The sequence below is a fragment of the Paraburkholderia sp. C35 genome, assembly GCF_003121405.1.
Classification (GTDB): Bacteria; Pseudomonadota; Gammaproteobacteria; order Burkholderiales; family Burkholderiaceae; genus Paraburkholderia.
This window is the reverse complement of sequence record NZ_QBUY01000077.1, coordinates 1-42819: the sequence shown is the minus strand read 5'-3', so window position 1 is coordinate 42819 and position 42819 is coordinate 1. Positions and strand designations below refer to the sequence as shown.

Sequence of the window (42819 nt, the reverse complement as noted above, 5' to 3'; positions counted from 1 at the left end):
GAACACACGGGTTGAGAGATCGTTGTTGTGCCAGATTAAACAACACAACCCTCTTTACACACACTTCTTCCAGATTGGCTGTGGCGCTCAACCAGCGACGCAGCAACCCCTCATGCCTGATGACCATAGCGAGTCGGTCCCACCCCTTCCCATCCCGAACAGGACCGTGAAACGACTCTACGCCGATGATAGTGCGGATTGCCCGTGTGAAAGTAGGTAATCGTCAGGCTCCTTACCCAAGACAAGACCCCGCCCTCAAAAGCGGGGTCTTGGCGTTTGGGCGGTACGAATTCAAGTTCGCGCCGACACGCCCAACCCACGTTCACGCCAACACACCTGGCCTGAAGCCTTGCTGATCGCGAGTCATGCCCCACGCACGACTCGCAATAGCAATCAAAATCACGCAAACAGCTTGAGATGCTCGGCAAGAATCGATACGCCGATACCAATCAGCACCAACCCTCCCACGATTTCTGCCCGCTTGCCGGCAACACGCCCAAGCACCCGGCCTAGCATCACCCCAATCATCGTCATCACCATCGTCGCCAGACCGATCACCGTGGCCGTCGAGAAGATGTTTATATCGACGAAGGCAAGGCCCGCGCCGACAGCCATCGCGTCGATGCTGGTCGCGAATCCCGTTAGCGCAAGTGCCCAGAACGAATGCGAGGTGGGCTTCTCCTCTTCTTCGCGGCTCGACAGTCCGGCGAATATCATCCGGGCGCCAAGCACTGAGAGCAGCGCGAACGCAATCCAGTGATCCCATTCGGAGACATACTGCGCTGCCGCTCTGCCCAGCAGCCATCCTGCAAGCGGCGTGAGCGCTTCGATAACACCAAAGATCAGCCCCGTCCTGATGGCTTCCCGCAGATTCGGACGATGCAGCGTGGCGCCTTTCCCGATTGCCGCCGCGAAGGCGTCGGTGGACATGGCGAATGCCAGAAATAACGTTGCAACTGGACTCATGGATCAGGGCTCGAGGTCGGGCGGATAACCGCGACACACGCCTGCGCCCGACCGGTCGCTGACGTATGTCGATGGTCTTGCCAACCTGATGGTGCATGCGCCACGGTCTGTGCGACCGAGTGTGTTGACGCAGGCGCTTCTGAACAGAAGCAGGCTACTCCCCAAGGACAGAAGCAAGCATAGCACAGTGAAAGCAAGACGTAATGTCGGTCGACATCCGGTTGGCTTCACGGCGGCGGACGGCATCGCACACCGTTAAGTGGATACTCACGGGCGCATTCACCATCTCACGAATAGATGCAAACGAATGCCGTCCAAAGCGTGCGCAAGTCGACCCGCGCAGGATAGCATCGCGTGGATTTGTTCATACGACTTCACGCGCGCATACCTGTGCGCAGCAGGCAAACACTCGAATAGATGAAGCCGCATCGATTCATTCATCGTTTAGCCGCGCTCAATCACGTATTGAACGGTCGCGCAAAAATGCATCCCAGTTATCCGCATCGTTTACCTATACTCGACAGGCCCGCAAAACAAGTTGCGACTCAACGCAAACAACACGACGGAGCCCGCCATGCAACGAACGATTCGTTTCGCCCTTTTGTTGTGGACTGGGTTGCTGTTGAGTGCATCGGCATTCGCGCAGCAGGACACGCAATGTAAAGGCATCGCCTGTCTGCTTCGCGGGCAACTCATCGAACAAAAGATCACGCTTCGGCTTAGCGCATCCGACCTCACCAAAGTTCTCAATGCCAGCGCGACGGGCCAGCAATTGCTGCAGATTGCCGGCGCACCCGCGTGCGGCATTACGGTGGTGTCCTTCCGTTACCGGACGATCGGCGGCGCCGGAGAATCCACCACATCCAGCGGCGCGTTGATGCTGCCAGGTGGCGCAAGGGATGCAGCGGCGCGCGGCCGACGCTGCTGTACGCGCACGGTACGACGACCTACAAGAACTTCAATATTGCGGATCTGACTGAACAGGATCCCGCCAATGGCGACGGCACGGTAGAAGGACTCACGCTCGCAGCCTTGTACGCGTCGCAGGGTTATATCGTGATCGCCAGCAATTACGCGGGATATTCAGGTTCGACGCTGCCGTACCATCCCTATCTGAATGCGAACCAGCAATCGGCAGACGTGATCGATGCATGGCGTGCGTCGCAGATACTCGTCGATATTGCAGGTCTCACAATCGGCACGCGCAGCAGCGGCAAACTGTTTATCACGGGCTATTCGCAAGGCGGCTTCGTCGCGCTTGCGACGCATCGCGCGCTGCAGGCAGCAGGCGTGCGAGTGACCGCGTCCGCGCCCGGATCGGGGCCGTATGCAATCGCAGCACTGGCGGACGCGTTGATCGAAGGTGAGGTAGATCTCGGCGCGACGATCTTCACGACCCTGGTGGTGACGAGTTATCAGCGTGCATATGGCAACCTGTACGCAACGCCCGCCGAATTCTACGAACCGGCCTACGCGCAAGGCATTGAAACTCTGTTGCCCACTACGGCGTCATTCGACGCACTCGTTGCAGCCGGAAAGTTGCCCGCCACCCCACTGTTCTCCCTGCAAGCGCCCGCTCCGCAATACGGCAATCTGACACCGCCCACCGCAGCGACGCAGGTTCCGCCCACATTGCTACCGCTGTTTGCGCTCGGTTTCGGCAAGGCGAATCTCGTGCGCAACAGTTATCGGTTGAGCGTGTTGCAGGATGCGTTCGCCAATCCAGATGGTGCGTTCCCGACACCGAGCGCGTCGATGGCACCGGCAGCACATACGAATCAGCCGCTGCGCGAGGCATTCAGACGCAACGACTTGCGTAACTGGGTTCCGCGCGCACCTGTCCAGTTGTGCGGCGGACAGTCGGACCCGACCGTGTTCTTTTTCAATGCACGCATCGAGCAGGCTTATTGGCAGAATGCGGGCGTCGCACCAGGGCTGACGACGGTACTCGATGTCGATTCACCCGTCTCAGGCGCAAACGATCCCTACGCGCCCATCAAGAACGGCTTCGCGCAAGCAAAGGCCGCTGTCGCGGCGCAAGCCGTTGCGGCGGGCGCAACAGATGGCGGCGCATCGGCCGTGCTACAGGCTTATCACGGCGATCTCGTCGCGCCGTTCTGCCTGCTTGCGGCACGTGCATTCTTCGCAAACTTCTGAAAACACGACTGCGCTTTCGCACGCTGGCAGATCGCTTCGCATGCGTCGCCCTGCAAGATCCGGATGACTGACACACTGAGGTCAGTCATTTCCCGGAGTGCCTTGACGATGGTTCGCATTGATCCGACAGGTTCGCATTACGACGCGGGCGACGCGCAGCAAGCTGCGTCACACGGCAACGCACAGCCTCCGCAAACGGGATCGGCAAGGCCGCAGGGTGCCGCCGAACTCGCAGGCCTCGCACGGCAGCGCAGATCGCCGTCACCTGCCCGCACACCCGAAACGCAGAAGCGTCCGGCCTCTCCCGACAATACTGACGATACCGACATCGCCGGGCCTGCTACCAAGCGCATGAGACTGAACGCCGTGCTGCGATCGCCCAGTGCAGCGGACGATGCCGTCAATCTTCACACGTCGCAGATCAGCGCGATCGCAGCGACCTCGCCGGGAAGCAATCCACTCGGCGGAAAGGTGCTCGATGCTCCCGGCCTTTCGCTGCACTCGAGCGTTCCGACGGGCGGCGACGCCATTCGTCTCGCAGCCGACATCCAGAAAGCACTGGCGCCGCAGCACGGGCCTGTCGAAATCTTCGGCTATCACGTGACGTCGGAGCAGAATGCCGCCGATATCAGAAGTCAGGGCTTTTCTTCCGAGAAGAATCAGGGATTGGCGGGCGGTGTCAGCGGGATGAATATCGACGGTCCTGGACTCTACACGTCGCGCAATCCCAGCAACAGCTACGTGATGCCGGATCGGAACAACGTCATGTACGCGGTAGTCGTGCCGAAGGACATCGCATTCAAGCAGGCAAGCAGTGGCACGCGCCACACATGGGACGCCGCGAGTCACGCGGCGACACTCAATGACGGCGATTTCATGGACAGCGCGGTAGGCGAGCGGAAGATCAACCCGGCTGCGATTTCCAAGGTCGGCCTCGTTCCCGTCGCGCACATTCCGCCTTCGATGTCGAAAGAACAACTTGCGCTCAGAGCCGACATGACGCGCGACAAGTCTGCGCTGCCGCGCACGGTAACCGATGAACTCCACAACTGGGTGTCATCGCAGATAGAAAACAATCACGCGGTGCAGGACATCGAGGCGGAACCCGATCCGGACAAGAGGCTGGACATGATCCAGGCCGTTGCCACTTCACTTGCCGGTCGTGACGATAAACATGCTCACGCCAGTCAGCGTCTGCTAATGATGGATCTCAAGAAGCGCTTCATGCCGTGATCTTTTTCGACATGCATGACGTGCTCAATATGCGGCGCGCAGCGCCTCATCGGCGACGGCGAGGCGCGAAGCAATCGTCTTGATCAGGAAGCGGTGAAACTGCTGTGCGGTGACGGGATCGTCGCGTTCGAGCGCGAGCAGTGTCGAGACGGACAGGCGATGAACCCGTGTCGGCGCTTCAGCGATCACATCGGCGCTGCGCGAAGTCTGCGTATAGACAGCCATTTCCCCGACCACCGTGCCGGGTCCGAAGGAACGTAGCCGCACCGGGCGGCCATCGGCCAGAGGCAGCGATACGGCAACGCGGCCGTGTTCGACGAGATAGAGCGCATCGCCCGGTTCGCCGCGCAAAAACAGCGCTTGTCCGGCGTCGAGATCGCGTACTTCCAGACGTGCGCACAACGTCTCCAGTGCATAGGGTGTGAAGTGCGGCGCAAGCGTTGCGCGGAAGTCCTGAGCGCTCGAATGCGATATGTCGGCACTACATTCAAGCAACTGGTCTTCGATCCATTCGAGTCCGGCATCGAGAGTCGGAAACTCGTGTATGCGCAGATTCAGTGTGCCTGTTCTGGCAAGCAGGCTGCGCGAACGTGCGGGCAATGCGGTCAGTACGAGATCGGCGCCGGCTGTCGCGCACAGTTGACGCAGCTTCACGAACGCCACCGAAACCGACGCGTCCATGCCGTTGGTCGATGCGAAATCGAGCACGACATAGCGCACCGGCGCGGACGCTTCCGCGTTTAGCCGTTCGCGTACGCGTTGCAGAATCGAATGAGCGGTGCCAAAGAACAGAAAGCCTTGCAGGCACATTCCGCATAGCTGGCCACCGAGTTCTCGCAGACGCGTGGCATCTTCGATACTGCGTTCGACTGTCGAGGTACGTGTGGCGGCATCGAACTCCATGCGCACGCAACTGACGCGACCATAAAGCAGCGCGAACATCACGCACGCGGCAATCACGCCCGCGATCACACCGGCCACCACGCCATACAGTGCGATCGCCGCGAGGATGCCGGGCACGAGCGCGTACTCATACCAGTTGAGTCGCGCGTACGCACCTACCAGCCATTGCAGCATCAGCCGCAGCCCCATGAAAAGCTGCAGGCCGACCAGCACGGGAACGGGAAACAGCGCAACGAGATCCGGCGATGCCGCGAGTGCCACCAGGCACGCCAGTGCCGCGAACACGCCCGCAATACGACTCGTTGCACCGGCGCGTGCGTTGAGCATCGTGCGGTTGTACGACTGATACCCGACCATGCCACCCAGCAATCCGCTCGCGATGTTCGCCAGTCCCGCCGCACGCATCTCGCGGTTCAGATCGATGTCTCCTCCCGTGGCGGCACCGATGGCCGTCGAGTTCATCAGAATCGTGATTGCCGACGCCGACGTCACGACGAGTGTTTCCGGTAAATGCGCAGCAATGGCGGCCCAATCGACCGCACCCTGCGCAAGCGATTCCGGCACGCGCATATCCGGAAAGAAGTGCAGTTTCACATGCGGCAACAACAGGCCCATGGCGCGAGCATCGTCGATCGATCGCCCGGTGAGATGCAGCAACAGATAGAACAGCGCGATGCCGCACACGAGCACGAATGGCAACGCACCAATATGTTGGCGTCCGCGCGTAAGCACGGTGGTCAGCACGCCGATGAAAAGCGCCGGCACCCAGGCGAGCCAGTGCAGATGCGTGAGCAGGCCGAGCGTGTGCCACTGCGGCGACTGGCCCGTCAGCACGCGGAACGCGCCCGCCAGCAGCAGATAACCCGTACCCGCGAGAAATCCGCCCACGACGGGATACGGCAGAAACTGCAACGACCGGCTGCGTCGCGATGAGCCGATTGCATACAGCACGATGCCCGTCAGCACCGAACACAAGGCGATGGCGATCAGCACGGTCAGGAGGATCGTTTGCGGCGAACCGCCGTCGGCACGCACGCTGCTCGCGACGCCTGCCGCGACGCCAGCGAGGAATGCCGTCGCGTTGCTATCGGGACCCGCGATGTTCAAGCGCATCGAACTGGTCAGTGCGATGACCAGCGCCGTCACGACACAGCTTACGAGGGCCGTCGGCACGCCGAGTTCGGCGTAGCGGGCAAGGTCTGCGCTGAAGATCAGCGTGCCCAGGCTCATCGCATAGCAGAGCATGACGAGCGTCGACACCGCGCCTGCCGCGAGATCGCCGAACAGGCCGGCGACACGCGGCGTGGCGACGCGTTCGGTTTCAGAACCTGACGCGGACCCGGCAGCGGACTCGGACGATGAACCTGTGGCACCCGGCTTCACGGCGCTCTCCCGGAACGCGCGTCGCCCGATGCAGACGTGTGACGCGCGACCCAGTATCTGCCGCCGTTCTCGCGCCTGTCAAACGGCCGACACGCGCCGGACACAACACCTACACTGGAAAAGGCGAGTGACCGCGTATTTCTTAAGCGCTCAACGCAAAACGGATTCCGGCGATGACGATGGATATCGAACTGTGGCTGCGCGGACTCGGACTCGAGCAATACGCACAGGCATTTGCCGACAACGATATCGACGCGGCGATGCTGCCTGCGCTCACGGATGCCGATCTGAAGGAACTGGGCGTGCGCTCGCTGGGACATCGCAAGCGGCTGCTGGCAGCAGTGACGCAGATTGCAGCTGCCGGCACACATGAGCCGCCTGATCCACGAACGCTGCACGGTCCGCATGCCGCCCCCGTTGCAGGCACTCATCTGGACACACCCGCCGACGAGCGCAGACAGGTCACCGTGCTCTTCGCCGACATCAGCGGCTTCACGGATCTGAGCCGCGAGCTGGATGCAGAGGAATTGCTGGCACTGCTCGAAGGCTACTTCGAGCAGGTCGATGACATCGTCGTGCAGCACGGCGGACACATCGACAAGCATGTAGGCGACTGCGTCATGGCCGTGTTCGGCGCGCCGCGCTCGCATGGGAACGATCTCGAGCGCGCGGTGCACGCCGCGCTCGCCATCGTCGACGTGCTGCCGGATCTGTCGCACAGGCTCGGACGCGCGCTAAACGTGCATATCGGCATTGCGGTTGGGCAGGTCGTGGCAAGCGGCCCGGGCAGTGCGAGTCACAGGGAGTACACCGTCACGGGTGAAACGGTCAACCTCGCATCACGTCTCACCGACGCGGCTGCGGCGGGCGAGATATTGATCTCCGAGGCGGCATGGCGGCCGCTGGCCGATCGTCTTGTCTGCGCGGCACGCGGCGCGCTGACGGTAAAGGGATTCGCCGAGGCCGTTTCGGTATGGCGTGTGACGGGGCTTCAGCGCGCGTCCGCGAGCCGGCCGCTCGTCGGACGACATGACGAAGTGCGCCGATGCCGCGACATACTCGAAGCGTGCCGCACAAGCGCGCGCGGCCACGTGGTTCATGTGCGCGGCGAGGCGGGCATCGGCAAGTCGCGTCTCGTCGAGGAAGTCCAGCGCGAGGCAAACGGGATGGGATTTGCCTGTCATGGCGCATTCGTGCTCGACTTCGGTTCGAGAGCCGGGCGCGATGCCATTCGTGCTCTCGTACGCGGCCTGGTTGCATTCGATGAAGCTGGCAATGGCAATGCCGGAGGCGATACGGTGGCGCGCGTCATCGACGAAGGGCTGATCGATGCCGGCGACGCGCTGTTCCTCAATGATCTGATCGACGTGGCGCAGCCGCCGGAAGGCCGGGCGATCTACGAGGCGATGAATCACGCCATGCGGGTTCGGGGCCGTCAGAGCGTGATGACGCGGCTCATGCAACGCGCGAGTCAGCGGCAACCCCGGCTGATCTTTGTCGAAGACATACACTGGGCAGACAGCGCAACGCTGCGCGAACTGGACGAACTCGCGTTGGCGGCTGCCAGTTGTCCCACCGTGCTGATGCTGACGACGCGTCCCTTGGCGGGTCCGCATGACGGGGCGAAAAGCGCAACGGATGACGTGCCGCACTCGTGGTTCGATCTGTGTCCGTTGAACGAGGGCGATGCGCGTCTGATGGCCGGGGCGTTTGCCTGCACGGATGACCTGGCGCGACGCTGTATCGAACGGGCCGCAGGCAATCCGCTCTTTCTCGAACAACTGCTCGGCAATGCGGAAAAAGCGGCGGGGACAGGTGTGCCGGGTTCAGTGCAGAGTCTGGTGCAGGCGCAGCTGGATGGTCTCGATCCTGTGGACAAAACCACCTTGCGGGCTGCTTCCGTATTCGGTCAGTTCTTCGAACGGGACGCGGTGTGCCACGTTCTCGACGGTATGAATGTCGCGCTGGAGCCTTTGCTGATGGCGCGCTTGCTACGACGGCAAGGCGACGGGTTCATCTTCCATCACGCGCTGATCCGCGATGCCGTCTATGACGGCCTGCTGAAAAGTCAGCGTCGCGCGTTGCATCGCCGCGCGGCGCAGTGGTTCGCGCAGCGCGATGCCATTCTGCACGCCGAGCATCTCGATCAGGCAGCCGATGTGGGCGCGTCGCGCGCCTACTGCGAAGCGGCTCGTGCGCAAACAGCGGCGTATCACTACGAGTTGGCACTGCGGCTCGCAGAAAGAGGACTCGAATTGATGCCGGCCCGCAGCGACCGTGTCGAACTCGAGTGTCTGCGAGGCAACATTCTGCACGACATGGGCGACATGACAGCGGCACTCGGCGCATTCGAGACGGCTCTCGCGGCGGCAGGGACGGACGCAGAGCGTTGTCGGGCGTGGATTGGGCGAGCGACCGTCAAGCGGGTCATCGACGATCTCGACGGCGCATGGGCCGATCTCGACAGCGCCGCCGTCGTTGCCGCATCCAATGGCCTGATGCAGGAACAGGCGCGTATTCATTTCTTGCGCGGCAATCTGTGCTTTCCCAGAGGCGAGATCGATGGCTGCGTTCGTGAGCATGAGGCCAGTCTTGCGCTTGCGCGCGCGGCACACGATTACGAGCAGGAGGCGGCGGCGCTCGGCGGCCTCGGCGATGGCGAATACATGCGCGGCCGCATGATCAGCGCACACGATGCATTCAGCCTTTGTATCGAGCTATGTCAGCGTCACGGGTTCGGACGGATCGAGGTCGCCAATCTGCCCATGCGCGCCATTACCGCGTGGTTTGCAGGCAAGACGCAGACAGGGCTGGAGGTCGCGCAGGCGAGTGTTGCCGCAGCGGAAAAGGTCGGTCATCTCCGCGCGCTTGCCGTTGCGCATCACGCGGCCTGGCACTGCCTGCGTGATCTCGCGCAGTGGGATCGTGCGTGGGAGCATGTGGGTCCGGCGTTGCAGTGTGCGCTTGAACTGAAATCGCGCCGCTTCGAAGGCGAGGCGCTCGCGTTGCGTGCGGAGTTGCATCGGGTTGCCGGACGCACGCGTGAAGCGCTCGACGATATCGAAGCCGCACTGGTAATCAGCCGTGAAACGGGCATGAACTATCTGGGCGCTGCGTATCTGGCGACGCTCGCGCGCATCACGCAAGATGTCGCGACTTTCGAGCGTGCCATCGCCGAGGGTGAGACTTTACTTGCGAAAGGTGCCGTGAGCCACAATCACTATCTCTTTCGACGCGATGCAATCGACGCATGCATCGAGCGGCAGCGGTGGGATGAAGCGGTGGGACATGCAGCCGCTTTCGAAGACTACACGCGCCGCGAGCCGTCGCCGTTTTCCACCTTCGCCGCGGCGCGGGCACGCGCGCTCGCGGCGCACGGAAGAGGTGAGCGAGGCGCCGACATCCTCGTCGAACTGCAACGCCTCGACGAAGAAGGCCGGCGCCTGGGTTATCTGCATGCGCTTGTGGCGATCGATTCGGCCATCGCGCAGGCTTGCGGCCGATAATCCATCGATCAGGCTTTGCCGCTCATGCCATCCATCATCGAAAGCAGTTGAGTGAGCGTCTGCCTGCATTTGGACTGATTGGGCGCGCTTTCGCGGAGTGCTTCGAGTGCGCTATCGATTGACTTGTCCAGCTTGTGCCAGTCTGCGGCCGCGCGCGGTTTGAGTGCGGGTTCGGCGTCGTCCCATGACGTTTCGAGATCCTTGATGCGCTTTTTCGCGCCGGCCAGATCGTTGGCATCGACGAGCTTCGACGTATCGACAACGATGACGCGGAATTTCGAAAGATCGCCGAGCTTTGTGGTTTCGGTTGCAGCATAAGCCTCGCCGACGGGCGAGAGCGCGGCGAGCCAATGCGATGCGTGGGTCGTCAAATCGCGATTGGCCATGAACGCCGGAATCGTCGCGATCAGGATAGCGGGAAATATGATCGATCTTCTCATTGTGTTACTCCAGTTCGAACGGTTTAAGGTGATGACCTGACGCCGATGGGTTCAGGTACTACTGGCTTTGCTGTCCCGCATCCTCAACGCTGTGTGAAGGAATACGAGAATGACGATGACGCAGAGGAACGCGATGCTGGTGACGACTGTCCCCATTCCGAGGCCGCCGTATTCCGTCGCTTGAGAAAGCAGATCACCGAGCGATGCACCAAATGGCCGTGTGAGGATATAAGCAAGCCAGAAGATCAACACGCGATTGGCGCCGAGACGGGCTGCTATGCCCATCGCGAGAAGCAGGCATCCAAACACCACGACACCGACGCTAAAGCCGAGGCCCAATGCTTCGGTGGCAAGATCGCCCGCTGCTGTGCCGAGTGCAAACGTGACGAGAATGGCAAGCCAGTAGAAGCGCTCACGCGTGCGCGTCACGATGCTGTGAATGGAGAGCGTCCTCTCGTTCGTGTACCAGATCCAGAAGATCACACCGAGCAGCAGCGCAAACACAATCGTGCTGACGTAAAGGCTCACGCCTAGCATGTCGGTGAGCACGTCGGTCAATTGCGTGCCCACCACGCTGATCAGCACGACAGTCAACCAGTAGATCCACGGCACATACATCGCTTTCTTCAACTGCACGGCAAGTGCGGCCGCGAGCAGAGACAGCGTGATGGCGATTGTCAGCGGTGCGCCCAATCCGACATGCACCGCCAGGTAGTCGGCCCCTGTTTCGCCGACAGTCGTGGACAGAATCTTGATAGTCCAGAACGCAGCCGTCACGTCCGGCACCTTGTTTCGCATCGCAGTCATGTGTTCGCCCGACATCGCATTTCGCCCCTTTTTATTTTGAGTACCGATGGGTGAAATATGCGGCTATCCGGCTTATCGAATGCTTAAGCGTCGCAGCAGATTGACGACACGCATGCAGCTACGAAGATAACGATTTCGTAATCAGGTGGCCAGCGTCTGGTCATTGGCGATTGAGAATAATTCGACCATCGCATCGCTGTTCCTCGCATCGGATCTGCATGAAACACGCAGTCCTATTCGATCGAATAAGGCGCAGTTAAGTTTGCGGGAATTAGTCTGAGCAGACAGCATCACTCGTTCGATGTGTGTCTGTTTATCGAATGCGATGTGATGTCTGTGTCAGGACTGTTCAATCTACTCATCAACGGAGAGTTTCATGAAAACCTCAATCGCCATCGCCATGATCGCCGCTGCACTCGCCATGCCTGCACTGTCGTATGCAAAGGTCGATTCGAATCAAGGCACGACGCGCACTGAAGTCAAGGCGCAAATCGTGCAGGCCGAGCAGGACGGGACCTTGCATCAGTCGAAGATTCATTACCCCGACTACGCGCCGAAAGAATCGACCGCTGCGCAGCAATCGATAAGCGAATACGGTTCAATGCCGACGAGTTTCTCGCAGTCGGGCTCGCCGGCAAACGGCTTGAACAACAGCAAGCTGTTCGAGCATCACTGATGCAGTACGTCGCGTGCGGAAGGGAAGGGCTATCGCTGGATAGCCCAGTCTATTGCGGCGTCGAACAGCTGCTGGCCGGACTGCGAGAGATTCCCGAACGAATCGTTGCTCATGAAGAACATCACTCGCCGGGCGGGTGCAATCGCTTCGTAGTCCATGGTCGCGCCGGCCTCATAGGCGAAAATCGCGGGCTTGTCGGGTTGGCCGTATACCGTTGCGATAATCGATGCGCCTAAGCCCGGCTTGCCCCAGCTCATCGGCGCCTGCTTGCCGTACACGTTGACGACGCCGGCCGGTAAGCCTGCCGCGATGGGATGTGGCGCGTTCACCAGCCACAGGTAGCGTTCTTTCCCGGTTTCGCCGAAGTCGACATCGTGTCGTTTGCCGCTCATCGAGAGATCGTCCAGCAGATCGTTCTCCCAGGTGACGAGGGGCACGGGCAACGCACGCCAACCAGGCAGCACGTCTTTGGACGACACCGTTGACGAGATGACAATGAGGCTCGCGTCACGCGCGAGTTCAGGGCGATAGTTCTGATCGACCATCTGAACGGTGTAACCTCGAGTGCTCAGATGCGCGGCCACGCGCTGGTCGGTTGCCAGATCAGGGCCATTCAGTTGCGCGACCAGCACGATGCGTTTGCGCATGTCGGTGCTAGTGGCGCGTGCGCCGGACGGCAAGACTGTCAAGGCCGCCAGGCCCGAAAGGAATGAGAGCACAGTGCGACGCGAGCGGTTGGCTACTTTTTCGCGTGCTGCAGTGTGACTGCGTGCGACTCTGTTTTTCATGGTCGATTCCACGTTCCCTGGTTTCAGAATTCCAGCGTCGAAATAAGCGAAACCTGCCGCGCATCGCCGACCGCCACGAAGTAGCGGTTCGCGCTCGACGGGTAATAGGTCGCATTGAACAGGTTCTTCACATTCAACTGAAACGACACGTTGTGTCCGCCCCATTTCGTGTTGTAGTTCGCGAATGCATCGGCGACGGTATAGGCGGGCAAGGTGAAGCTGTTGGCTGAATCGCCGGGCCGCTGGCCCACGTAATGCGCGCCCGCGCCGACGCGCAACTGATCGCCGCCGAAGATCGCGCCGAAATCATAGACAGCGGCAAGCGACGCCGTGTGCTGCGCGACGTTCCACAGGCGGTTGCCGGCATAGAGCGGGTCTTCCGTGGTTTTGGCGTCGATATAGGCATAGCTGGCAATCACGCTCCAATGCTGTCCGATCTGCCCGGCAAGATCGAGTTCGACGCCGCGCGAGCGGGCCTTGCCCGAGGTGCGCCAATCCGTCTGCTTGGTCGTATCGTTGTATTGCGACACCAGCACATTGGATTTGTCGATGTTGAAGAGTGCAAGGGTTCCCGTCAGCCCGGCCGGCATCGCGATGTTGGCGCCGACTTCCCATGACGTGGCTTCTTCCGGCAGCACCGACGAATCGATCACGACGCCTGTGCTGAGCGGCGCGATGGTGGAGGTGGGCTTCAGCGATTGCGTATAGCTGCCGTACAGCGAGAAGTTCTCGGTCCACTGGTAGACGATACCTGCGCGCGGCAGCCATTTCGTGCCATTCAGATCGGTGTTGATCTGAAATGGGCGTCCTTTACCTGCTACCTGGTTATACGAGAGAAAACGCGCGCCACCGACGAGTATCCATTTTTCGGTCAGGTGCAGACTGTCCTGGAAGAAGACAGACCGGTCGTGCAAGGTGTCGGTCTGATCGCTATCGCTCGCGGACACGGTAGTCGATGGCGATTCGAGGCCATAGACAGGGTGCAGATAGTTGAAGGTGTACTTTGTGGCCTGCCGCAGCAGGTCTTTACGATAGATGCGCCGATATTCGTCATCGACGCCCACCTGCAGATCGTTGCGCAAGCCCGCAATGTCGAAATGCCCGTCGACATAGGCAATCGCATAGCTATCCGTGCTGAGCGCACCGTGCGTTGCATCGTTGCTGCGCGAGAGCACGCCTGTGGTGCTATTGACGCCCTGTACACGCAACTGACCGGCGTCATACGTCTCGCGGTTATAGCTATAGCCGAAATGCACTTTCCAGTTTGGGTTGATCTGATGATCGACGCTCAGTTGCGCGAGATGCGATTCGCCGTCCATTTCATTGAACGGTTCGTCGAGGCGTTCGCGCGACGGAATAGCCAGCGGCTTGTTGGTCTTTGGGTCGAGTGCAGTGCCGCGATCGAATGGATAAAGAAACTTGCGGTACTCGTACGAGAGCACGACTTGTGTATCGCTTCCATACCAGGCGAGCGAAGGCGCGACGAGCGTCTCGCGATGTTCTCCGAAATTGCGCCAGTATTGCTCGCTGGTCTGATCGACGACGAGCCGATAAGCGAGACCGGTATCGCCGATCGGCCCCGTCAGGTCGAGCGTGCCGTCTGCGCCGTTGCGGCCGTGCCCATACGTCGAACCAGCTACCGAGACAGCGTGATAAGGCGTGAGCAGTGGCTGCTTGCTCACCACGTTGACGACGCCGCCGGGGTCCATGATGCCGTAAAGCAATGAACTCGGACCCTTGAGCACTTCGACGCTATCGGCTGCGGCGTTGAGTCCGCGGCCTTGCACGAGCGGCATGCCGTTGTGCATGATCGAGCCGTCGCGGTTGCCGCCGAAGCCTCGCTTGAGCAGCGTGTCCTGCGTGCCGGCCAGCGTATTGCCTTGCACGATGCCGCTGACGTTTGCGAGCGCATCGTCGAGATTGCGCGGACGCTGATCGTGCAGCACCTGCGCAGGCACGATGTTGATGGCTTGCGGCGTATCGACGACCGGGATGTCCGAGCGCGTCACATTCGCTTCGGGCGGTGGCCGGTAGCTACCCGCGCTGATGCCCGTCGACGCGATTTTCACGGCCGGCAGCACGGCGCTGCCATCCAGTTCGACGTTGCTTGCATCTTCGATCAGCGTATAGCTGCCGTTGCTCTGCTGCACGGGCGATAGCCCCGTGCCATGCAACACACGCGTCAGTCCCTGTTGTGTGTCGTATTCGCCATGCAAGCCTGCGCTCTGCCGGTTCGCGGTGAGTGCACTCGGGTACGACAGCATGATGCGCGCCTGCTGGCCGAACTGGCTGAGTGCGCTTTCGAGCGGACCAGCCGGAATATCAAAGGCTCTGCGCGGCGTTGCCTGGACCGTTTGCGCGGCATCGGCCGCGTGCACGGCAGGCGTCGCAATGGCCGAGAAAATCGCAGCCGTCGCAATGCCGATGATGTGCCGCTGCGGCAGCGTGCGTCGGCGCGCATTGCATGCGTGCGCAACAGTCATGTGACCCGTCGTGGTACAGGTTCTGGCGTGAAGTCCCATGTTTTACGAAGCTCGCGGAGGTAGATGATCTGGTGTTCTCATCTGCCTTGTCCCGCGAGAATCGAAAACAGCTCACTGTCGGTGCGAATTAATGAAAAATTTTTTCGGGTGAAGCGGCCTTTCGTCAGGCACGCGCCGGTTTGACGGTCGCCCAGTAGCGTGTGATGTACTCGAGTTCGACGGGCAACGTGTTGCCGATGGTGTCGAGCACGCGGTCGGTGTCCGATAACGGATACGTACCGGACAGCCGGAGATCGGCAACGGACGGATCGCAACGCAGGAAGCCGTGTCGATATCGCCCTATCTCTGCGAGAAAATCCGCGAGCCGCATGTTGCTCGCGATCAGCATGCCTTGCGTCCACGCGGCGGCGTCGGCGCTGGTTGGCTCGACGGGCAGGGTTTGCGTCGAGGTGAAGCGGACCCGCTCGCCGGCATGCACGACGCGGGCCGCATCCGGCGCGCGCAGCGGCTCGACCTTCACCGCGCCTTCGAATACGTCGAGACGTGTCGTCGATTCTTCCTGCCTGAGCGAAAAGCGCGTGCCAAGCGGTATCGACGTGCCTTGTGCCGTCTGCGCGACGAACGGTCGAGGCGAGGCGCCGTCGTCGTGGCCGGTGACGACCATGATTTCGCCGCGCAACAGAACGATGCGGCGCTCGGTGGCGGAGAAGCGGATATCGACGGCGCTCGCCGTGTTGAGCGTGAGCCGCGTGCCGTCGGCGAGTGTCGCGTTACGCTGCTCGCCCGTGCCCGTGCGAAGATCTGCGCCCCAGCCGCGCGACGTCATCTGGTCGCGCGCAATCCACGCGGTGCCGCCTGCGAAGAACAGAAGAACCAGGGCCTTGACGCCGCTGCGCCGCGCAGACGAACGCGGACGGGTCAACGCCGCGCGCGCGGCGCCGTCATTGAGCACCTGCAAGCGCTGACTGACGGTCTGGATGTGCTGCCACGCACGCTCGTGATCGACATGCTCGGTGCGCCAGCGTTCGAATGCGCTTCGCTGTGAGGCGGTGTGGCCGCCCTGCAGATCGAGCCACCATTCGACTGCGCGGCGCGCAACGTGAGGCGCGATGCCGGGAGGACTCTCTATCTTCACGCGCTCAATCCAGCTTCATCGCGAAGAAGCACTGTGCCGCTGCCTTCAGCAGATAGCGCTTCACCGTTGCGATGGAAATGTGCAGCGCAGCTGCAATTTCCGCGTGTGTCGCGCCGTCGAGCTGCGCCATCAGAAATGCGCGCTTGACGGGCGTGGGCAGTCCGTCGAGCAAGGCGTCGATTTCGCACAATGTTTCGAGCAGCACGGCGCGCTCTTCGGGCGAAGGCGCAAGCGATTCCGGCACCTGCGCCAACGCTTCGAGATACGCGCGCTCGATCTGTTCGCGCCGCCAGTGATTGGCCAGCACGCGCTGCGCGACGGTCGTGAGAAAGGCGCGCGGCTCGAGCAGCTCGAGCGGTTCGTCGCGAGCGAGCAGGCGCATGAAGGTGTCGTGCGCGAGATCGGCGGCCCGATGCGCGCATCCCAGCTTGCGGCGCAACCATGTGTGAAGCCAGCCGTGATGGGCGACGTAGAGGTCTTCAACCTCGTGCCGCAACGAGAGATTGTCTGCCGACATGCGCGATCTTCCGGATCAGTCCGGTGAGCAAAACCACAGCGGTAAATGAGAATTATTTGTATTATTACACAAGCGAAAGCTATCTTGCATGAAAACAGGCTTTCGGATCAGGGATGTCGAACGGAGAGTCGCGCGTTTGCGAAGGGAACGAACGACGCAAGAAGATGCCGCATCGGCATCGCGAGCTACGGCCTGAGATACGCGATCACGTCGCCATCGATATGCACCCGCACGCGTTCGCCCGCAGCGGGCGAGCGATAGCCGGGTACGCGCGCGCGAACGACGAAAGGATCAGCGGCGGTCACCTGAAGGCACACGTCGGCATCCTTGCCGTTATAGGTGACGTCTTTCACGACCGCTTCGGGCGACGCATTGGCGTTGAGGGAAACCTCATCGGCAGCATGCAGACGGACCTGCTCGGGCCGGATCATCACGTCCACCTGACCGTCGGAAACGGGCGCGAGCAGTTTCAGCCTGCCGAGCGCACACGTCGCAAAGCCTTGCGAGGCGATGCCGGGCAGCAGCACGGCATCGCCGATGAACGCGGCCAGTTCGCGCGTCGCGGGCTGCCTGTAGAGCGCTTGCGGCGCCGCGCTCTGGATCAGCTTGCCGTTCCACAACACGGCGACTTCATGCCCCAGCGAAAGCGCCTCAGCCTGATCGTGCGTGACGAGCACAGCGGTCGCGCCCGTCGCCGCGAGCGCTTCGGAAACGGCTTCGCGCGTTTCGATACGCAAGGCGGCGTCGAGCGAAGAGAACGGCTCATCGAGCAGCACGAGCGATGGCGAAGGGGCGAGTGCACGCGCCAGCGCCACGCGCTGCTGCTGACCACCCGACAAATGCTGCGGCGCGCGCTGCGCATAATCGGCGGATAGTCCCACCAGCGTGAGCAGTTCTTCGACCCGATGACGCGAGCGCCGCTGATCGCGCGGCAAGCCGAACACGATGTTGTCCGCCACCGACAGATGCGGAAACAGCGCCCCTTCCTGCGGCACATAGCCGATGCGCCGCTGCTCGGAAGGAAGATGGAGATTGTCGCCGGCCACGCGCTTGCCATCGATCTCGATCATGCCCGCGTCGGCCCGTTCGAATCCGCACAGCACGCGCAGCAGCGTCGTCTTGCCGCCGCCCGATGGCCCGAGCAAGGCGAGCAATGTCCCCGGCTTCACCGTGAGATCGATGTCGTGAAGGACGGTATGGCCGTTGAATCCTTTGCGCAGCCCCGCGATTCTGAGTTCGCTCATTGAATAGGAAAGAAAGATCGTTCAGCGGCTCGCATCCCGCAGCGCGGCGCGTCCCAGCAACACGAACAGCACGCCGGAACCACCCAGCGAAATGACCGTCATCAGCGCCGCATACGGTGCGGCGGCCGCGAACGCGAGCGTCGAGGTGTCGGACCAGACTTGCGTGGCGAGCGTGTGGGTATCGATGGGTGACAGCAGCAGCGTCGCGTTGAGTTCCGTCACGACGGAGATGAAAACCATGGTGGCGGCGGCGCCCAGACCGGGTGCGGCGAGCGGCAGGAGCACGCGCACGAAGGTTTGCAGTGCATTCAGGCCGAGCGCACGCGCGGTGTCTTCGAGACGCGGTTGCGATTGCATCAGCGCGGCGCGCACGCTGACGAGCGCGAGCGGCATGAAGAGAATCGCGTAGGCGACGATCAGCAGCGCCGTGCCCTGATAGAGCGGCTGCAACGCGTGTACGGCAAGCGAGACGATTGCCAGCGCGACCACGAGGCCGGGCACGCCTTGCGCAAGAAACACCGTGCGCTCGAACACGGTTGCGAGCCGTGCCGGATAGCGCGCGAGCAGGAAGGCGAGCGGCAACACCAGCGCCGTCGTGACGATAGCGGCCGCAAGACCGAAGCCGACCGACGATAACGTCGCGTTGAACAGCAGTTCCGGCGAGACTTCAGCGGGCGTCACGGCGGCGGCGCCTTCCTGCGTCAGCCAGTAGCCGATCATGCCGAGCGGCACACCGAGCGTGACGATGCCCAACGCAGCGAAGCCAGCCAGCACGGGCCAGCGCCAGCCGCCGAGTTCATAGCGCAGCGCAGCCCGTCTCGCGCCGCGATCGACGCGCTCATAGCGCGAGCCGCCACGCACGCGAAACTCGAGCGCGAGACAGACGAGACACAGCGCGATCAGCAGGCAGGCAAGCAGCGACGCGCCGCTGTTGTCGAAACTGGTGCGATATTCCGCGTAGATTTCCGTGGTGAAGGTGCGAAAGCGCAGCATCTGGAACGCGCCGAATTCCGACAGCACGCCTAGCGCGACCAGCAGCATGCCGCCGAGCAGCGCAGGGCGCAACTGAGGCAGCACCACGCGTGCAAAGGTTGCCCAGCGCCCACAGCCCAGCGCGCGGGCGCTTTCTTCGAGCGCGGGATCCATGCCGCGCAGCGCCGCCGCGACGGGCAGATACACGAGCGGAAAATACGAGGACGTGATGACGAGCAGCGCACCCGCGAAGTCCTGCAGATCGAGGCTGATCGACACCCACGCATAGCTCGAAACGAACGCGGGCATCGCGAGCGGCGCCGCGCTGATGATGGACCACCATTTGCGGCCCGGCAAATCCGAGCGTTCGACGAACCACGCAGCAGCCGTGCCGAGCACAGCCGACGCGAGCGTCGCACTGATCGTGATCAGCAGCGTATTGCCGAGCAGTTCGCCGACAAGCGGACGAAACACCAGTTCCGCTGCATCGCTGAAGCCGACCGTCGTCGCGCGATAGAACGTGAAGGCAAGCGGCAGCAGCACCAGCAGCGCGCTCACGGCCGCGCCTGCCAGCAGGCCGCGCGGAGCCCGCCTGCCGGCACGCGCAGGCGCCTGCGCAGCAGGCTGGATGGCAGCGACGGCGTCGCCGATGTCGGTCACATCGCTCACCTCCCGATCCTTTACAGCAGACCCGCCTGGCGCAGCAGCTTGCCCGCCTGGCTATCGTCGCCGAGTTGTTCGAGCGTGAGGGAAGGCGGCTGCAATTCGCTGAACGGCTTGAGCAACGGATCGGGTGCCACGCCGGCATGCAGCGGATATTCGTAGCTGACATGGCTGTTGGCCATCAGCGTCTGCGCACGTTCGCTGACGAGATACTTCAGGAACTGCTGTGCGCCGTCGCTGTTGTGCGCAGTCTTCATGATGGCTGCGCCCGATACGTTCACGAGTCCGCCAAGGTCGCCATTGGTGTAGTGATAGATCGCGCTGCGGGTGGACTTGTCGCCGAGTTGCGTGTGAAGACGCGCCCAGTAATAGTTGTTGATCACACCCGTCACCACGCCGCCGCGATTCACGGCGGCCACGACGCCTTCATCGTCGTCGAAGATCTGCGCGTTCGTCTTGAGTCCCTTGAGCCATTGCAGCGTTTGCGCTTCGCCCTTCAACGCGAGCACGGCGCTCACCAGCGGCAGGAAGTCCGCGTCGCTGGGGGCGATGCCGACCTTGCCTTTCCATTCGGGTTTCGCGAGATCGAAGATCGATGTGGGCAATTGCGAGGGCTGGATCTTGGCCGTGTTGTAGGCAAGCACGCTCTCGCGGGCGGTAACGCCGACCCACTGTCCCGATGGCGAGTTGAAGCGGTTCGGAATGATGCCGAGCGTGGTGGGATCGACCTTGCTCAACAGGCCTTTTTCTTCGAGCAGCATCAACTCGGGCGAGTTCTCGGTGAAGTAGACATCGGCAGGCGAGGCCGACCCTTCCGCGACGAGTTGGGCGGCCAGCGCCGGACCTTCGCCGTTGCGGATCTTCACTGAAATGCCCGTCTCTTTCTCGAAGTCTTTCGCGAGCATGTTCATGACCTGCTCGTGCTGCGCGCTGTACACCGTGATCGATGCGGCATGCGCGGCCGTCGCGGCGACGGACAGCGACAGCGCAATCACGCGCGCAGCGTGACGCATTGCTCCAGACCAGGAACGGTTCATGAGTTCAACCTCTTCTTCTTGACGTTATTGAATGGCCGCAGGGGCGCGTGTTGCGCCGGCCTGCGGTATTTCTTATGTTTCGAATAGTCCTGCCCCGATATACGAACCTTCGCGCGCGCCCGGCGGCACGGCGAAAACCGCGCTGCCGATATGCGTCGTGAACTGGTTCATCATGTCGAACTTCGAGAGCTTCTCGTTGATCGGAATGAAGCCCGTGCGCGGGTCGGCCTGATGCGCGATAAAGATGAGGCCCGCGTCATATTCGGTTTCCTGGCGCCACGGCGGCCAGCGCTCGATATAGAAATTCGTGCCGTCGTTGTACGAATACGAACGACGCAGAATCTGCGCACCCGCATTGTTCGCCTGATTCGAAAGCCGTACATGCGAGTTATCAGGAATGACGGGGTTGCCGTCCTTGTCCTCGGCCTTGAGGTCGACGGCATCGAATTCGTTTTTCTGGCCGATGGGCGCGCCGCTGTATTTGTGCCGTCCGAACACCTGTTCCTGGAAGCCGAGCTCCATCTGGTCCCAGTGTTCGAGCGTGATGCGGATACGGCGCACGACGGTGTAGGTGCCGCCTTGCATCCACGGCGCGTCGGCGGCACTGGCCCAGACGAACTGATTCATCAGCGGCGGTTTCGCCGTCGAAGGATTGTTGGTGCCGTCCTTGAAGCCCATCAGGTTGCGCGGCGTCTGGCCTTTCGGACCGGACAGGAAGCCCGCCTGGCCCCAACGCATCGCGATCGCGCCATAACCCATGCGCGCGAGTTGCCGCACGGCATGGAACGCGACCTGTGCGTCGTTCGCGCAGGCCTGCACGAACAGATCACCGCCCGTTTTCTCGGTGACCAGCTGATCGCCGTTGAAGCGCGGCAGATCGACGAGTGCGGCGGGGCGTTTGCTCGCCAGGCCATAGCGGTCCTTGCCGTCGTGCGACGTGAAAAGACCCGGACCAAAGCCGAACGTGAGCGTGAGCGACGATGCGCCGAGGCCGAGCACATCGGCGGAATCGGCGGCGGGCTTGTCGTCGGCCGTTTCGAGCGAGCCGGCCGTGTGGCCTTGCGTCATGCGCGCGGCGGCTTGCGTCCATTCGCGCAGCAGGGCGATGACTTCTTCGCGCTTGTCGGTTTTCAGATCGAAAGCGGCGACGTACGAGTGACTCTGCTGCGGCGTCACGATGCCCGCCTGATGCGCGCCGTAGAACGGCTCGATCTGGCGTTGCACGTCGTCGGCATGGGTGCGCGTCAGCGCGGCATGCGCCGCGCCCGAAGTCGCGAGTCCGGCGCCCGCCGCAACGGCGGCGCCGCCTGCTTTCAGAAAGCCGCGCCGACCTGGGCGCGACGGTGGAGACTGATCGTTTGTCATGATGCTGCCTCTTGCTGCTTGCGTGTTCTGTTGCGTGTATTGCCTGTTGCCTGGATGCCTGGCGTGCAGTGCATTGCTACGGTGTCACTTCGCGAGCACCAGCGTATTCACATCATCCTGCACATAGTAGAAGCCATCGCCTTCCGGTGTCATCGCGATGCCGAACAGGTCGCCATTGCCGGGCGGCGTCTGCGCCTTGTCGGTGTCGATCCAGCGCGCGTACAACTGCTTGCCCGACTCGGGAATGATCTCCACTACCTGTCCATTTAGCGCGTTCGTCACCAGCAGGTGGCCGTTGGGCGCCGTCACCATGGCGAGCGGGCGATGCAGCAGGCCGTCGGCCGTGAGTTGCCGTCCGACGCCTGCACTCGTATCGCGCGTTATCGGTTCGTCGATCACGTTGACGCGATTGCCGATTGCGTCCGATACGTACAACACCTTCTGATCCGCCGACAACGCCAGCCCCGTCGGTCCGACGAGGAACACGCCCTTGTCGGCCTGCGCGCCGAAGCCGCTGCCCACGATCGTTTCTTTCTTCACGACGGGCGGCTTGCCTTGAGGAATGTCGAGGTCGAGCCGCAGAACGGTTGCCTGCTTGAACACGGGCGGATCGCCGTCTGCACCGCCCACGCCGAAGCCCGCCATGCTGATGAACAGTGTCGCACTCGTGCCGTTATCGACGACGGCCATGTTGCCCCACGGGTCGTTGATATTGGGGCTGGAGATCGTCGAGGTGATTTTGCCCTGAGAGTCGAGCACGATCAGACAGCCTGCGCCTTTGGTGCCCGTGGTGCCATCATTGCTGGGCGTGCTGCCGACGATCACCCAGCCGGATTTGAGCATGGTCATTGCAGTCGACAGGCCGACGCCGCCGGGGCACTCCTTCAGATCGCGCGGAATCTTGGCGAACAGCGTCATCTGCTTCGTGTCGGGATGATAGTCGACGATGGTGCTGCCCGTGCCTTGCAGATTGGCCGCGTTGTTGAAGTTGTCGACCAGTACGTCGCCCTGTTTGACCACGCCCGCCGAGACCGGCGCAACGACGATGGCGTACGGGTTCTGATCGCCGTTATCGGGCACGGTGTTGATCAGTGTCGTGTTGTGATGCAACGTCTCGAGAAAGCCTTGCGGTTCGGCCTGCGCGCTGCACGTAACGAGTAGCGCCAGCATGCCTGCTACGCAAGCGGCCTTGCCGCGCAGGTGCCTGGCAAGCTCGCGCGACCGTCCCGCCTTCCCTGTATTCGTATTTGCGCTTACAACCTGTTTTGCCGTCATGATGGGATTGCTTCAATAAGGTCGAAAGATGTTCTGCGAGACCGGCGCTCAGAACGTGATGTTGGTGCGTACGCCCACGACGAAGGTGTTTCGCAGCGGCGCGGTCGGATCGTTGGGATTCTGGCCCGCGCCCGCATTGAACGTGTACTGCGCGTCGGCCTGCAATTGCCACCAGGGCGTGACCTGATAGATGTAAGTCGCTTCCAGTGCTGTTTCGCTGGTGCGCACGCCGTACGGCCCGCCGGTGAAATCACGGAAGTCCTGATCGAGATCGTGCACGTGATTGCCGACCTTGATGTAGGTGGCGGCGAGGCCGACGCTGTCATTGTCGCGGCCCTTGAACGGCGCTTTCATGACCACGCCGAAGTTCGCCGCGAAGCTGACGAGATTGCGATCGCCCGGCGCGCCCATCAGGCGTGCGAACACGCCTACGCTGCGCGGTTCATCGGGGTCGGGGCGCCATACCATCTGGTCCGCGACTGCATAGATGCTGTAGTCGCCGTGATGCGATTGCGGAATGCCCGTCGATGCAGGATTGGCCAGCGACAGCCCGGTATTGTCGAAGCGTTGATCGTCGAAACGATTGTTGTTGTACCAGACACCGATCTTGTATGTGCCCGGCAACTTGTTGCTGTCCGCGCCGACCATCTCGCCGTCGGCAGGTTGGTTGATCGCGTACTGCAACTCGCCGATCCACAACGCACCGCTATGCAGATTGAAGTTGGTGCCGTGAATGTTATCGGGGTTGTTGCCGAGCGGATCGCCCGAATACACGCCGGCCAATGCCGTCAGGGAAGGCGTGATCTGTCCGCGCACGCGCACGCCCAGCGCCGACAGCGGATACGCCGGGCCGCCCGACGGCATGTCGTACGACGGCAGGGCAGGCCAGCCGAACATCGTATTGATGAAGGTCGCCGCGTAGGTGCTGGTGATGAATTCCTGATCGATACTCTGCTGGCCGATCTTGATGTCGACGCGCTTGTCGAGGAACGACTGCTGGTACCACATTTCCCACAGACGCGTCGTCGCTTCCGCTTCAATACCGCTCGCCGTATTCAGCGTGCCGAGACGGTCCGCGCTCAGGTTGCGGCCGTGAATCTGCAGCGCACTGATATTGAACAGGCCGCCGGGCAGGCCGAATGCCTTTTGCGTATCGACCTGAACCGTTGCCGTTGTCAGGCCGTCGTAATCGCCGCCCTTTGAAAGTCCGCCGCGAAGATTGGCGAGATATTCACTCGTCTCCGTCAACTGGAAACTAATACCGTATTTGCCGAGCCACGGACGCAGTCCGCCGATATCGCCGAGCATCGTCGAGCGCGTCCAGAAACCCGTCCACTGGCCTTCCGGCTTGGCCTGGATATTCAGGTCCGCCTCGGGCGCCTCGGGGATCGCATCGGGATTGGTTTCAGCATGAGCGGTTGTCATGGCGAAGAGCGACATACTCGCAAGTGCCGTCGCCATCGTGATCCTGCGCAGCGGCACCGCCAGCGCAGACGAGCGCGCGGCCATTGATCGGACGATTCTCATCGAGAGATTTCCTTTAGTTGTTCTATAAATCGACGCGTAAGGTTCACGCAGATGCGAAACGAGTGTGACCACGCGAGAGTGACGTCCCGTTCGAGAGATATTAGGGAGATGGAACCCTAACGTCAATATTAATGAGAACGATTGTCATTTGATTTCCAATCGCTGATATTCTGATTACGCGTTGCTTACGGATAACTGCTGCTAACCGACACTGAGAAAGGAAATCAGGGTTGAGAGTTGAAGCGAGCGTTTAATAGTGAGTTCTTACGGCGCCGAAAGCGTGAATAGATGAATGCTTTCTTTATTGTTCTTTTCGCTTTCAGGTGCGTATTGGGAGGAGGGGTGCTGCGTGGCACTTGTGGCCATGCTGACGATACGTGAGGCTTCACGCACTGGATGACATCATCGCGGAGACGGTTCGACGCTCCGCTTGAATACGCTAATAGGGACGTTTATTCGAAGGTAGCACTCAACGACAACTGCACTGCATTTCCACCTGGCCGTGCATGTGAGGCGAATTCGTTGACCCACCGCAGATTGGCTGAAACCGGTGTTGTTCCGATTTTTCCAGCCCAGCCAACCATCGGGCCCGCGCCGACGGAATAGCCCTTTGCGCCGTCGAGCAGATCGGCAGTCGGACCGGTGTCATTGCCGAGTTGCTGAATCCACCCGCCGACGATGCCTGCGCTCCAGCCGCTTTTAAAACGCTTGAGCGCCAATACGTCGAGTACGCTGACAGGCGCGTTGTGATAGTTCGTGTCGCCATTGGTGGTGTAGAACTCGACGCCGTAATTCACCGTGAGTTCTATACCGTGTTTTGGGAAAAGCTTCGTGTAGGCAATGTTTGGCGTGAAAGTCCAGGTGTTCTGGCCGGCATTGGCAAGGCGGTTGGGATTGTAGGCACCCGTCGGCGCGTAGATTTGCAGGCTGAACGCGGTGAAGTCGGTTGGCGAGAGGCGATATCCGGCGATCACGGGCGCGAAGAACATATCGGCAAACTGGGTGCCGTGATCGGGACGCAGAAGACCGTTGAATGAAGACGCATTCGAGTACTGCACGGGTACACCTATGGAAGATGCGAAGTTCCATCCTCCCAGTGTGACACCCCATGTCTTCACAAGATTGGCGATTGTGTAGATCACCTGGTAATTCAGGCCCGCAGTGACTTCATCGCCTGTCGATATTCTTTTACTCGCACTGAGCGAGCCGTCGTAATAGATGGTTGCCCACGACACGATCCACTCATCGGTATTGGGAACGATGCCGGCGTATGGGGTCACTTGTTGCCCGGTGATAGGGCGGCCCACGCCCGTCTCTGTTGCCGACGACTTTTGAGGCAGGCAAGCCACACAGGATGTCAGCAGCAGACTATTGGAAATGCGTCGAATCAGTCGACTTTTTTTCATGGCGTTTGTCTCACGAGTCTGCCTGTGTCTTGTCGAATGACTCACCGTGCGAACGGGCGCTCGGCCCGTCGCAACAAGTGATCATTCGATGGAGAGATGCGAGTTGGTCGCTATCAGGTCTTCGCGGGATGCTTTAGTGGCACGCGAATCGGACCGCCCACACTGTTGAAGATGAGGTCGCCATTCGGTGCGTACTGAATGATTGCGTAAGCGCCGTTGCCGAGATTGCCTTTGCCGAATTCGACTCGGTGCACAGTTTTGCCTGTATTCCAGTCGAGACCCGTCAATTCCCAGCCGCTGTTCTGGTAATAGCCATTCACGAAAACGATGCCCGAAGCAGAACTCACACTCGGCACCATGCTGACCGAAATGACGTCGCCTCTGGCCCACACGGAATGCCAGCGATGTGCGTTGGGATCCCACTCGAAGCGCTCGGCGCCATGACCCGGCCGATTGACAGGTCCAAGCGCGAGTACATCGACGAGTTTGTCTTTCTCGCCCGACTCCGAAATGTTATTGACCACGAAAGCGCCGTAGCCGCTCACCACGACCGACTGTTCGCTCTGAACGAACTTGGGCAATGGCTTGAGTCCCGCTGTCACGGCGATCTGGCCCGCGATGCGATTCGACATGGCGCCCGCCGGTGCTTTCCAGCCTGCCGGAATCTCGTCGCGCCAGAAGGCGACGAGATGCATCTGATTTGCGCCATCCGTGATCACGACCAGCTTGTCCTGATCCTTGCCTGACCCCATGAGTGTCGGCGTGGAGCCTGTGCCGTTGCCGAGCTTGATAGTGGGAGGTTCATCGCCGGTTTCGTACGGCGATGACCATGCGCCGTCGGCGGGATCGTCGGAGAGCTTTTTGCCTGTCCAGACCAGCTTGTGCATCAACTTGTTCGACGCGATATAGATGCCGTTCCGATCGTCGATGGCAAACGAATTGGTGACGACTTCTCCGGGCGCGAGACGCAGGGTTTGCGGTACGCCTTCCAGTGAGCGGTCAAGCACGCTCACGGTGAAATTCGAGGCCACCACGAGTTTTCCATCATAGGTAATGCCCGTACCGACGAGGCGCGCGTCCGGGCCGATTACTGGACGCATGTCGATCGTCTTGATGACCTTGATGCCGGCAGACGGGTTCTTTTCGTCGACCAGGCCGAATTTCGTCAGTGAGCCATCAGCGGTGTTGTAGTACACGTGGTTGTTTTTATCCGCGACGGAATAGACGCCATTGACTGCGCGCGTCCAGTCCAGACCGTAGATGTCGGTCACCGCTTTTTGCACCTGCGCTGCACTAGTGAAGTTCTGACCCAGTACTTTGTCGTGCAACTGCGCGGAGATCACCTTCTGACCCGGCGCGGTCATGCGGGCAACCTCCCTGAATCCACCATTCGATACGTCGATATAGGTGACGCCTTCACTCGATACGCCCCACATATAGGACGGCGATGTGGAAGCCAGCGTCATGATGTTGACGGGACCGGCGACGATCCGCTTTTCGTGCTTGAGATCGACCTTGAACGTGCCGCGAGGAACGGGGTAGGGAAAGGAGTCGCTCTGCGACGGATCGAAATGGGTAATGGCGTACTTTTCTGCTGCGAGATATGAATTGCGATCGGGATTGCTCGGCATATCCTGCGCGAGGAGTGTGAATGCAGGGATGAGCGTCGCAATACCGACCAACAAACGGAAACGCTTTGACATTAACTGTCCTTTTATTCGAAGAATTCTGATCGTCCAGCTAGATGGAAAAATGATCTCTTTCTAAATGATCAAATGAGAGTGCTCCCAGGTCATGATGAAAAATTGCCGATGTGACATCTGGCTGCATCGCTCTGGTCGAAATCAGGCAACGTTCTCCAGATGATGCTCGTCGGAGGTGAGAACCTTGATGCGGCCGTCATGGACTCTGAAGATCCAGCCGTGGATGGCAGGCTGATACGACGCATTTCGCACGATCGGATGCGAGCGGATGGCATCGACCTGTTCGATGACGTTGAGTTCGGCGAGCCGGTTGGCCTGCTCGTCGCCCGTCCGGTAGCGGCTCAACTCCCGGCCGTGTTCGATAGCGAGCGCGGAAATCGGCGAGATGCGCCGTGCGACATGAGGCAAACCAGACGGCGCGAGCAACGCGGCCTTTACACCGTCGCACCCGTAGTGGCCGCAGACAATGATGTCGTCTACTTTCAGGAACTGGATCGCATACTCGAGTACGCTGGTGGAGCTGTCGTCGGAACCCGAAACGAGATTGGCGATGTTGCGGTAAACGAAGAGATCGCCGGGCGCGCGTTTCGTGATGATCTCTGCAGGTACCCGGCTGTCCGAACAACCTATCCACAATACTTTCGGATCTTGTCCGCGACGCAGACCGTCGAAGAGTGCGGGGTTGTTCATGGTCGATTCAATCGACCATGCCACGTTGCCAAGTAGCATGTGTTTGGTTTGTTTCATTGGGTGCTCCGATTAGATGTCGCTTTCCACCGGGGGGCTGTCAGCGATTACGGATAAAAGATTCCGCACTGACGCGGACGGGTAAATGAACCGGCAATTCGAATTCGTTCATGCGCCCGGCTCCGGGCAGATCGAGTACGTGCGGGATGTCATATCGCGCTCGCGCACCAGCCGTTCGGCGAGATGGAAACCATACGAAGCGGTGCAGAGCGTCGCGTGATGATGAAAGCCGCGCCAGCCCCGGCCGGAATAATGATCAAGGCCGAAGTCCTGCCGGAGTTCCTCGTGGTCCCGATCGGTGCGCCAGTGGTAATGCGCTGCCGCCACCAGTTCGCTGATGGGCGTTTCTTCCGGCATCGTCGATAGCCAGTAACGGGTAGGTTCGGGTTCGCCCACTGGCCACTGCAGCAACAGCCATTGCATAGGCTGCAGGCGTGCCCAGCATGCTGAACTGTCTGCGTAGCGCACGCGCACTGCACCGAAACGGCTGCTTCTCAGGTTGCCCGGCCCTTCACGCCAACTGACGGTATGCAGAGCATGCGCAGCCAGTTCGAGCGCCAATGCTCTGACCGTGACAGGGCGGTGCTCGGCTGTGCGCCATGTCTGCGTGGATAGCCGCGCGACATCCCTGTATCCGCCTGTTGACGGCGAGTCGGCGGCTTGACGCCAGACATGCGCCTGCGCCGTGATGCCCAGTACATAGGGCAATTCAAGGTCCATCAAACCTTGCCTGAAATCGGGATCCATGCCGTAGCCGGTATCGGCGAGCACGGGGCGGCGCGGCGTGCCCGATGCAATCAGTCTTTCGATCTGTTGAAGCGCGAGCTGCGGCCTCGTTGCAAATTGCACGTCATTGGGAACACCGGCCTTGCTACGCCGGATTGGATCCTCGATCCATGCATGCGGCAGAAAGAGTCGCCAGCTGACGGGCAGACTGGCGCTATCGCAGGCAAGCGACACGCTCACGGCAATCTGGCATTTTTCGTATCTGTCGAAGCGGGCGTGACTTTGCCTCGCGACGCCGACGGGCTGTGTGCCGCGCTTCGCGAACGCGGTGCAGCCGACGACCCACCATCCGTTTCGCGACAAGCCGGCCATTTGCGGCGTGACCCATCGCGCGACGAGACCTAGCAATACTTCATCTGACCAGGGAGCTCTCGCCACGAAATGATGGAGTGCCTGGCGGGTCGCTGTAGCGCGAGCAGGGTGAAGATTGGCGGCAATCGCATTGGTGCTTTTTCGCTCCAAAGGTTGCATCAAACCCGTGCAATATTCTCGCAGACCTGAGACATGATGTTTGTGTCTCAGTCCCTGAGAAAGATGTTCGAGGTAGTCATCAAACCGTTCACATGTTCTCATTGCATTGAAGCCGCTTCATTAGGCATTGCGTGGTTCAATCACGTCCGCGAAAAGCGCACGGATAGACGTGGATATGTGCAAGGGAAGTGCTGCAGCAGGATGCCGGCGTGCCTCCGCTTTTCGTCAGGAACGAACACGCTTCTCGCGGTTCGATACGCTTAGCGTGGCATTCGGGCGCTGCGTCTCAGTGAGGCGAAGATGACAAGGTCGTCATCTTTGATATGGCGCAAAAACAATTCGATTGGATTGTTATCACGCACGCGCGACGTAAGATGCGAAAAGCGCAAGATGACGAAAATCTCATCCAGGCGTCATGAGCGTGATTCGATGAAGGCGTAGCATGGCGCTCCGCCACGCGCAGTTCGCGTCATGCTGCTTCGCGTAATGACATCACTGGATCGGGCTTCGAATACGGCTGAACGGAAACGGCTTCGCGCTCCTGCTGTGAGCAGACTGCTGTTTCTTTTGCCGACGGATGTGTGTGACCCAATGCCAAAAGCATTGCAAGAGGATCGATTGAGGTAACTGGTGATGCGTATTCTGATCGTCGAAGACGAGCACAAAACGGGCTTGTATCTGCGCAAGGGCCTGACGGAGGCGGGCTATGTTGCGGACTGGGTAGAAGATGGTATCTCGGGGCAACATCAGGCCGAGACGGAGCATTATGATCTGCTCATCATCGACGTCATGTTGCCGCGGCAAGACGGCTGGACGTTGCTGCAGAATCTCAGGAGAAGCAAGTCGACGCCGGTTCTGTTTCTCACGGCCAGAGACGACGTTGGCGATCGTATTCGCGGGCTGGAACTCGGTGCCGACGACTACCTTTCCAAACCATTCGACTTTGTCGAGCTCACGGCCCGCGTGCGCTCGATACTGCGTCGCACGCGGCCGCAAGATTCGAATACGTTACGCGTGTCGGATCTCGAACTCGACCTGACGCGCCGCAAGGCCACGCGTCAGGGCAAGGTCATTCTTTTGACGGCAAAAGAGTTTGCACTGTTGTGGCTGTTGATGCGACGTCAAGGCGAAATCCTGCCGCGCGCGATCATTGCATCGCAAGTGTGGGATATGAATTTCAACAGCGATACCAACGTCGTCGATTCGGCCATTCGGCGTTTGCGCTCAAAGCTGGATGATGCGTTCGAGCCGAAGCTGATACACACCGTTAGAGGCATGGGCTACGTTCTGGAAGTGCGAAAGCGCGAGTACGATTGAATGCAGCGCTACCCGCGTTCGATGCTTATTGCGTTCGATTCATCATGCGTAGCGACTAGACATCCTGAATTCCTTGCGTTTGCGCAAATTTGTCCCTTTTGCCGGCGGGCTTAACCGCGTGGCCGTCGGGTGAGCGGTGCTATTCTCCCGGCCACAGCGTACGCGATTCGGAGAGCCGGACTGTACTAGCCGTGGCATCGGTGCCATGTTTAAACGGTTGAGAATGCTTGTTCGCCGCTGAAAAAACCTTCAACACGCACATGTCGGGGACGTGAGATTCTGAGGTGGAGTGGCATGCGCATTCTGCAAACAGGACACGGGCGTAGCGCCGCGAGTCCATTGCGCCGAGACACGCAGTACTCGCATTGCGTCGTGATGGCGAGCGGCAGCTAGCCATGCTTCATCATTTGCTCGGTACATTGCGACTCAGGCTCACGGCACTGGTCGTGCTATGCGCATCGGTGGCACTTTCGATCAGCGGACTCGCAGTCTATGAAGCGATGATGAGCCGCGTGGAAAGCTATGCGGCAGATCAGATGACTGACGCAATGTCATCTATTGAAGCGCGCCTGTCTGAACTGAACTCGACAGTCGGGATCAACCGTGATCCGGATGCCTGGACCGTACATTTGCAGGGTCACGAGTACATGGCGCTTGGCATCTTCGACATGACCGGTAAGGTTCTTGCGGTAACACCGGGATTTCGCGACTATTCGCCGCTCCACGATGTGCAAACGCGCCACAATCCAGTGAGCTTATCCACGCCGACCAGCGCCCTACGCTATCTCGTGGCTGTGCTGCCTTTGCATGGTCGCGACGCGGTGGCCGTTCGCGTCGCCATTCAATACGATACGAGCGAAGAGCGGGCGCTGATCAGATCGAATGTTGAGATCATTGCCGTGACCGAGATGGTGGGCGTACTGCTTGCGGCAATGTCCGCGTACGGCGCGACGATGTTCGGTCTAAGTCCTCTGAGCCGTCTTGTCGTGCGGATCGAGCAGATGTCGATCAGCCGGCTCGGACAACCGCTACCACAACTCGCCAGCTCGGGAGAACTGCTGGAACTCGGACACGCATTTAACAGCATGCTGGCGCGTCTGGACGAGTCGTTCACGCGCCTGAACGAGTTTTCTTCGAATCTCGCTCATGATTTGCGTACGCCGCTTACGAACCTGCGTGCTGCCGCTCAGGTTGCGCTTGCGCAGTCGCGTGCTGCGCCCGAGTATCGCGAGGTCATTGAATCGAGCATCGACGAATACGAGCGCCTGTCGCGCATGATCGACGACATGCTCTTCCTCGCACGTGCAGAACGCTCAGAGCTGGCGTTGGCAATGCAGACATTCGACACGGCGGATGAAGCGAACCGCGTGGCCGGTTTCTACGAATCACTGATGCAAGAATCAGACATGGTGATCAATGTTCGGGGACAGGGTGTCATCCATGCAGATCTGATCTTGTATCAGCGTGCGCTGAGCAATCTGCTGGCTAATGCAATCGCCCACTCGCCGCGCCATTCGACTATCGACATTGAATGCATCGAGGAACCAGGTGCGGTTCTGGTTCTACTATCGGATAACGGGCCCGGCATTGCTGCAGTTCATATAGAGCATATTTTCGAGCGCTTTTACCGCGTCGAATCCACCCGGAATGATGCCTTGGTGCGTGGGGCAGGAATCGGGCTGGCTATTGTGAAATCGATCATGGATATGCACGACGGAAAATGCGGCGTAGTCAGCGATGCCGAGACCGGCACGACATTCTGGTTGCGGTTTGTGCACAAGGCACACTCCGGCAGTGCAAGAGCGAAGCGCAGCTTGTGACACTATTGCCGCGTGTCTTTCAAATTGCCACGTTGTGATTGCGATACAAAAGTACTGCCGAGTATTCCATGAAAAATATCATCATGAGTTCTTCAGCTTAGAAGAAACAAAGAGTTAGGCGTTTTGGTCACGAACGGATTTCTAACGATCACATATATTGTTGTGCCACATTAAAACGAACATGCTTCGAATTGGGAATACTCGCTGATCTGACTCGTCAGATCACGGGCCGCGGTTGCTGCATCAGCGGTCGTGAGATTTCCATGTACCCAGGAGTTTGAAGCATGAAAAGAAATATCATTTGCGCTTGCGCAATCGGCGTCTTCGCCATGAGCGCTCACGCGCAAAGCAGCGTCACCCTTTATGGATCAATCGACGCCGGGCTTACCTATGCGAATAACGTCGGCGGGAAGAGCGTCTGGCAGCAGGGAAGTGGAAACCTGTCGGACAACTACTTCGGCTTGCGCGGCGGTGAAGATCTTGGCGGCGGCCTGAAGGCAATCTTCACGTTGGAAAGCGGCTTCAATCTGAACAACGGTGGCTTTAGCGAAGACGGCGACATGTTCAACCGCCAGGCTTTCGTCGGTCTGAAAAGCGCCCAGTATGGTGCTCTGACGTTTGGTCGCCAGTACGATTCGACCTCTGAATATCTTGGACCTCTGTCGGCAGCAGGCGCGGGATTTGGCAACAACCTGGCTGGTCATCCGTTCGATAACGACAATCTCGCGCAGACGTACTCGACCAAAAATGCCGTCAAGTACACCAGCCCGAACTACGCGGGCATGGAATTCGGCGGCATGTATGGCTTCAGCAACGACGCGAATGGCTTCACAAACGGCCGCGCGTGGAGCCTGGGTGCGAAATACGGTGCTGGTCCGCTGACCGTCGCCGCGGGCTATACGCAGTCGAACAATTCGGGCGGCCTCGGCGCAGCAAACAGTGCGGCGTCGGCCAGTCAGAATATTTCTGCCAAAGTACAGCGCACGTATGGTCTGGGCGCCAGTTACGCATTCGGTCCCGCTCAGGTCGGACTGGTGTGGACACACTCGCAGATCGACGGACTTGCCAGCCTGTCGAGCGGCGGTGCGGAATTGGCAGGCTTGACGGGCATGAACCTGCATCTCGACAACTATGAGATCAACGGTGCCTATAACGTGACGCCGGCGATGGCAATCGTCGGCTCGTATACGTTCACCGATGGCACGGTGACGGGCACGAGTGCCAACAATTCGCCGAAGTGGCATACCTTCGTGCTCGGCACCGACTATATGCTGAGCAAGCGCACGGATGTGTACGTGGCGGGCGTGTACCAGCACGCTTCCGGCTCACTCGGCTATAACGCGGACGGCAGTAGCGTGCAGAACGTTGCATCCATCAACATGCTGTCGCCGTCTTCGACCACCAACCAGGTCGCAGCGACGATCGGTCTGCGTCACCGCTTCTAATCGATAGCGCATCGGGCAGACCGCGCACCATGTTGTCTGCCCAATTCGATCTCCGCAGCAGAAGATGGCAAAACGGGGCGGCCCTGAAAAGGAACCGCCCCGTTGAGTGCTTCTGCAGCCGTCGACAACTGCAAAGGCTGGATTAAAAGTGGTACGCCACGCCGACTGATCCAAATACGGCGGCCTTGTGTTCGACGACAGGGCTATCCGCTGCGTCGCCGACCAGACTGGACACACCGAGAACGGCCGCCGTGCTCCAGTGCGGATTGAGTTGATGTGTCCACGTGACGCTGGCGTCGACTCCCTTGATACCCGCCGAGGGAGAATACGCCGGAAGTCTCGACTGGCTTGCAACCGACTCCTGTTCGCTAACGCCGAAATAGGTATTCATATAGTCTTCGTTGCCGAACGTTGCACCCACCGCAAGATGAACCGTGTTCTTCGGCGTGGCCAAGGCGGTATAGCCACCGGAGAGGCGGACTTTCAGGCCATATCCGCTGTGTGTTGCCTGCAACGCATTGAGCGACGCTTTCCATTTGCCGTGACGCCAGTCGACAAATGCACCGAGGCGCGCCGTATTGGAGATGTCATCGGTTCCGGCAAGGCGGGGCGAATCGTCGGCATCGCGCCCGAAGTCGAACTGTGCAATCAAGCCCATCGAAACGCCGGCGCCGATGGGATAGCGCACGCCTGCGGACAGACCGGAGACAAATAGAAGGCCATTGTCATAGGCGAACATAGGCAATGGCATGACGCGGTACGACGCCGAGCCATCGTATTTCGGCATGACATTCACTTGTGCGCCAAGAGAGGCTTCTGCCGCACTGGCGGATAGGGATGGGGCTGCGACGGCCGCGCCAATGGCTAGCGCGGCTGCGATGTGACGATATCGCATGCGGGGTTCCTTGAGAGATTGACGGTGATAGAGAGGGGGCTTCGAGATGCGGGACGGGGCCGGGCGTGATTGCCAGATTTCGAAGAGGGTGGTTCGCGGATTTCAGTGCAAAGCGCGATCAAGATGAATCGGTATGCTAAATAAAACAGAAAAGAAAAGATGAATCGATATAGCTCAAGCTTATTTGCCGGTTTTCTTGATCGCGCATCGGGCGACGATCTTCTCACCGTCGCTGAAGTGAAAATTGACGAAAACGGTCGAGTCATTGTCGAGCGGTTTCTCTGCATTCTCGAACATGACGTGATAACCATTCGGCGCAAACGAAAGCGTGCTCCTGCCGGGTACGCTCACCTTGTCGAGCATGACCATCTTCTTGACGTCGTTATCGGTTTGAGTCTGATGCAGCATCGCCGAACCGAATGCCGTGGTATCGACGCCGACGAGATCGACAGATTGGTCAGTTCGGTTATGAAGTCCAAAGTACCCGGCAGAGGGTGTATTGCCCGGCATGGATCGTATCCAGCAACCGTCAACCGTCATTGCACTTTGAGTATCGGAGAGTGCGGTCAATGGTGTGATCGATAGCGATAAAACTATCGCTGTATATAAAGCGGATTTGTGCATCGACTGATCTCCAGATCGAAAGTGAAAGCCATGTGTGGCCACGATCTCGCAGCCAGTTGATTTTCACTCTACCGTCGTTTTTCGCGAGAGACAGTCCGTATTGGTCATTTCCAGATTTTTAATTTGCACAATAGGACGTGCAATTTATGTTGAATCAAAGAATTGATTCTTTGCGTAAAGTTGATCTCGACGATCATGGTACAAAAGCCATTCAGAGAGTCCGTCTGAAACAGGAGAATACGGATAATGAAAGCACTGAATCTGGCAATGGCACTTATCGTGAGCGCAGGTGTTGCATCATTGGCGGGCGCGCAAAGCGTTCAACCCGCCTCGGCGCTGCAGTCCCAATCTGCGCTATCGAAGAAAGTACAGGCGCTGGTCGCCAACGCACCGAATGTAGTGATCGAGGCGAAGATCACCCATATCGATCGCACCACGCGCATCGTGACACTGCGCGGACCCAAGGGTAACGTCATGGACCTCGCGATGGGCAAGCAGGTCGACAATTTCGACACGCTTCAGGTTGGCGATCTCGTCGAAGTGCTTTATAAGAACGCGCTGCTCGTGTCTGCCGAAAAGGTCGCGGGAAACAACGGGATCCGCGAGCGCGTCGATTCCAGCGTGTACCAGTCCACCTCTTCAGGATATAGCGCTGCACGCGAAATCGAAGTTCATGCGACTGTGCTGGCAATCAACGCGAAGAAGCGCGAGTTGAAGCTGCGCGGCGCATATGACACGGTGACGCTGGGCGTCGGCCCCGACATCGATCTCGCAACGCTCAAGGTTGGCGACATGGTGCAGGCGGTATTCGTGTCGGCCTATGCGACCAAGGTGACACCCGTCAAGCCCGCTCATTAGGCATCGGACATGCCGTTACGAAAGCCATGAGCATTCGTTTTTTCCCGCGCACGCTCGGTGCGAGACTCACCGTCCTGATCTTTCTCTCCACCACGGTCATCCTGACGCTCAGCGGTGCGGCGTTGTACGAAGCACTGCGCAACCGCATGGCGGCGTCGGCTCAGGGGCACATGGAGAGTACGCTGGATGCACTGACGGCGGATCTCGCGAGCGTGCGTACAAAGAACGACATCGTAAGTCATCCACATGTCTGGCTCGATCAGATGGAGGGGCATCAGAACATGGACATGGCTATCTACGATATGCGGGGTAACGAGCTTCTCAGCACGGATGGATTCGAGCCGCTTGCAGCGCTGCGCGATTTGCCGCCAGGTGAACTGCGTATCGCTTTCGATCGCCGTGGCGCGAGGTTTCGGTATCTCGCCGTCGTGAAGCGGCTGGAGGGAGAGGGCGCCTGCGCCGTGCGTGTCGTGGTTCAGTACGACAAGTCGGCCAACAAGGCGTCACTGCGCGCGCATGCATGGACGATTGCGCTCATCGAGATCGTGGGCGTCGCAATCGCCGCTGCCTGTGCCTATGCGATCGCCATGTTTGGCCTGAGTTCGCTGCGGAGCTTTGTTTCGTACGCCGAGCACATGTCGTCGAGCCGTCTTGCACATCCCGTATCGGGGTTCGGTACATCGGGCGAATTGAAAGATCTCGAAAGCGCCTTTAACGGAATGCTAGAAAGACTGAACGATTCGTTCACGCGTCTCAGCGAGTTCTCTTCGAACATTGCGCATGATATGCGTACGCCGCTCACGAACCTTCAGGCGGCGGCACAAGTGGCGCTTTCACAGCCACGCAAGGCGGAAGAGTACCGCGACGTCATCGAGTCGAGTGTGGACGAGTACCGGCGTCTTTCCGGCATGATCGAAGACATGCTGTTTCTTGCGCGATCCGAAAGGGCGCATGCATTCGTGAAGGTTCGCTGGCTCGACGCCGTGAGCGAAGCGGAACGTGTCGCGGGATACTACGAGCCCATGGCATCGGACGCAGGCGTCACCATCGCGTTGCGCGGGCGCGCCCATGTGCTCGCCGATCTGCTGCTCTACCAGCGCGCGTTGAGTAACCTGCTTTCCAATGCACTGGCACATGCGCCTCGCGGTTCGACGATTGTCGTGAACTGCGTCGAAACGGGCGATGTGTCGGAAATATCCGTCGCGGATAGTGGTGCGGGCATCGACGAAAAACATATCGAGCGCATATTCGTGCGGTTTTACCGCGTCGATCCATCGCGGCGCAGCCCTGCATCTGGAACGGGGTTGGGACTGGCGATCGTGAAATCGATCATGGAAAGCCATGGAGGCCAATGCGGCGTGGAAAGCCAGCCAGGCATACGTACGCGTTTCTGGCTTCGCTTTCCACGCTGTCGCGCCAGTGCGGGTTGCACCGGCGGACCTTAGATGTCAGGCTTTGTCTGCGTCAGCCGCAAGCAGGCGCTGCCTTCTTGCACGCATCGGCGAGTTGCGGCGGCGGATCTTTCTTGAATACCGTCTTATACGATTCGAGCACGTTCGACTGCACGACGGGCAGCGATTGCACGCCAATCCACGCAGGCGGCGTCTGACCGATCAATGCCTTCATCATCGCCATGGCTTCGGCCACGCCCTGATCGTACGGACGCTGCGAACCGGTTGCCTTGAGCGGACCACCCTTGGCGATTTCGATTGCCGATTCGAGTCCGAGATCGACCGTCGTCATCGGCGTGTTGACGCCTTGTGCGCGCATCGACGTCAAGGTGTCGAGTGCGGGTTGATCCCACACGGCGAACACGCCCTTCACGTCAGGATTCGCGGTGAGGAAGTCGCCCGCAATCTGACCGACCTTCGACGGGTCCGTGAACGCAACCTGCTTGATCTTGATGTCGGGACGGTTCTTCTTCAGCCAGTCGTTGACGGCCTTGGTGCGCTCCGTCGTGCTGAAGTAATCGACGCCGAAGTTCACGAGACCGACCGTGCCGCCTTTCGGCACGCATGAGGCGAGTACTTTCGCCGCGATCTGCCCGTTGCCTTCGCTATCGGCGGACACCATCGCCGCGTATTGCTCAGGATGCTTGAGTCCCGTCGGCACGTTGTCCATGAACACCAGCTTGATGCCCGCCTGCGAGACTTTCTTGTAGGTCGCAGCCGTCGCCGTGCCATCGACAGGAATCGAAATGATGCCGTCGGGATGGCGCTGGATCGTGTTCTCGATGTCGGCAATCTGCTTGTCGACCTGATACTCGGCCGATGCCGTACCGATCACTTCCACGCCGTATTTCTTCAGCGTGTCGGTGATACCTGCTACCTGAAGCTGCGACCAGTCGAGGTTCATCGTCTGCATCGAAATGCCGACCTTGAACTTGCCCGCCTTGACTTTCGCGGCTTCGGCGTCCGTCAGCCTGACGGCATCGACGGACGCCGCCTTTTCGCCATTCGGCCCTTGCCCGACGATGCCCGTCGGTCCAATCGACTTCACCGGCAGGCTCGTGCATGCCTGCGCAAATGCCTGCGAACAGCACATGGCCAGCGCAGTTGCCGCCACGACACTCGCCAGCTTCGCTGCTGATCCACGACGATCGTTCATGTTTTCCTCCGTTGGTCGTGATGTACTGCGTCTCCTGCTGTTTTTGGACTTGCTCTCTGTGGTCTGGCGCGCATCGTCGCATGCGTGTCAGACCGGATGACTGTCACCGCGCGAGCTTCATTTGCGGGTGAATGCGACTGCCGCGACGATAATGACGCCCTTGATGACGAGTTGCAGCGACGAACTCACGCCGAGCAGCACGAGGCCGTTATTCAGCGTGCCGATGATCAGACTGCCGAGCAACGTGCCCAGAATGAAGCCACGTCCGCCAAAGAGACTACAGCCGCCCAGCGTGACGGATGCGATCACGTCGAGTTCCATGCCTTGCACGACATCGGGCCGCGCCGCATGGGAACGCGCGGACAGCACCAGCGCAGCGAGTCCCGCGAGCACGCCCGTCAGCACGAATGCGAGCGTCGTCACGCGGCGAATGTTGATGCCGGAGTAGAGCGCGGCAGTCGGGTTGCCGCCCGCCGCGTAAATCTGCCGGCCGAACACGCTGTAGTGCAGCAGCAGAATCCCGCCGATCACGGCCAGCAAAGTCCAGAGAATCGGCACGGGCACACCTGCAATATCGCCTTCGCCGAAGATGGCGATGAAGTGATCATTGGTGATGATCTCGGGGCGTGTGGTCGTGACCATCAGCGCGAGGCCACGCGCTGCACTCAGCGTGCCTAGCGTGACGAGGAACGACGGAATGTTCAGGCGCGTCGTAACGAAGCCATTGATCGCGCCGACAATCGCGCCCGTGCCGATGCCCGCAATCGCGCCGACAATCCAGCTATCGGCGATATGCGACATCGCCAGTGCCGCCGACATGCCCGACAGCGCGAGCGCCGAACCCACGGACAGATCGATCTGCCGTGAAATGATCACGAAGGTCATGCCGATCGCGACAATCGACACGAGTGCCGTCTGCCGGCCGATATTGAGGAAGTTGTCGATCGACAGGAACCACGGCGACGCGAGACTGAATACCACGAGCAGAATCGCGAACGCGATGTACAGCATGTACGGGCGGTCGCCTTGCAGCAGACGCTTTGCGATGCGCCATGCACGCCCATGACGCAGGGCGGCCTGTTGTTCGGCGGGCAAGGGCGAAACAGACTCGTTCATGTTGCAAGCTCTTCGGTGGGCCGGGTAAGTTGAATGAGATGGTGCAATTCTTCGGCAGTGCGGATCTCCGCGCGCTCGACAGTTCGCACGATCGAGCCATCGACCACGATGGAAATGCGGTCGCACAGCCGCAACAGTTCGTCGAGATCCGACGACACCACGACGACGCCCGTGCCCGCGTGTACCGCATCGCGCACCACGCCGTAGATCTCTTCGCGCGCGCCGACATCGACACCGACAGTCGGCTCATCGAGCAGCAGTACTTTCGGGCGCGGGTGATTCCATTTGGCGAACACGACCTTCTGCTGATTGCCACCGGAGAGAAACTTCACCTGCGTGGACGCGTCGGTCGCTTTGACAGAAAGCTGCTTCATCGCCGCGCGTGCCTGCAGTGCGGCGGCTTGTGCGCGCAACCAGCCGCCGCGCGAAAACTGCGGCAGGCGCGGCAAGGTCAGGTTGCGTTCGATCGAATGATCGAGCACGAGACCTTGCAGATGCCGGTCTTCCGGCACGAGTGCGACGCCATGGCGAATCGCATCGGCGGGGCGGCGCACGGCAAGCGGCGCGCCATCGAGTTGAATTGCACCGCCTTGCACGGGCAGCAGGCCGAAGATCGTTTGCAGGATTTCCGTGCGGCCGCTGCCGATCAGGCCCGCGAGGCCATGCACTTCGCCCTTGAGGACATCGAAGTTCACGCGATGCAGGCGCGCGTTGCTCACACTCGAGAGCTTCAACACGGGGGTATCGAGTGCGCTTGCGCTTTGAGCGGCGGGCGCTGACTCACTCGCCGTGCCCGTGGACGTTTCCTGCCGTGCCTGCATGGCAGCATGACGCGGGCCGACGATTGCCGCCACCAGTTGCTTCATATCGGTTTCGGCGGTGGCGAACTGGCCGGCGTTCGCGCCGTCGCGAAACACGGTGACGCGCTGCGAAATGCGGAACACTTCGTTGAGACGGTGCGTCACGTAGATCACACCGACGCCGCGCGCCGTCACCGTGCGGATCGCGTCGAAGAGAATCTGTTCTTCGCCGCCCGTGAGCGCGGAGGTCGGTTCGTCGAGGATCAGCACGCGCACGTCGCCCATTAGCGCCTTGCAGATTTCCGTCATCTGACGGTAGGCGAACGGCAGCGAATCGACGGGTGCGCGGGGATCGAGGGGAATATTGTGTTCGCGCAGGAACGCGCTGACTTGCGCCATCAGTTCGCGCTTTTTGACGAAGCCAAGGCTGGTGCGCGGCTCGCGTCCGAGCATCAGATTGGCGCCGACCGACAGCGACTCGACGAGGCTCAGATCCTGATAGACGACGGCGACACCGGCTTCGCGCGACTTTGCCGGCGATTCGAACGCGACCTTCTGGCCGGCGATTTCGATAGAGCCTTCGTCATACGCGTGAACGCCGCTCAGAATCTTGATGAGAGTGGATTTGCCCGCGCCGTTCTCGCCGAGCAGCGCGTGGACTTCGCCTGGCAGCACCTCCAGATTTACGCCGCGCAGCGCCTGTACGCCACCGAATCTCTTGGTGACGCCAGCAACACGGATCAATGGCGCGCGGGGCGATGAAGCGGCCGCGACGGCAACCGGCTCATTCATCCTGCTGTCTCCTTCGTCGGTATGACGAATTCTTATGTTTCGCGACTATGTCGCTGTCTGTTTTGTGATCTTCGCATCATGGTTATGGTGCGTCAATAACATTTCACCCTGATCGGATTGGTAGTCTGGGTTTTATTTGGGATGATTGTAGCGGGAATTGTTAGGATCGTATCGGTTTTTGTTGATGGGGTGGGGTGATGTTCGCGGTTTGTTGATGGTTTGCTTTTGCTTTTGCTTTTGCTGGCATCCGCGTTTTCGTGTCGGTCTGCATGCGTTGCCCCTGTGCGGGGCAGCACCTACTTTTCTTTGCCGCGGCAAAGAAAAGTAGGCAAAAGAAAGCCGCTGAACACCACCC

31 protein-coding genes, 1 rRNA gene, 2 pseudogenes and 1 riboswitch are annotated in these 42819 nt (G+C 60.1%); of the genes and pseudogenes, 10 read left to right on the top strand and 24 right to left on the bottom strand.

Going from position 1 to position 42819, the window contains the following annotated elements; all coding sequences use genetic code 11:
- Positions 1 to 115: 115 nt before the first annotated feature.
- Positions 116 to 229: ribosomal RNA gene (gene rrf, locus DK391_RS31680) — 5S ribosomal RNA — on the top strand.
- Between the two features lie 170 nt (positions 230 to 399).
- Here the strand turns inward: rrf and mntP are convergent.
- The gene (gene mntP / locus DK391_RS31675) at positions 400 to 966 is read right to left on the bottom strand and encodes a manganese efflux pump MntP (protein ID WP_109481953.1); all 567 of its coding nucleotides are present in this window, start codon (positions 964 to 966) and stop codon (positions 400 to 402) included.
- A 2-nt stretch (positions 967 to 968) separates the two neighbouring features.
- A riboswitch (yybP-ykoY riboswitch) is annotated at positions 969 to 1141 on the bottom strand.
- A gap of 399 nt (positions 1142 to 1540) precedes the next feature.
- On the opposite strand from mntP, the pseudogene DK391_RS31670 reads away from it, so the two are divergent.
- A pseudogene (locus DK391_RS31670) lies at positions 1541 to 3123 on the top strand (alpha/beta hydrolase).
- Positions 3124 to 3231: 108 nt separating this feature from the next.
- Entirely contained in the window at positions 3232 to 4356 is a 1125-nt protein-coding gene (locus tag DK391_RS31665) for a hypothetical protein (protein WP_109481952.1), read from the top strand.
- 24 nt (positions 4357 to 4380) lie between these two features.
- On the opposite strand, the gene DK391_RS31660 is transcribed toward DK391_RS31665, so the two are convergent.
- Positions 4381 to 6546, bottom strand: coding sequence for a SulP family inorganic anion transporter (locus DK391_RS31660; RefSeq protein WP_275426837.1), 2166 nt, complete (start codon positions 6544 to 6546; stop codon positions 4381 to 4383).
- Positions 6547 to 6821: 275 nt separating this feature from the next.
- Here DK391_RS31660 and DK391_RS31655 point away from each other — a divergent pair, with 275 nt between their 5' ends.
- Entirely contained in the window at positions 6822 to 10148 is a 3327-nt protein-coding gene (locus DK391_RS31655; protein ID WP_109481955.1) for an adenylate/guanylate cyclase domain-containing protein, read from the top strand.
- Between the two features lie 8 nt (positions 10149 to 10156).
- Here DK391_RS31655 and DK391_RS31650 read toward each other — a convergent pair whose 3' ends face one another.
- Positions 10157 to 10588, bottom strand: coding sequence for a hypothetical protein (locus tag DK391_RS31650; protein WP_109481950.1), 432 nt, complete (start codon positions 10586 to 10588; stop codon positions 10157 to 10159).
- 51 nt (positions 10589 to 10639) lie between these two features.
- Entirely contained in the window at positions 10640 to 11386 is a 747-nt protein-coding gene (locus DK391_RS31645; RefSeq protein WP_109481954.1) for a hypothetical protein, read from the bottom strand.
- Positions 11387 to 11771: 385 nt separating this feature from the next.
- Here DK391_RS31645 and DK391_RS31640 point away from each other — a divergent pair, with 385 nt between their 5' ends.
- Positions 11772 to 12071, top strand: a complete 300-nt coding sequence (locus tag DK391_RS31640) for a DUF4148 domain-containing protein (RefSeq protein ID WP_109481949.1) — start codon at positions 11772 to 11774, stop codon at positions 12069 to 12071.
- Between the two features lie 29 nt (positions 12072 to 12100).
- On the opposite strand, the gene DK391_RS31635 is transcribed toward DK391_RS31640, so the two are convergent.
- From DK391_RS31635 to DK391_RS31570, 14 genes are all read right to left on the bottom strand, one after another.
- Positions 12101 to 12859, bottom strand: coding sequence for a hypothetical protein (locus DK391_RS31635; RefSeq protein ID WP_109481948.1), 759 nt, complete (start codon positions 12857 to 12859; stop codon positions 12101 to 12103).
- Between the two features lie 23 nt (positions 12860 to 12882).
- Positions 12883 to 15342 (bottom strand): TonB-dependent receptor, encoded by a 2460-nt coding sequence (locus tag DK391_RS31630; protein ID WP_109481947.1) that lies wholly within the window; start codon positions 15340 to 15342, stop codon positions 12883 to 12885.
- Between the two features lie 163 nt (positions 15343 to 15505).
- A complete protein-coding gene (locus tag DK391_RS31625; protein ID WP_109481946.1) occupies positions 15506 to 16477 on the bottom strand; it encodes a FecR domain-containing protein in 972 nt (323 codons plus the stop codon).
- A gap of 4 nt (positions 16478 to 16481) precedes the next feature.
- Positions 16482 to 16994, bottom strand: a complete 513-nt coding sequence (locus DK391_RS31620; RefSeq protein WP_109481945.1) for a sigma-70 family RNA polymerase sigma factor — start codon at positions 16992 to 16994, stop codon at positions 16482 to 16484.
- 185 nt (positions 16995 to 17179) lie between these two features.
- Complete coding sequence (locus DK391_RS31615; protein WP_109481944.1) at positions 17180 to 18238, bottom strand: ABC transporter ATP-binding protein; 1059 nt, start codon at positions 18236 to 18238, stop codon at positions 17180 to 17182.
- 21 nt (positions 18239 to 18259) lie between these two features.
- A complete protein-coding gene (locus tag DK391_RS31610) occupies positions 18260 to 19861 on the bottom strand; it encodes an iron ABC transporter permease (RefSeq protein WP_204117480.1) in 1602 nt (533 codons plus the stop codon).
- A gap of 29 nt (positions 19862 to 19890) precedes the next feature.
- A complete protein-coding gene (locus tag DK391_RS31605; protein ID WP_109481942.1) occupies positions 19891 to 20910 on the bottom strand; it encodes an iron ABC transporter substrate-binding protein in 1020 nt (339 codons plus the stop codon).
- 72 nt (positions 20911 to 20982) lie between these two features.
- Entirely contained in the window at positions 20983 to 22275 is a 1293-nt protein-coding gene (efeB, locus tag DK391_RS31600) for an iron uptake transporter deferrochelatase/peroxidase subunit (RefSeq protein ID WP_109481941.1), read from the bottom strand.
- Between the two features lie 84 nt (positions 22276 to 22359).
- Complete coding sequence (locus tag DK391_RS31595) at positions 22360 to 23445, bottom strand: hypothetical protein (protein WP_109481940.1); 1086 nt, start codon at positions 23443 to 23445, stop codon at positions 22360 to 22362.
- 153 nt (positions 23446 to 23598) lie between these two features.
- The gene (locus tag DK391_RS31590) at positions 23599 to 25077 is read right to left on the bottom strand and encodes a carbohydrate porin (protein ID WP_109481939.1); all 1479 of its coding nucleotides are present in this window, start codon (positions 25075 to 25077) and stop codon (positions 23599 to 23601) included.
- A 452-nt stretch (positions 25078 to 25529) separates the two neighbouring features.
- Positions 25530 to 26483 (bottom strand): transporter, encoded by a 954-nt coding sequence (locus DK391_RS31585; RefSeq protein WP_109481938.1) that lies wholly within the window; start codon positions 26481 to 26483, stop codon positions 25530 to 25532.
- Positions 26484 to 26596: 113 nt separating this feature from the next.
- Positions 26597 to 28186, bottom strand: a complete 1590-nt coding sequence (locus DK391_RS31580; protein WP_109481937.1) for a hypothetical protein — start codon at positions 28184 to 28186, stop codon at positions 26597 to 26599.
- Positions 28187 to 28327: 141 nt separating this feature from the next.
- Positions 28328 to 28933 carry a carbonic anhydrase gene (locus DK391_RS31575; RefSeq protein ID WP_109481936.1) on the bottom strand — a complete coding sequence of 202 codons (606 nt, stop codon included), beginning with the start codon at positions 28931 to 28933 and terminating at the stop codon, positions 28328 to 28330.
- A 108-nt stretch (positions 28934 to 29041) separates the two neighbouring features.
- Positions 29042 to 30292 carry an IS701 family transposase gene (locus DK391_RS31570; protein ID WP_109481935.1) on the bottom strand — a complete coding sequence of 417 codons (1251 nt, stop codon included), beginning with the start codon at positions 30290 to 30292 and terminating at the stop codon, positions 29042 to 29044.
- Between the two features lie 531 nt (positions 30293 to 30823).
- Between DK391_RS31570 and irlR the strand changes: the two genes are divergently transcribed.
- The 3 genes from irlR to DK391_RS31555 all read left to right on the top strand — a co-directional run bounded on the left by irlR (position 30824) and on the right by DK391_RS31555 (position 34772).
- Entirely contained in the window at positions 30824 to 31507 is a 684-nt protein-coding gene (gene irlR / locus DK391_RS31565; RefSeq protein ID WP_109481934.1) for a heavy metal response regulator transcription factor IrlR, read from the top strand.
- Positions 31508 to 31902: 395 nt separating this feature from the next.
- Complete coding sequence (locus DK391_RS31560) at positions 31903 to 33327, top strand: heavy metal sensor histidine kinase (protein WP_109481933.1); 1425 nt, start codon at positions 31903 to 31905, stop codon at positions 33325 to 33327.
- Between the two features lie 284 nt (positions 33328 to 33611).
- Positions 33612 to 34772, top strand: a complete 1161-nt coding sequence (locus DK391_RS31555; protein ID WP_109481932.1) for a porin — start codon at positions 33612 to 33614, stop codon at positions 34770 to 34772.
- A 142-nt stretch (positions 34773 to 34914) separates the two neighbouring features.
- Here DK391_RS31555 and DK391_RS31550 read toward each other — a convergent pair whose 3' ends face one another.
- A complete protein-coding gene (locus DK391_RS31550) occupies positions 34915 to 35667 on the bottom strand; it encodes a MipA/OmpV family protein (protein WP_109481931.1) in 753 nt (250 codons plus the stop codon).
- Between the two features lie 180 nt (positions 35668 to 35847).
- On the bottom strand, positions 35848 to 36291 hold the full coding sequence (locus tag DK391_RS31545) for a copper chaperone PCu(A)C (protein ID WP_239483001.1): 444 nt from the start codon (positions 36289 to 36291) through the stop codon (positions 35848 to 35850).
- Positions 36292 to 36537: 246 nt separating this feature from the next.
- Between DK391_RS31545 and DK391_RS31540 the strand changes: the two genes are divergently transcribed.
- Together DK391_RS31540 and DK391_RS31535 are read left to right on the top strand one after the other, a co-directional pair.
- Positions 36538 to 37149, top strand: a complete 612-nt coding sequence (locus DK391_RS31540) for a hypothetical protein (protein WP_109481929.1) — start codon at positions 36538 to 36540, stop codon at positions 37147 to 37149.
- A gap of 26 nt (positions 37150 to 37175) precedes the next feature.
- The gene (locus DK391_RS31535; protein ID WP_109481928.1) at positions 37176 to 38594 is read left to right on the top strand and encodes a heavy metal sensor histidine kinase; all 1419 of its coding nucleotides are present in this window, start codon (positions 37176 to 37178) and stop codon (positions 38592 to 38594) included.
- A gap of 19 nt (positions 38595 to 38613) precedes the next feature.
- Here DK391_RS31535 and DK391_RS31530 read toward each other — a convergent pair whose 3' ends face one another.
- The 4 genes and pseudogenes from DK391_RS31530 to DK391_RS45040 all read right to left on the bottom strand — a co-directional run.
- The gene (locus DK391_RS31530; protein WP_109481927.1) at positions 38614 to 39756 is read right to left on the bottom strand and encodes a substrate-binding domain-containing protein; all 1143 of its coding nucleotides are present in this window, start codon (positions 39754 to 39756) and stop codon (positions 38614 to 38616) included.
- A 117-nt stretch (positions 39757 to 39873) separates the two neighbouring features.
- On the bottom strand, positions 39874 to 40872 hold the full coding sequence (locus tag DK391_RS31525) for an ABC transporter permease (protein ID WP_109481926.1): 999 nt from the start codon (positions 40870 to 40872) through the stop codon (positions 39874 to 39876).
- Positions 40869 to 42464 carry a sugar ABC transporter ATP-binding protein gene (locus tag DK391_RS31520; RefSeq protein WP_109481925.1) on the bottom strand — a complete coding sequence of 532 codons (1596 nt, stop codon included), beginning with the start codon at positions 42462 to 42464 and terminating at the stop codon, positions 40869 to 40871. Before DK391_RS31520 ends, DK391_RS31525 begins: the two co-directional genes overlap by 4 nt.
- Before the next feature lie 132 nt (positions 42465 to 42596).
- Positions 42597 to 42819: pseudogene (locus DK391_RS45040) on the bottom strand (hypothetical protein); the annotation flags it as partial.

Excerpts from the sequence above, each read along its gene's own strand:
- mntP (WP_109481953.1), bottom strand. The coding sequence starts at position 966 with ATGAGTCCAGTTGCAACGTTATTTCTGGCATTCGCCATGTCCACCGAC.
- DK391_RS31665 (WP_109481952.1), top strand. The coding sequence starts at position 3,232 with ATGGTTCGCATTGATCCGACAGGTTCGCATTACGACGCGGGCGACGCG.
- DK391_RS31655 (WP_109481955.1), top strand. The coding sequence starts at position 6,822 with ATGGATATCGAACTGTGGCTGCGCGGACTCGGACTCGAGCAATACGCA.
- DK391_RS31650 (WP_109481950.1), bottom strand. The coding sequence starts at position 10,588 with ATGAGAAGATCGATCATATTTCCCGCTATCCTGATCGCGACGATTCCG.
- DK391_RS31645 (WP_109481954.1), bottom strand. The coding sequence starts at position 11,386 with ATGCGAAACAAGGTGCCGGACGTGACGGCTGCGTTCTGGACTATCAAG.
- DK391_RS31640 (WP_109481949.1), top strand. The coding sequence starts at position 11,772 with ATGAAAACCTCAATCGCCATCGCCATGATCGCCGCTGCACTCGCCATG.
- DK391_RS31635 (WP_109481948.1), bottom strand. The coding sequence starts at position 12,859 with ATGAAAAACAGAGTCGCACGCAGTCACACTGCAGCACGCGAAAAAGTA.
- DK391_RS31630 (WP_109481947.1), bottom strand. The coding sequence starts at position 15,342 with ATGACTGTTGCGCACGCATGCAATGCGCGCCGACGCACGCTGCCGCAG.
- DK391_RS31620 (WP_109481945.1), bottom strand. The coding sequence starts at position 16,994 with ATGTCGGCAGACAATCTCTCGTTGCGGCACGAGGTTGAAGACCTCTAC.
- DK391_RS31615 (WP_109481944.1), bottom strand. The coding sequence starts at position 18,238 with ATGAGCGAACTCAGAATCGCGGGGCTGCGCAAAGGATTCAACGGCCAT.
- DK391_RS31605 (WP_109481942.1), bottom strand. The coding sequence starts at position 20,910 with ATGAACCGTTCCTGGTCTGGAGCAATGCGTCACGCTGCGCGCGTGATT.
- efeB (WP_109481941.1), bottom strand. The coding sequence starts at position 22,275 with ATGACAAACGATCAGTCTCCACCGTCGCGCCCAGGTCGGCGCGGCTTT.
- DK391_RS31595 (WP_109481940.1), bottom strand. The coding sequence starts at position 23,445 with ATGCTGGCGCTACTCGTTACGTGCAGCGCGCAGGCCGAACCGCAAGGC.
- DK391_RS31590 (WP_109481939.1), bottom strand. The coding sequence starts at position 25,077 with ATGAGAATCGTCCGATCAATGGCCGCGCGCTCGTCTGCGCTGGCGGTG.
- DK391_RS31585 (WP_109481938.1), bottom strand. The coding sequence starts at position 26,483 with ATGAAAAAAAGTCGACTGATTCGACGCATTTCCAATAGTCTGCTGCTG.
- DK391_RS31580 (WP_109481937.1), bottom strand. The coding sequence starts at position 28,186 with ATGTCAAAGCGTTTCCGTTTGTTGGTCGGTATTGCGACGCTCATCCCT.
- DK391_RS31575 (WP_109481936.1), bottom strand. The coding sequence starts at position 28,933 with ATGAAACAAACCAAACACATGCTACTTGGCAACGTGGCATGGTCGATT.
- DK391_RS31570 (WP_109481935.1), bottom strand. The coding sequence starts at position 30,292 with ATGAGAACATGTGAACGGTTTGATGACTACCTCGAACATCTTTCTCAG.
- irlR (WP_109481934.1), top strand. The coding sequence starts at position 30,824 with ATGCGTATTCTGATCGTCGAAGACGAGCACAAAACGGGCTTGTATCTG.
- DK391_RS31560 (WP_109481933.1), top strand. The coding sequence starts at position 31,903 with ATGCTTCATCATTTGCTCGGTACATTGCGACTCAGGCTCACGGCACTG.
- DK391_RS31555 (WP_109481932.1), top strand. The coding sequence starts at position 33,612 with ATGAAAAGAAATATCATTTGCGCTTGCGCAATCGGCGTCTTCGCCATG.
- DK391_RS31550 (WP_109481931.1), bottom strand. The coding sequence starts at position 35,667 with ATGCGATATCGTCACATCGCAGCCGCGCTAGCCATTGGCGCGGCCGTC.
- DK391_RS31545 (WP_239483001.1), bottom strand. The coding sequence starts at position 36,291 with ATGCACAAATCCGCTTTATATACAGCGATAGTTTTATCGCTATCGATC.
- DK391_RS31540 (WP_109481929.1), top strand. The coding sequence starts at position 36,538 with ATGAAAGCACTGAATCTGGCAATGGCACTTATCGTGAGCGCAGGTGTT.
- DK391_RS31535 (WP_109481928.1), top strand. The coding sequence starts at position 37,176 with ATGAGCATTCGTTTTTTCCCGCGCACGCTCGGTGCGAGACTCACCGTC.
- DK391_RS31530 (WP_109481927.1), bottom strand. The coding sequence starts at position 39,756 with ATGAACGATCGTCGTGGATCAGCAGCGAAGCTGGCGAGTGTCGTGGCG.
- DK391_RS31525 (WP_109481926.1), bottom strand. The coding sequence starts at position 40,872 with ATGAACGAGTCTGTTTCGCCCTTGCCCGCCGAACAACAGGCCGCCCTG.
- DK391_RS31520 (WP_109481925.1), bottom strand. The coding sequence starts at position 42,464 with ATGAATGAGCCGGTTGCCGTCGCGGCCGCTTCATCGCCCCGCGCGCCA.